This is a genomic window from Streptomyces corchorusii, from assembly GCF_001514055.1.
GTDB lineage: Bacteria > Actinomycetota > Actinomycetes > Streptomycetales > Streptomycetaceae > Streptomyces > Streptomyces olivaceoviridis.
Genome location: NZ_KQ948375.1, coordinates 57,311 through 113,966, shown reverse-complemented (window position 1 = coordinate 113,966; position 56,656 = coordinate 57,311). Strand labels below are relative to the sequence as shown.

Genomic DNA, 56,656 nt, shown 5'->3' with positions numbered 1-56,656 from the left:
CTCAGCGAGGACAGTGCCACGGTGACCGCGCTGACGAGCGCCACGCACACGGTGAGCGCGCCGGCGGTCGCGGCCGTACGCCGTGGATCGCGGCGCGCGTTGGCGAGGGCCAGGGTGCCGCGTACCCCGGTCAGCCGCCGCACCGGCGCACGCAGCGCCCGGGTGGCGGCGCGCGCGAGTTGCGGCGTGAGCAGGATCAGCCCGGCCAGCAGCACCGGCGTGGCGAGGGACAGGACACCGAGGTCGCCCTCGCCGGCGGCCATCAGCAGCGCACCGGCCGCGGTGACCGCGAGGCCGGCCAGGTTGCGGCGCCGCAGGGCGGCGGCCGGGGCCGGCAGGTGCGTGCGCAGTGCCGCCACCGGGGCGACGGCACTGGCCCGCAGGGCGGGAACGTACGCGGCGGCGGCCGTGAACCCCACGCCGACGCACAGGGCCGTCAGCAGCGGAAGGGGGGACAGCAGCGCCGGCGCGGCGGTGTCCGCGGGCCCGGCGGCCGGTCCGAACAGGGCGGCGAGCAGCGTGGCCACGCCCACCCCGAGCGCGTACCCGGCCACGGCCGCCACGGCTCCGACGACGGCGGCCTCGGCGAGCACCGTGCCCAGCACCCGGCGGCGGCTCGCGCCCACCGCGCGCAGCAGGGCGTGCTCGCGTGCCCGCACCGCGCTCAGCATGGTGAAGGTGTTGCTCACCAGGAAGGCGGAGACGAACAGGGCGATGCCGGCGAAGAGCAGCAGGAGCGTGCCGAGCTTCTGCCGGTCGGGCGCCGCCGCGGCCTCCCTGTCCAGCTCGGCGCGGGTCACCGCGTCGAGGCCGCGCGGCAGGATCCGCGCCGCCCGCTTCGCGAGGGCCGGCGCCGAGGTGCCGGAGGCGGCCGTGAGGGTCACCGACGCGTACCGGCCGGGAGCCGGCGCGAACAGGGCCCGCGCGGTGGCACCGTCGAACGCGGTGACCGTGCCGTCGGCGGCGGTGGCGGGGTCGTACACGGTGAAGACACCGGTGAGCCGGACCGAGCGGACCTCGCCGGCGACGACGACCCGCATCCGGTCACCGACCCGGTGCCCGGCCCGCTCGGCCGACCACCGGTCCACGGCGATCTCCCCGGGACCCTGCGGGCCGCGCCCCCGCGTCATCGGGTAGCGGGGGTCGGCGCCGTGCGCGTCCGGCACGAAGTCCACGCCGGCGTCGGCGGACGGCGGCCCCACCAGGGTGCCGTCGCGCGCCACGAGGAAGGCCGGGCCGCGCAGGGTGCCCCGGGCCGCCGCCACCCCGGGCAGCGCGGCGAGCCTGCGCCGCAGCGCCTCGCCGGGCGCCGCGCCGCCTCCGGTGGGGCGCACCTCCACGGACACGTCCGGGCGCGAGGCCCGCTGGAGCCGCTCGGCGCCCCGGGCCAGGGACTCGGTGTACAGCAGGGAGCCACTGACGCAGGCGACCCCGATCAGCACGGCCAGGGCGGGCAGGACGAAGCGGTGCCGGTCGCGGAGCACGGAACGCACGACGGTACGGAGCATGGGGCCTTCCAGCGCTGCGGTCGGGGGTGACGGTGCCGGGGAGCCGGCGGACGGTCCGATCCTGACCGGGACCGGGGTGCGCGCGGATCAGCCGGAGGTGCGAAGGTGCGGGCGCGGGCCGGGCGTTACTCGGCCGAACGGACGAGGCGCGGCGGTGGGGCAGCGCCGTACCCTCCCGGCATGAACCAGCTCTTCGACGTCCCGGCGGGAGGCAGGCGGATCGCGGCGGCCTGCGCGGCGGTGCTCCTGATCGCCGCGGTGGCGACCGAGGGCGCGGACACCGGCTCCGTGCCGCTGGCCGCGGCCTGGACGGTGGCCGGCGGCCTGCTGCTCGCCGCCGCCGCCGTGCGCCGGGACCGTTTCGACGCGGTGGCCGCCGCGGGTGTCCTCGCGTCCTGCCTGGTGACCCTCGTGACCACCCGGGTGGCCGCCCGGCCCGAGACCACCTTCGGGCTCGTCGAGACCTGTGCCCTGCTGCTGGTCGTCGTCCGCGCCGCGCGCCTGCGTCCGCCGCCGCGCGCCGCGGCACTGGCCGGCGGGGCGCTGGTCGCGCTGACCGTGATCCTCCTGCGGCTGCCGCGGTCCGAGTACCGACCGCTGGTGCCGTTCGCGGTCCCGGCGTTCTGGTTCGCCGCCGTCCTGGCGGCGGTCCTGGGCCTGTACCTCCGGCTGCTCGACCGGTACCGGGCGCAGGAGCACCAGGCCGGCCTCCAGGCGCAACGCCTCGACTACGCGCGCGAACTGCACGACTTCGTCGGCCACCACGTGACCGCGATCATCGCCCAGACCAAGGCCGTCAGGTACGCGACGGCGGCCGGCCGCCCCCCGTCGCCGGAGGAACTGGACGGCATGCTGGCGGCCGTGGAGGAGGCCGGGTCGCAGGCCATGCAGTCGATGCGCGGCATGGTGGCGGTCCTGCGCGATCCCGCCGGCCCGGCGTCCACGGCGGGTCCGGGCGGGGAACTCGCCGACCTGCGCACCCTGACCGAACGCTTCTCCGCGACCGGCCCGGCCACCAGGCTCACCCTCGATCCCCGCCTCACCGCGGCGGCTCTGCCGCCGGGGGTGGCCGCCACCGTGCACCAGGTCGTACGCGAGTCGCTGACCAACGTGCGCAAGCACGCGCGCGGGGCCGAGTCGGTCACCGTCGACGTACGGCTGGGCGGCGACACCGCCCGTCCGGCGGTGCTCGTGTCGGTGACCGACGACGGACCGGAGGCCGCCGGGAGCGGCGCGGAACTCGCCGACGGCGGCGCGGGCGAACCCGCCGGCGGCGTGGGCCGGCCCGCGCGCTCCGGCTACGGACTGGTCGGGCTGGCGGAACGCGCGGCCATGGTCGGCGGCACCGTCACCGCGGGGGCGCGAGCGGGCGTCGGCTGGCTCGTCGAGGCGCACATCCCGCTGCCCGGCCCGCTGCCCGTCCCCGGCGACGACCGGCGTCACGGTGACGACCGTACGACTGCCACCCTGGAGCCATGACGATCAGCATCCTCATCGCCGACGACCAGCAGATGATCCGCTCGGCCTACGGCATGATCCTCGGCGCCCAGCCCGACATGGAGATCGTCGCCTCGGTGGCCGACGGCACCAGCGCGGTGCGGGAGGCCCGGCGGCTGCGTCCCGACGTGTGCCTGCTGGACATCAGGATGCCGGGAATCGACGGCCTGGAGGCGACCAGGCTGCTGGCGGGCCCGGAGGCGGCCGACCCGCTGAAGGTGCTCATCGCCACCACCTTCGACCTGGACGAGTACGTGTACCGGGCGCTGCGCAACGGCGCCTACGGCTTCCTCCTCAAGGACGGTTCCCCCGCGCTGCTCGTCGAGGCGGTGCGGGCGGTGGCCGCCGACAACGCCCTGATCTCCCCGGCGGTGACGGTGCGGCTGCTCCGGCACATGACCGACGCCGCGTCCGACGCCGTGTCCCCGGCCGCCCCCGGCAGGCCCGCGGGCCGGCGGCGCGGCTCGCCCCCCGCCCGCCCGACAGTGCTCGAACTCCCGCTCACCGCCCGCGAGTTGGACGTCGTACGACTCGTCGCGCGCGGCCGTACCAACGAGGAGCTGGCGGCCGAGCTGCACGTCTCCCTGTCCACCGTCAAGACGCACCTCGGGAGCGTCCAGCGCAAGCTCGCCGCCCGCAACCGGGTGGAGATCGCCGCCTGGGCCTGGGAGAACGGGGTGTGCACCGGCCAGGACGCGCGGGGTCCGGCCGCCGACTGACGCCACGGACGCGCGACGGAAACGGCGGCGCGTCCCCCGGGGACAGCCGGTTCCGGGGAGGTCAGAACGTATGTTTCTCGCTGCGGACGTCCCGCGTGATGGAGCGGACCCCATGTTTCCGCGGCGGTGTGCGCAGGGCCCCCGCCGCCCTCGGCTGAAGGTCGTCGCCCGTGACACCGCGGACCCGCACCGCGTCTCGGGGGAACTCCTCGACGTGCCGGGTGTCGTGCGCACCAGCACCGTCGTCTCGCTGCGCGAGGAACTGCCGCCGCGCACCCGCGCGCTGATCGAGCGGGCCGCGGACAGGGGAGGGGAGGCCGCGCGGTCGAGGCGGAACCCGCCCGACGCCGCCCGTCCGGTGCGGGAGGCCACAAGGGCGCGTGCGGAAATCCCCTTGCATGAGTGATACACAAACCGTAGGGCTCCCCCTATGGCCCCGCCGTCCGACCGTTGGGCATGCTGAGGACATGTGCATCAACATCGTCGTCGTCGACGACGACCCCGGATTCCGCCGCATCGCCACGACGCTGCTGACGGCACGGGGCCTGCGTGTCGTGGCGGAGTCCCGGGACGGCGCCTCGGCCTTGGCCGCGGTGCGGGCACACCGCCCCGACGGACTGCTGCTCGACCTGCACCTGCCCGACCTGGACGGATTGAGCGTGGCCCGCCGGCTGGCCGAGGAGGACGCCCCGCCGCGGATCGTGCTGACCTCCACGGACAAGTCGTTCTGGTCGCAGGAGGAACTGCGCGGAGCGGGAATCGAGTCCTTCGTCGCCAAGGACAAGCTGTTCGACGCCGATCTGCGGGGCCTGTTCGCCCCCTCGGCGCCCTGACGGCCCGGCCCGGCCCGCCCGGGCCCGCGGGCCCCGGGCGGTGAGCCCCGGCAGCCCCCCGGTTACTGCCCGAGGTAGCGCAGCACCGCCAGCACCCGCCGGTGCTGCCCGGAAGCCGTCTGGCTGAGCCCCAGCTTCATGAAGATGCCGGTCACGTGCCGTTCCACGGCGGCGACGCTCACGAAGAGCTTCTCGGAGATCCCGGTGTTGGAGTGGCCCTCGGCCATGAGGGCCAGAACCTCCCGCTCCTTCGGCGTCAGCGCCGCCAGCGGGTCCTCCGGGCGCTTGCGCCCCAGCAGGGCCGAGATGACGTCCGGGTCGAGCGCCGAGTCGCGGGCCACGACCCGCTCGACGGCGTCTATGAGGATCTGGGGACTGGCCACCTTCTCCTTCAGCAGGTAACCCACCCCGCTCGGATCGTCCCCGACCAGATCGAGCGCGTAGGAGGAGTCGAGGAACTGCGAGAGGACGATCACGGCGGTCTCCGGCCGTGCCGCGCGGATCTTCCGTACGGCGTCCAGGCCGTCGGCCTCCAGGGCCGGCGGCATCCGGATGTCGGTGATCACCACATCGGGCCGGTGTTCCTCGGCGGCGCGGACGAGGTCCACCGCGTTGTCGACGGACGCGACGACGTCGATGCCCGCGTGGCGCAGGATGGTCGCGATGCCCTCGCGTACGATCGGCTGGTCTTCTCCGAGCACCGCCCGCAGTGGTTGGCTCATGGCGGAATCTTAGCCTGCGGTGTGTCGTGCCTGGTTGACGAGTCGAGTTGACGGGTCGAGTTGACGAGGGCACGGTGACCGGAACCCGCCGGATCGTGTGGCGTCCGGCGCGGAAGTGCCCGGCCGAGCGCGCGGACCCCGGCGCGCCGGCCGCTCAGGCGGAGACCGCCGCCGAGTCGACCTCCCGCGCGTACAGGCGGGCCAGCTGGACCCGGGAGCGGACGCCGAGCTTCTCGAAGGCGTGCCGCAGGTGCGTGTTCACGGTGTGCGGGGACAGGAACAGCCGCTCCGCCGCCTCGCGATTGGTGGCACCGTGAGCGATCAGCCGCACCACGCCGAGTTCCGACCGGGTCAGCCCGCGCCATTCCGGCTCCGGGACGGCGGGGGCGGCGGCGCACGCCGTGCCGAGGGGCCGGATGCCCAGCTTGCGGAGCCTGCCGTGCACCCGCCGCGCGTCACGCTGTGCCCCGCACCCGGTGTAGAGCCGCAACGCCTCCTCGAAGCGCGACCGGGCCGTGCCGGCGTCGGGCAAGGCGGCGCACTCCCCGGCGTCCTCCAGGGCGCGGGCCCGCAGCAGGGGGCGGGCGGCCCCGTGGAGTTCCGCCGCCTCGGCGAGCAGGTCCGCGTCCCGGGCGAACAGGCCCCGGGCGTGCGCGGCGGCGCCCGCGAACAGCGGCAGGCCGGGGTTGAGCCGGGCCCGTTCCTCGGCGAACTCCACCGCCGCGGCGGCCATGTCACGCTGCCCGGAGGCCAGGGCGGCCGCCACCAGCAGCACCACGTCCCCGGCGTCGAGGCAGGTCGCGTGGAGGAAGCCGCGGCGCAGGTGGGCGGCGGCCACGCCGAGCTGATGACGGGTCAGGGCCTCGTCCCGGTACAGGGCGGTCAGGACCGCGATCCACGCCCCGGCCCTGCGCGACTGCCGGTCCTGGCCCTCCAGGCAGGCCGCCGCCAGGGCCGAGCAGGCCTCCAGTTCGGCGTCGTCCCCGGTGTGGAAGGCGATCCGGGCCCGGGCGCACACCATGGCCGCCTCGCTCGCCGCGGACGTCCCCGAAGCACGCGGCCCGGCCCCGGCGGCGGCCGGTTCCCGTGCCGCCGCCGGTTCCTGTGCCGCCGCCAGTTCCCGTGCCGCCTCCGGCAGCCGGCCGCCGTCCAGCAGCAGCCGGGCCCGCGCGGTGCGCCACAGCGGCAGGTACGCCCGCCGGCCCCGCTGCTCCGCGTCCGCCAGACCGCCCTCCACCAGTTCCGCGGCGGCCGTGCCGTCACCGGCCAGGCCCAGCAGCGCGGCCCTCCAGACCGTCGAGACGACCACTTCGGGGAGGGCGGCCCCGTACGCCGGGTCCAGTTCGGCGACCTTCGCCGGCACCGACTCGCTGTGTCCGAGCGCCTCGGTCCACCGTTGCCGGTGGCAGGCGCTCATCGACCGGAGGGTGCGCTGCGTCAGGTCGTTGAGCGGGTGTGTGCCCCGGGCGCGGGCCAGGGATCCGGCCAGGGCTCCGCCGGCCTCCTCGGCCTCGCCCGCCAGCAGACGGTTCAGCAGGGTCGTCGACAGCAACTGGTCCTTCACCGGCTGCGGCACCTCGCGATGGCCCAGGGCCCGGCGCAGATGCGCCTCGGCCTCGGCCACCGGGAACCGGCCGCCCATCCGGGTCAGTTCCAGGCACACCCGCGCGTGGGTGGCCGCGTCCGGCGGCACCTGAACCACCTCGCGGGCCAGGGCGCGGGCCTCGTCGGCCTCGCCCGTCTCCCACAGCAGCGGAATCAGCCGTGCCGCCAGCCGCATCCGCCGGGGAGCGGCGTCCTGGCTCAGCTCCATCGCACGGCGCAGGTGGGCCGCGGCCGTCGCGGGCGAGTGGGGTGCCAGCTCCCGGGCGGCGGTCGCCAGGACGCGGATCGCGTGCTCGTCGCCGGGCTCGGCCAGTTCGGCGATCTCGGCGGCGAGCACCGCCGGGGGCGTGCCGTCCGCGAGCCGCAGGTCGACCGAGCGCCGGCGCACGGACAGCCGTACGGGCGGCGGCAGGGTGGCGACGACGGCGTCGCGCACGGACGGGTGCGCGAAGGCGAGGTGCTGCTGCCCGGCCCGCATCAGCCCTGCCGCCAGTACCTCGCCGAGGGGGCGCAGCAGGGCGGACTCGCGGCAGCCGAGCACCCGGGACAGGTGCCGGACGGTGAGGCTGTCGCCCAGCGCGGAGGCGATCAGCACCAGCTCCTTCGCGTGCCGCGTCAACTGGTCGAGCCTGCGGGCGGCCACCGCCCCGGCCACCGGGTCCCCGCCGGTACGGACGGCGCCGGGGGTCCCGGTCCGCGAGGCGAGGAGGGCGCACAGCTGTCTGACGGCGCCCGGCAGGCCGCCGCAGAGGGGCAGGTACGGATCCGCCTGCGCGGCCCGCGGCCCCAACAGGTCCCGGACCAGCAGCCGTACGGCCTCCGGGTCCAGGGCCGGGACGTCGAGGGGGACCGCCCGCTCGGTGAGCAGATCGCGCCGCAGCGACTCCACGGCCGGCACGTCGTGGTGGGACCGTGCGGCGAGCACCCACAGCAGCGGCAGCCCGGCGAGCCGCGCGGTGAGTCCCCGCACCGCGAGCAACGTCGGTTCGTCGCAGTGCTGCACGTCGTCGAGGACGACGACGAGCGGCCGGTCGTGGGCGAGGTCCCGCAGGCGGTCCTCCACCTGCCGCATCAACTGGTACGGAGAACCGGCCTCGGGGTACGTCCCCGGCTCGCGATGCGCGCTACCGGGCTCGCGGCTCCGGAGCGCCGGTAGCGGACCGAGGGCGTCCAGCAGGGGGGCCAGCGGTGGCATGCCGTGCCCGGCGACGCCGCCGCCGGTCAGGACCAGGGCCCCGGCCGGCGCCGCCTCCTCGGCGGCGAAGGCCAGCAGACGGGACTTCCCGGCGCCGGCGGGCCCCTCGATCCACAGCACCCCTCCCTCCTCGCGGTGGAGGAGCCGCAGCACTCGCTGGAGGATCTGCTCCCGCTGGCGCCCGTGCCCGCGCGGGACCGCCGCGGGCACGGGGACGGCGGCGCCGTCCGTCGTCGGCGGGATGTCAGTCGCCTGGATCAAGGCAGCCTCCAGTGGTCGTGTGCCGCGCGGCCGGCCGCGTTCCGCCTGGTCCAGGGCCCGCACACGTGATGTCACCTCGGTTCGGTTCGTGACACAGGATGTGCCGCCGTCGCCGCCGGTGGCTGTCAAGCACACCTGAAAGGCGCAGGGGGCGAACTCCACGGGCGATGTGGGGACAACCCGACGTCTGCGTGTGTGCCACCCCGGATCCGGCCGGCGCGCTGCGGCCGGCGCGAGCACGCCGCCGCACGTCACAGGGCCGATGACCGCCCGGGTGTGGGGCGGACCCTACACGGGCGTGGGGGAGCCCCTAAGAAGCGCGAGGGATCACACGACAGACCCGGAAGCGGCCCGATCCGAGACTAACGCTTGTATCCGGGGGGTTCCCGGTCAGCCCGGCCCGCCGCCACGGGGGTCCGGAGGGCCGGCGGACGCAGGGGTGCTGTCCGGGGGGGAACGCGACGCGACGGACAGCCGCCACCACTGGACACCTCGCGCGCCGACCGGCCCACCGGAACCGGCACGTCTGAACGGCGACAACGACAACAAGGCCCGCAGTGCACCGGACGCCTGCGGCTGACGAACGGGAACTGGGCATGGCACAGCTGGAAACCATTCGGGCCGAGGTCCGTCACCCCCTGGGCAGTACCGGCGTACGCATGGTCGCCGGCCCGGGCGGTGTCCTCACCCGGAGGGCGATGCTGGCCGGTTCTCTGGTCTCGGCGACCGTCGGGGGCGCGCTGATCGTCACGCAGGTCCGTACGGTGACGCAGGCCGGCGCGTTCTTCGGGGTGCACCTGGCCGTGCAGGGGGTCCTGCAACTGCTGGCGGTCCACGAGTCGAAGGCGTCGGCGGCGGTGCGCTGGATGCTGGCCGCCGGAGGCGTCGCCGCGCTGCTGCTCGGCGCGGTCCTCTTCCACGGCCGGGCCGACACCCTGTTCCTGCTCGGACTGTGGACCGGCTGCGGCTGGCTGCTGCGGGGACTCACCATGGCCGTCTCCGCCACCTCGTCCTCGGTGAGTCATGTCTTCGTCTACGACGACGTACTGAACGCGGTGATCGTCTCGGCGGGCCTGTTCATCACCGCCTTCCCCTTCTCGTCCCTGGGGCAGCTGGCCGACGTCGGCGGCTCCGTACTGATGGCCACCGGCGCGGTCGAGGCGTTCGCCGCGGTACGGCGGCACCCCCGCACCCTGCGCGCGATCGACTGAGCCGGGCCCGGCCGGGGCGGCGCGCTCCCAGGCAGCCGCGCGGCAGGACCGCAGAACACGACAACCCACGTTTCCAGGCCGGTCGACCGGCCGAGCCCCGAGGAGGCGACCATGAAGAAGTGCCAGCTCTCACTGGAGGTCACACACTGGGTGACCTCGGACCTCACCCTCACGCTGAACTCCGAGATCTCCTACGACACCCATGACCCGCTGGCGGTCACCCTGGTCCTCGACTCCGACGGCGAGCGGCCGGTGCGCTGGGTCTTCTCCCGGGACCTGCTGGCCGACGGCATGTCCGCCCGGGTGGGCGAGGGCGATGTGGTGCTCTGGCCGGTGTGCGACCTCGACGGCGAACCGTCCTCCTTCTGCGTGCGGGTGGGAGGCGCCCGTACGGCGCTCTTCGAGATCCCCGCCGGACCGGTCATGACATGGCTCGCCGGGACCTACACCATGGTGCCGCGCGGGGCCGAGCTGGACGGGGTGAACTGGGACGAGCTGGTCCAGCTGGCGGAGTGAGGCGTCCACCGCCGGCACCGCACGAGCGAGCAGACACCGGGACGTGTGTCCCGAAGAACCGTTGCACACCCCTTCTCGGAAGGAAGACGAAGACGATGCCAAGCAACCCGCGGCCCCTCCTCAGCGACTGGCAGTGGCAGCAGCGCGCGGCCTGCCGCGGCATGAGCAGCTCCACCTTCTTCTCCCCGCCGGGGGAGCGGGGGCGGGCGCGCCGCGACCGGGAGGAGCGGGCCCGGCGCATCTGCGGCCGGTGCGAGGTCGCCGACATCTGCGCGGCCACGGCCCTCAAGCACGGGGAATCCTACGGAATCTGGGGCGGTATGTCGGACGCGGACCGCAGGCAGTTCGACACGGGCACCGCGGGCGCGGCCTGACGCGGGCGCGTCGCCGCCCCCGGTACGACGCGACACGTGCCACGGGCCGATCACTCACATGTGTGATGTGTGCCCGAGGGGTCGGTACCACCATGTCGTACGCGGCGCCGGCGCCGTGAGGTGTCGACTGGAGCGGCGAGTGAGGAGACCCCAGGTGTCTGGTTTTACCCGTGGAAGGGACGACGTGGCGCGCCGTCCGGATGCCTTCGGGACGCGGGAGCGCCGCGTCCGGGTCCTGGGCGGCCACGACGTGGCGCTGCTGAACGGCCCGGTGTTCCTGGTCGGTCTGTTCTACGCCGTGTCGCCGTGGGTGCTGGGTTTCGCCGCCGCCCACCACGACCTCGCCGTGCACGACCTGGTCGTGGGCTGCGCCGTCTGCCTCCTGACCGTCGGCTTCACGGTGGCCCCCGAGCGCATGACCGGGCTGAGCGCCGCCCTGGGGGTGACGGGTCTGTGGATGGTGTTCTCGCCCTGGGCGGTGGTCCGGCATCCGGGACGCGCCGCCGCCGTCGACGGCGTGGTCCTCGGTGTGCTCGCCCTGGTCCTCGGCCTGTTGTCCACCGCCCTGGTCCGGCGCGCCAACCGCCTCCCGTGACCTGCCGCCTCCCCTGACCTACGGCCCCTGGCCTACTGCCTCCCCCGACCTACCGCCACCCCGCACCGCCCCCGTCCGCAGACGAGCACCGCGTCGCCCGCAAGGAGAGAAGTCCGATGGCCGCACCCGTACCGCCCCGACACGACCCGCGGTCCCCGTGGCGTTCCGAGGGAGTGCCGGGCGGGCCGCCCGCGCCGAACGGCCGGCGCTCGCGCAACGGCTGCCTGGTGCAGATCGTGGTCATCCTCGTCATCTACCTGGGGACCGGCCTGCTCTACAACACCATGCACGGCGACGGCACCACCTCCATCGACTACACCGACTTCACCGCGCAACTGGACTCGGGCAACGTCAAGACCGTCTACTCCCAGGGCTCGCAGATCCAGGGAACGCTGAAGAAGGCCCGCGAGGTGCCCGGTGGTGACCACGGCGCCACCTACGTCCGGTTCAAGACGTACGAGCCCGCCTTCGCCGACGACGACGGGCTGTGGCGGGAGATCACGCGGCAGAAGGTCTCGGTCTCCGCGTCGCCGGTGGCGCAGGGACCGGGCCTCGGCCAGTCGTTGCTGGTGTCGCTGCTGCCGACCGCGCTGCTCATCGCCGTATGGGTGTTCGTCGCCCGCAAGGCGGGAGGCGGTCTCGGCGGCGGCATGAGCGGGATCCTGGGCCGCAAGCCGCCGAAGCCGGTGGAGCCGGAGCAGGGGCGCACGACGTTCGCCGACGTGGCCGGCATCGACGAGGTCGAGGACGAACTCAACGACGTCGTCGACTTCCTCAAGCGGCCCGAGGCATACCGCCGCATGGGCGCGAAGATGCCCCGCGGCGTACTGCTCGCCGGTCCCCCCGGCACCGGGAAGACGCTGCTGGCGCGGGCGGTGGCCGGCGAGGCCGGGGTGCCCTTCTTCTCCGCCTCGGCCTCCGAGTTCATCGAGATGATCGTCGGCGTGGGCGCCTCCCGGGTGCGCGAGCTGTTCGCCGAGGCCCGCAAGGTGGCCCCGTCGATCGTCTTCATCGACGAGATCGACACCATCGGCCGGGCGCGCACCGGTTCGGCGGTGGGCGGACACGACGAACGCGAGCAGACGCTCAACCAGATCCTCACGGAGATGGACGGCTTCTCCGCCTCCGACGGCGTCGTCGTGGTCGCCGCGACCAACCGGGCCGAGATCCTGGACCCGGCGCTGACCCGGCCCGGACGGTTCGACCGGGTGGTCACCGTCTCCCCGCCGGACCGCAAGGGCCGCGAGGCCATCCTGCGCATCCACACCCGGTCCATGCCGCTCGCCGGCGACGTCGACCTGGCCCGGATCGCCCGTACGACCCCGGGCATGACCGGCGCCGAACTGGCCAACCTCGCCAACGAGGCCGCGCTGCTCGCGGTCAAGCGCGACCGGGACCGGGTGACCGGACACGATCTGTCCGACGCCCTGGAGAAGGTGCAACTCGGCGCGCAGCGCCCGCTGGTGATGCCCGAGGAGGAGCGCCGGCGCACCGCCTACCACGAGAGCGGCCACGCCCTGCTCGGCATGCTCCAGCCGGGCGCCGACCCGGTCCGGAAGATCACCATCGTGCCGCGCGGCCGGGCCCTGGGGGTGACCCTGTCGACACCGGACGCCGACAAGTACGCGTACACGGAGGAGTACCTGCGCGGCCGGATCATCGGCGCCCTCGGCGGCATGGCGGCCGAGCGGGTCGTGTTCGGGGTGATCACCACCGGCGCCGAGAACGACCTGGAACACGTCACCGGCATCGCGCGCGGGATGGTGACGCGGTGGGGGATGAGCGACCGGGTGGGACACCTGTCGGTGCTGCCCGACGACGGTCAGCAGCCCTACGGGCTGTCCGCCGCCCCGCGCACCCTCGACCTGGTCGACGGCGAGGTGCGCCGGATCGTCGAGGAGTGCTACGCCGAGGCGTGCCGCACTCTGGAGGAGAACCGCCACCGTCTGGACGGTCTGGCCATCGCGCTGCTGGAGCACGAGACGCTGGAGGAGGCGGACGCCTACCGCTTCGCGGGAATCACGCCCGCCGCCCAGGGGCGGGAGTGACCCCCCGCCCCGCGGCAACCGGCTGACCGGCCGCGCTCCTTGGCGGACCGTCCCCTCCGGCACCGCGACGCATCGGCACCGTGCACCGCGCACCTCGCACGAGGCGGCTCCCAGTCAAATGACGGATGCGTCGACCAGGCGTGTCTGTGAGAGTCGAGACCAGCGGCGCCGGCGCGCTCAGGTGCGTGGCTCCGCCTCGCGTGGGGACGTGCGGCGGCCGCTGTCCGCCGGCGTCGCTCTCCGACGCCGCTAGGGCAGGGTGCCGAGCCCCGGGGGGAAGGAACGAGCGCGATGACGTCGATCGCCGATGAGCTGGGAAGCGTCTTTGACGTCATACGGCAGCCGGTCTGGGCCGTGGACGCCGATCACTCGGTGCGCTACGCGAACCCCGCCGCCGCCGAGGCGCTGGGACACGGCCGTCCGTCCGACCTGTTGGGCACGGACGGCTGTCCGGCTGAGGTGCCGGGCATTGATCGTGGTCCGGCTGAGGTGCCGGGCACGGACGGTCGTCCGTCCGATCTGCTGAGCATTGACGGCCGTCCGTCCGACCTGTTGGGCATGGACGGCTGTCCGGCTGAGGTGCCGGGCATTGATCGCCGTCCGGCTGAGGTGCCGGGCACGGACGGTCGTCCGTCCAATCTTCTGAGCATTGACGGCCGTCCGTCCGACCTGTTGGGCATGGACGGCTGTCCGGCTGACGTGCCGGGCACTGATCGCCGTCCGTCCGGTCCGCCGGGCACCGACGGCGGCCCGGCCACCGCCTCCGGGCAGCCGGAGACCGCCGGGCGGACCGGGCCCGCAAGCGGTCGGGGCACGCTCACCCGGGTCGACGGCTCCCTGCTCCCGGTCGAGTGGACCCGCGTGCCGCTGTGCCGGCCGGGCGGCGACGCGGTCCTGTACGCCTTCGTGCCCCTCGCCGGGCCGGCCCGCGCCGGGCGCGGGATGCCGGACGACGGGCCGTTCCCGCTCCTCGCGCACCGGCAGGTGGAACGACAGCACCGCTACGCCCGGACCCTCCAGCACACGGTCCAGGAGCGCCTGGTGCGAGCCCTGCTCGGCCTGGGCCTGGCGCGGCAGGAGCTGGGCCCGGCACCCGCTCTGGTGATCGATCTGCTCCACGACGTGGTCCGCGACACGGAGGCGGCCCTGGCCGGCGTGCGGGAGGTCACCGACGCCCTGAGCCCCGGAGCCCTGCGCGCCGGAGGGCTTCCCGCGGCGCTCGCCGCCCTTGCCGGACGCTGCCCGGTGCCGATGACGGTCTCGGGCTCCCTGCCCGGACGGCTGCCCCGGCTGGTCGAGTCGCACCTGTACCTCCTCGTCGCGGAGGCCGTCGAGCGAGCCGTGGAGAACGGCGACGCCGCCCGCGTCCGGGTGACCGCCGACCTCGGGGCGAGCCTCGTGGTCACCGTCGTGGACGACGGGGCGCCGCCGGCCGGAGCGGCGGACCTGGCGGCGCTGGCCGCCCTGACGGAGCGGGCCGCGAGCCTGGACGGCACCCTGCGGGTGCGCCACACGCCCGGCGCCGGCACCACGGTCACGGCGGTCGTCCCGCTCTGACCGCGCGACCGCGCCCAGGGACACACATGTGAGCGCGCGCAGCGCAGCCCCCGCCTCCCGGCTCAGGCCGGGATCGGTATCTGGATCAGGATGGTGGTGCCCCCGCCGGGCGGGGAGTCGATGGCCAGCTTCCCGTCGAAGGCCGCCACGCGGTCCGCGAGCCCGCTCATCCCGTTGCCGGCGGTGGCCTTGCCGACGCCGCCGACGCCGTCGTCGGCGACCTTGATCCGCAGCACGTCCCCGAAGTCGAGGGTGACGTCGATCCGGGACGCCTGGGCGTGCTTGACCGCGTTCGTCACCGCTTCGGCCACGACGAAGTACGCGTTCGACTCGACGGTGGAGGAGATCCGCCGCTCGTCCCGGCTCTCGACGACGGTCGGCACCGGGCACCGGGACGCCAGGTCCTTCACCGCCGGCACCAGGCCCTTCACCGTCAGCACGAGCGGGTAGATGCCCGAGGCGAGCTCCCTCAGCTCGTTGATCGCCGTCTGCGCGTTGTCGATGGACTGGTCCAGCAGATCGATCGCGGCCGTCTCCGTCCGCGGTATCAGCTCCCGTGCCAGCCGGAGCCCGATCATCAGGCTCACCAGACGCTGCTGTGCCCCGTCGTGCAGGTCCCGGGCCGTACGCCGGTGCACGGCCTCGGTGCTCTCCATGATGCGTCTGCGGCTGTCCTGGAGGGATGCCGCCATGGTGTTGAAGGAGGTGCCCAGTGCCCCGATCTCCGCCACTTTGCTGGGCGCCATCCGCACGCTCAGGTCACCGCCCGCGAGTTCCTCCGCCGCGGCTGCCGCCCCGCGCACCGGCCGTACCACCGCACGGTGCTGGAGCACCGTGAAGACGGCCACGAGCGCGGTCGACGCCGCGAGTCCCAGGGCGGCGGCGAGCACCGCCTGGCGGCTGTTGGCGCCCGCCGCGTCCGTGCGTTCCGCGAGCTGGGCGCGTTCGTCCGTCGTGTAGCTGTCGAACTGTGCCCGCAGGACGTCGACGCGCTGTTTGCCCTCGGCCGTCTCCTTCAGGCCGGACGCGGCGGGATCACCCCGCCGGACCATCTCGACCAGCGGGACCGAGTAGTCGTTCAGGAAGGACTTGACGCCGCGCGTGATCCGCTCGGCGGCGCGCCGCTGTCCCGGGGAGGTGGCGCTGTCCGTGAACCGCCGCTCCTCCGCGGGCAACGCCTTGCGCGCCGCCTGCCACGGCTGGAGGAACTCCTCCCGCTCGGTGATCACATAACCGCGCTGCCCGGTCTCCAGGTCGAGGAGCAACTGCTCCATGCCACCGGCTTCGACGAGGGCCGTCCGGGACGCGCGCCGGGCCGAGACGGAGCTGTTCGCGTCGGAGATCGCGAACAGCAGGACGGCGAACGCCACACCGATCAACAAGGCGAGCAGGCCGCTCGCCGCGACCGTGAGGCTCGTCAGCCCCAGTCGCCGGCCCGTCTTCTCCTGTCGTGCGCCCATGTTCCGCCTGCCCGTGGATGAATCGAGACACCTGGAGTGTGCAATGTATCCGCACGGGAGCGGAAGACATGTCCACATGGCAGGCGCGGGGCGTGCGCCCGCGAGGTGTGCGAGCAGGTGCGGCTCCGCGGCGTCGGCCCGCCACACAGGCGGCCAGGGGCGCATATCGCGCAAACGTGTGATGCCGGGCCCACCGGTCGATGTCTACCTTTCCGGTCAACTACCCGTCCGCGGTCACGGTCCGTCCCCGAGGAGAGACCCATGCGCGCAGTCACCCATGCCACCTGGCCCGCCCTCGCCGCGGCGGCGGCCCTCACCCTCACCGCGTGCGGCGGCGGTGGCGGCTCGGACGGCGGCGGCAGCGGCAGCGGCGACGCCGTCCTCAGCGCGGTCTGGGGCGATCCGCAGAACCCGCTGGAGCCGGCCAACACCAACGAGGTGCAGGGCGGCAAGGTGCTCGGCATGATCTTCCGGGGGCTGAAGCAGTACGACCCGAGAACCGGCAAGGCCGAGAACGCGCTGGCCGAGAGCATCACCACCAAGGACTCGCAGACCTTCACCATCAAGGTCAAGAAGGGCTGGACGTTCAGCAACGGCGAGCCCGTCACGGCCGCGTCCTTCGTCGACGCCTGGAACTACGGCGCGAGCCTGAAGAACAACCAGAAGAACGCCTACTTCTTCGGCTACATCGACGGCTACGACAAGGTCCACCCCGACAGCGGGAAGCAGACCGCCGACACGCTCTCCGGCCTCAAGGTCGTCGACGACCACACCTTCACCGTCAAGCTCAGCCAGAAGTTCTCCACGTTCCCCGACACTCTCGGCTACGTGGCGTTCGCGCCCCTGCCGAAGGCCTTCTTCACCGACCACGCCGCCTGGCTGGCCAAGCCGGTCGGCGACGGCCCGTACACCATCACCTCGTACGCCAAGGGCTCCGAGATGCGGCTGCGCACGTGGGACGCCTACCCCGGCGCGGACAAGGCCCGGAACGCCGGTGTGGACCTGAAGGTGTACACCGACAACAACACGGCCTACACCGACCTGCTGGCCGGCAACCTCGACCTCGTCGACGACGTCCCGGCCCAGCAACTGGGCAACGTCCACCGGGATCTGGGCAACCGCTACCTGAGCACCCCCGCCGGCATCATCCAGACCCTCGCCTTCCCGTTCTACGACAAGGGCTGGAACACCCCCGGCGCCGCGAAGGTCCGCAAGGGCCTGTCGATGGCGATCAACCGCGCCCAGATCACCAAGACGATCTTCCAGAACACCCGCACCCCCGCCACCGACTGGACCTCCCCGGTCCTCGGCGCGAGCGGTGGCTACGACAAGGGGCTCTGCGGCGCCGCCTGCGACTACGACCCGGCCGAGGCCAAGAAGCTCATCGAGGAGGGCGGCGGCATCCCCGGCGGCCAGCTCAAGATCACCTACAACGCGGACACCGGCTCGCACAAGGAGTGGGTGGACGCCGTGTGCAACTCCGTCAACAACGCCCTCGGCGACGACAAGGCGTGCGTCGGCAACCCGGTCGGCACCTTCGCCGACTTCCGCAACCTGATCGGCCAGGACAAGATGACCGGACCGTTCCGCGCGGGCTGGCAGATGGACTACCCGCTGATCCAGGACTTCCTCCAGCCGCTGTACTACACGAACGCCTCCTCCAACGACGGCAAGTGGTCGGACAGGAAGTTCGACGAACTCGTCGACGAGGCCAACGCGCAGACCGACCCGCACCGGGCCGTCCAGCTCTTCCAGCAAGCGGAGGGCGTCGTGCGGGACACCATGGCGGCCGTCCCGCTGTGGTACCAGAACGGCAGCGCCGGCTGGTCCGACCGGCTCTCGCACGTCATGCTGGACCCGTTCAGCGTCCCCGTGTACAACGAGATCAAGGTCGGCTGAGCCACGTGGGGCGGTATGTGGTCCGGCGGCTGCTCCAGATGATCCCGGTGTTCATCGGGGCCACGCTGCTGATCTTCCTGATGGTGAACGTGCTGGGCGACCCGGTCGCGGGCCTGTGCGGCGACAAGGCCTGCGATCCGGCCACCGCGGCCCGGCTCAAGCACGAGTTCGGCCTCGACCAACCGGTGCTCCAGCAGTACGCGACCTACATGGGCCATGTCTTCACCGGTGACTTCGGCACCGCCTTCAACGGTGAGAGGGTCATCGACCTGATGGGCAGTGCCTTCCCGGTCACCGTCCGGCTGACGATCGTGGCGGTCCTCTTCGAGATCGTCCTCGGCCTCGGCCTCGGCGTGCTCACCGGTCTGCGCCGGGGCCGCCTCCTCGACACGGCCGTGCTGCTGCTCACCCTGGTCGTCATCTCCGTGCCGACGTTCGTCACCGGCCTGCTGCTCCAGCTGCTGCTCGGCGTCGAGTGGCGCTGGATCTCCCCGTCCGTCTCCCCGGACGCGGCCTTCGGCGAGCTGATCGTGCCGGGCCTGGTCCTCGCCTCGGTCTCCCTGGCCTACGTCACCCGGCTGACCCGGACCTCCCTCGCCGAGAACCTGCGCGCCGACTACGTGCGCACCGCGGTCGCGAAGGGGCTGCCCCGGCACCGGGTCATCACCCGGCACCTGCTGCGCAACTCGCTCATCCCCGTGGTCACGTTCATCGGCACGGACATCGGCGCGCTGATGGGCGGGGCGATCGTCACCGAGCGGATCTTCAACATCCATGGTGTCGGCTACCAGCTCTACCAGGGCATCCTGCGCCAGAACACCCAGACGGTCGTCGGCTTCGTCACCGTCCTCGTCCTCGTCTTCCTGGCGGCCAACCTGCTCGTCGACCTCCTGTACGCCGTACTCGACCCGAGGATCCGCTATGCCTGAGCAACCGCCGTACGAACCCGAGGGCGCCGTCGCCGGGACCGGCACGGGCGGTGCGATGGACCTCGCGGCGAGCGAGGCCCGCTCCCTGGAGCCCACCGCCGACGACCCGCGGGGGAAGCCGCGCGGCCTCTGGTCGGACGCCTGGCGCGACCTGCGCCGCAACCCGGTGTTCCTCGCCTCCGGCCTGGTGATCCTCTTCCTCGTGGTCATCTCCCTTCGCCCGTCGCTGATCGCGTCGGGCAACCCCCTCGCGTGCGACCTGGCCAAGGCCCAGCAGGGCTCCCAGCCGGGCCACCCGTTCGGGTACGACGGCCAGGGCTGCGACGTCTACACGCGCACCGTGTACGGCGCCCGCACCTCGGTCACCGTGGGCGTCCTGGCCACCCTCGGGGTCGCGGTGCTGGGCTCCGTGCTCGGCGGCCTCGCGGGCTTCGTCGGGGGCGTCTGGGACGCGGTCCTGTCCCGTGTCACCGACGTCTTCTTCGCGATCCCGGTGGTCCTCGGCGGTCTGGTACTGCTGTCGGTGGTCACCAGCGACACCGTCTGGCCGGTGATCGGCTTCATGGTGCTGCTCGGCTGGCCCCAGGTGTCCCGGATCGCGCGCGGCTCGGCCATCACCGCCAAGCAGAACGACTACGTGCAGGCCGCCCGCGCCCTGGGCGCGTCCAGCTCCCGCCTGCTGCTGCGGCACATCGCGCCGAACGCGGTGGCCCCGGTGATCGTCGTGTCGACCATCGCGCTGGGCACCTACATCTCGCTGGAGGCGACCCTGTCCTACCTCGGGGTGGGACTCAAGCCGCCGACGGTGAGCTGGGGCATCGACATCTCCGCGGCCTCGCCGTACATCCGCGACGCCCCGCACATGCTCCTGTGGCCGGCGGGCGCGCTCGCGATCACGGTGCTGGCCTTCATCATGCTCGGCGACGCGGTGCGCGACGCCCTCGACCCGAAACTGAGGTGAGTCGTCGTCATGCTGCTCGAAGTGCGTGACCTGCACGTGGAGTTCCGGACCCGGGACGGGGTCGCCAAGGCGGTCAACGGCGTCTCCTACGGCGTCGACGCGGGCGAGACCCTGGCGGTGCTCGGCGAGTCGGGCTCGGGCAAGTCGGTGACCGCGCAGGCCGTGATGGGGATCCTCGACACACCGCCGGGCCGGATCACCGGCGGCCAGATCCTCTTCCAGGGCAAGGACCTGCTGAAGCTGAAGGAGAGCGAGCGGCGCCGGGTGCGCGGCGCGCGGCTGGCGATGATCTTCCAGGACGCGCTGTCGTCGCTCAACCCGGTGCTGACGGTGGGCGACCAGCTCGGCGAGATGTTCGTGGTGCACCGGGGGATGTCGAAGAAGGACGCGCGGGCCAAGGCCGTGGAGCTGATGGACCGGGTGCGCATCCCGGCGGCGAGGGAACGGGTCGGGCAGTACCCGCACCAGTTCTCCGGCGGGATGCGCCAGCGCATCATGATCGCCATGGCGCTGGCCCTGGAACCGGCGCTGATCATCGCCGACGAGCCCACCACCGCGCTGGACGTGACGGTACAGGCCCAGGTCATGGACCTGCTCGCGGAGCTCCAGCGCGAGTACCGGATGGGACTGATCCTCATCACGCACGACCTGGGGGTGGTCGCGGACGTGGCGGACCGGATCGCGGTGATGTACGCGGGCCGGATCGTGGAGCAGGCACCGGTGCGCGACATCTACAAGACGCCCGCCCACCCCTACACCAGGGGCCTGCTGGAGTCGATCCCGCGCCTGGACGCCAAGGGCCGGGAGCTGTACGCCATCAAGGGGCTGCCGCCCAACCTCATGGACATCCCGCCGGGCTGCGCCTTCCACCCGCGGTGCCCGATGGCCAGGGACGTCTGCCGCACCGACGAACCCCCGCTGTACGAGGTGTCCGACGAGCGGGGCAGCGCCTGCCACTTCTGGAGGGAGTGCCTCGATGCCTGAGCCGATCCTCGAAGTCAGCGGGCTCGTCAAGCACTACCCGCTCACCCAGGGCATCCTGTTCAAGAAGCAGGTCGGTGCCGTCAGGGCCGTCGACGGCGTCGACTTCACCCTCGACCGCGGGGAGACCCTCGGCATCGTGGGGGAGTCGGGCTGCGGCAAGTCCACGGTCGCCAAGATGCTGGTCAGCCTGGAGCGGCCGACGGCCGGCGCCATCCGGTACAAGGGCGAGGACATCACCAGGCTCTCGGGCCGCGCCCTGAAGGCCGTACGCCGCAACATCCAGATGGTGTTCCAGGACCCGTACACCTCCCTCAACCCCCGCATGACGGTGGGGGACATCATCGGCGAGCCGTACGACATCCACCCCGAGGCGGCCCCGAAGGGCGACCGCCGCCGCAGGGTGCAGGAACTGCTGGACGTCGTCGGTCTCAACCCCGAGTACGTCAACCGCTACCCCCACCAGTTCTCCGGCGGCCAGCGCCAGCGCATCGGCATCGCCCGCGGTCTCGCACTGCGCCCCGAGATCATCGTGGCCGACGAGCCGGTCTCGGCGCTCGACGTCTCCGTCCAGGCGCAGGTCGTCAACCTGCTCGGCCGGCTCCAGAGCGAGTTCGACCTGTCGTACCTCTTCATCGCGCACGACCTGTCGATCGTGCGGCACATCTCCGACCGGGTCGCGGTGATGTACCTCGGACGGATCGTGGAGACCGGCCGCGACAGCGAGATCTACGACCACCCCACCCACCCCTACACCCAGGCGCTGCTGTCCGCCGTGCCCGTCCCGGACCCGGAGGCCACAGGCCGCCGGGAGCGGATCATCCTCAGCGGAGACGTGCCCTCCCCGACGGACGTCCCCTCCGGCTGCCGGTTCCGCACCCGCTGCTGGAAGGCACGCGAACGCTGCGCCATGGAGGACCCGCTGCTGGCGGTCCCGGCGGAGTTCCGGCACACGACCGGTCCCGCCGCCCACGCCTCCGCCTGCCACTTCGCCACGGAGTGGGCAACTGGCCCGGCCGTGTAGGGACTTCCTCATGCCGTCCGGGTTGCGATCGTGGGGTGTGCCCCATGGCGGCGGAGGCCGTGCGGCGAGAGAGTGGAGGTGTTCGGTTCGGACGGGATCCGGATCGTGCCGGATCCCGGCGATCGGCATCCGACCGCCTTGGACCACGTGTGGCGCGGCGGCCCCATCCCCCCGGGGGCTGAGCGCCACCTTCCCCGCGGTGCGGGCCCGGTGTCCGCGGACACCGGGCCCGCACCCACGTCGGCCGGTCCCCCGGCCGGCGGCCGGGTGGGGTCTGGTCGGAGGCCCCACCCGGCTCACACACGGGCGGCGACACCGGTTCAGTCGACCTGAGCGGCGGCCTGGTCGACGAGGCGCTGCGCGAGTTCGCCCAGCCGGGCGGGGTCGCGCTTGAGGGCCCAGACGCCCAGGAAGTCGACGAGGTCGAAGAACGTGTCGTCACTCTCGATCTTCCGGTCCAGCAGCATCGCGAGGGGGCCGGGCTCGTCGTACGGCAGTGTCCGGGTGGGGTGCCCGTTGGCGGCCGGGGGCGGGGCGCCGTCGGAGGGGGCGGCGGCCGTGCGCGGAGGGGCGACCGGCGGGGCCGGCTTCGACGGCACCGGGGAGGACACGGCGGGTGACGCCTCGGACCGGGCGGCTTCCCGGCCCGCGTCGGCGGTGCCGGCCGGCGTCGGCGGCGCCTGGACGCTGCCGGCGCCGGCCGCCCGGGGCGGTGGTGCCTGGACCGGTACCGTCGGCGGTTCCTCGTGCACGGTCGGCGGTTCCTCGTGCGCCGCCGGCGGTTCGTCGTGCGCCGCCGGTGCCGCGGCACCGGCGACCTGTCCGGCACCGGACACGGCCGGGTGGCCGCTCCCGGCCGCACCGGGGTCGGCCGTCGCCGTTTCCGCTTGGCGGGCGGCCTTGAGCGCCGCCTTCTCCGCCTCCTTGCGGGCGCGTTCGGCCTTGAGCGCTTCGAGCGCCGCCATCTGCTGGTCGGCCGGCTTGTTGCCGACGGCGCGCAGCAGGTCGATGGGTTCCTGGCCGATCCGCGCCTGAAGTTCGGGGGTGAGGGTGAGCAGCGCCAGCCGCTGCGACACCCAGCCCTGGGAGCGGTGCAGCCGTTTGGCCAGGGCCGTCTGGCTGCCGTGGATGACGAGCAGCCGCTGGAGCGCCCGGGCCTCGTCGAGTTCCTCCAGGTCCTGCCGGTGGATGTTCGCGACCAGCGCGGATTCGAGCAACTCCTCCGAGGTGCTGCCCTGTTCGTCGCTCACCATGACCTTGACGGTGGCGAGGCCGGCTTCGCGGGCGGCGGCCAGGCGGCTGCTGCCGTCGATGACGACATGGGTGGTGTTCGGCTCCAGGTCGCCCGCGCGGTCCGGGTTGGCCGCGAGATAGGCATCGCGGTTCATGACCGTGATGGCCTGCTTCTGACCGTGGGTCTTCAGACTGCCCGCGAGGTCGGTCAGATCGCCCAGCTGCGAGCGGGGGTTGTCGGGGTTGGGGCTGATCTGGTGGACGGGCAGTTCACTGGGCGGAGCCACGCCCTCGGTCGGCACTCCGGTCGCGGCGGCCACGGCCTGCCGGCGTGCGCTGACGGGCCGGGCGCCGCCGAAACGTCCGGCGCCCAGCTGGTCGGCCTTGCTCATGAGATCTCCCGGGCCAGTGCGCGCATCCCGATGGCCTGCTGCGACTTGGGGGCGTAGGACAGCAGGGGCTGCTTCATGCGGACCGCTTCCTTCTGTTCCTTCAGGTCGCCGATCAGTCCCACCACCCTCGGATCCTTTATGTCGACCCAGCCCTGGAGCGAGGAGGTGGCGATGTAACCGCGGCGCGAGTCGTAGAGGTTGACGACGATACCGAGGTAGTCGATGTCGATCTGGAGGTCGTCGCGCAGGTCGTCGATCTGCGTGGTGAGCAGTTCGTAGGCGTCGGCCGAACTGTCCTCGGCCTGCACGACGATGAGCGCACCGGACTGACCGGGCTTCTCGCCGTCGCGCCGCCTGCCGTAGTAGGCGGCGGCGTCCATGCTGAGGCCCAGGCTGGGCGGGCAGTCGACGATGATGACGTCGTAGTCCGGCTCCAGCGGGGCGAGCGCCCGCTCCAGGGCGGCCTCACGGGCCCGTACGGCGGACAGCCGCACGTCGAGGAGGAAGGCGTCGTTGCACGCGGGCAGCAGGTGCAGACGGTTGCCGAAGGTCTCCTCGTCGATGGGCACGACGAGGTCGCGCAGGTCGCCCTTGGGGTCGCCCGCCATGTGGTTGGTGAGGCTGTCGCCGTTCATCGGCAGGGGAGCGGCGCCGAGCTGGTTGGTGAGGTGACACTGGGGGTCGAAGTCCACCAGCAGGACCCGCATGCCGAGGCCGGGCAGGTTCTCGATCTCCAGGGGCTCGTCCTCGCCCTCCGCGGCGTCGGCGGCCCGCAGGGCCTTGGCGAGCGCCTTCGACACGCGCACGGCGTGCAGGGCGTTGGGGGACTCGGCGAGCGCCTCGCCGACGCCGGCCGTGATGGCGGTCTTGCCCACCCCGCCCTTCTGGTTGCAGACGATGACGCGGCGGGTGACGCTCGGCCGCTCGACGTCGGGCGCGGGGTTGGAGTCGAGCCACAGCCTGACGGACTGGGCGAGTCCCTGGATGAGGGAGACGCTGCGGTCCGCCGCCACCTTGCGGAACGTCTCCCACTGGCCGGGCGGGAGGAAGGTGGAGAAGGAGTCGGCGCCCGCGGTGTCGACGGGTTCGGTGGCCGAGGCGAGGGCGCACCAGTCCCTGATGCCCTGCTCGACGGCGGCCTGGATCTCGATGCCGTGCTGGGCGGCTCTGATTTTCAGGTCCTGCCGAAGCTGACCCGGCAGCTTGGAGACGACCTTGTCGCGGTCGCCGGAGGAGGCTGGAGAACTCATGGGGGTACCTTACTAACGCTCGTGATCCTTCGCGTCGCCGACACGTTAGTTAAGCCGACTGCCCGGTGGCCCGCGCCGCCCGCCGCGGCGGCCGGAAATGTCGTTCGCGCTCCATCTCCCCCCATGGGTAACGGATTTCGCCGCTCGTCGGATCAGTTACGGTTCCGCCCGCCCGGCTGAGCGGGTCACCCGCGAGCGGCAGTCCGCGACGGGCACCGAACGCGGCGCCGGCCGCGACCCGGTGACGGGCCGCGGCCGGCGCCGCGTCGCTCAGGCGCGCCGCAGCCGCAGCGTCACCAGCTCGAACGGCCGCAGCCGTACGGTGATCCGGTCGCCGTCCCGCTCCGGGGCGGTCGCCGTGGCCAGCGGGCGCTCCAGCAGGTCCGTCACCGTCACCTCCGCGACCTCGAAGCCGGCCGTGAGCGTGGCCCGGGCCCGGCCGCCGTGGGCCTCGTGGAAGCGGACCACCACGTCCCCGCTGCCGTCGTCGGCGAGCTTCACCGCCGTGACCACGACCGCGTCGTCGTCCACGGTGACCAGCGGAGCGACCTCGTGGGCGCCGGTCAGGCGCCGTTCCGGCAGGTTGACCCGCCAGCCCTCGCGCACCGCGTCCCCGATCCCGGCGCCGGGCACCAGGGCGTGCCGGAAGCGGTGGACGCCCTGGTCGGTCTCGGGGTCGGGGAAGCGCGGGGCGCGCAGCAACGACACCCGGACCGTCGTGGTCGTACCGCGGTCGCCGTCGGAGCGCACGGTCCGGGTCACGTCATGGCCGTACGTCGAGTCGTTGACGACGGCGACGCCCCAGCCGGGCTCCTCCAGGTGGACGAAGCGGTGGTTGCAGGCCTCGAACTTGGCCGCCTCCCAGGAGGTGTTGGTGTGGGTGGGCCGGTGGAAGTGCCCGAACTGCGTCTCGGAGGCGTACCGCTCGGCGTGCAGGTCGAGCGGGAAGGCCAGCTTGAGGAACTTCTCCGTCTCGTGCCAGTCGACCTCGGTGTCGATGACCAGCCGCCGCTCGCCCGCCCGCAGGGACAGCACCTGGGTGACCCGGGAGTCGCCGAAGGCGCGGACGACCCGCACCGACGCCCCGTCGTCGCCCGGCAGCACCGACTCGGCGTCGGTGAGGTCGGTGACGGTGTTGCGGTAGAACTCGTCGACGTCCCAGGCGTCCCACATGTTCGGGAAGTCGGGGTGCAGCTGGAGCAGGTTGGCGGCCTGCCCCGGCGCGACCGTCTCCCGGCCGGCCGCGATGTCGTACGCCGACACCACCAGGCCCCGGGCGTCGACCTCGATCCGCAGGCTGCCGTTGTCCAGCGTGAACCCGCCGCCCGCGCGCGCCGCGAGCGTGGTGCCGCCGGTCACGGCCGGGGTGGCGGCGCCGCCCGCCGGGACACCGTCACGGGGGTGCGGGGCCGCGTTGAAGACCAGCTCGGTGCCGCCCTCGCCGGCCAGGGCACGCTGGGCGGCCTCGATGATCGCGGTCAGCTCACCCGCGATCCGTTCGTACGTGGCCCGTGCCTCGCGGTGGACCCAGGCGATGGACGAGCCGGGCAGGATGTCGTGGAACTGGTGCAGCAGCACCGTCTTCCAGATCCGGTCCAGCTCCTCGTACGGGTAGGGGAAGCCGGTGCGCACGGCCGCGGTGGCCGCCCACAGCTCGGCCTCGCGCAGCAGGTGTTCGCTGCGCCGGTTGCCCTGCTTGGTCTTGGCCTGGCTGGTCAGCGTCGCCCGGTGCAGTTCGAGGTACAGCTCGCCCACCCAGACCGGCGGCTCGGGGTACTCGGCCTCGGCCTTCTCGAAGAACGCGCGCGGGGTCTCCCACTCGACGGTCGCCGAGCCTTCGAGGTCGCGCAGCCGGGCCGCCTTGGCGACCATCTCGCGGGTGGTGCCGCCGCCCCCGTCACCCCAGCCCGTGGGCGCGAGCGAGTGCCGGGCCCGGCCCTTGTCCTTGAAGTTCTTCGCCGCGTGGGCGATCTCGCTGCCCTTCATGGAGCAGTTGTAGGTGTCGACGGGCGGGAAGTGCGTGAAGATCCGGGTGCCGTCGATGCCCTCCCACTGGAAGGTGTGGTGGGGGAACTTGTTCGTCTGCGACCAGGAGATCTTCTGGGTCAGCAGCCACTTGGAGCCGGCCGCCTTGATGATCTGCGGCAGGCCCGCGGCGAAGCCGAAGGTGTCGGGCAGCCAGGCCTCCTCGTTCTCGATGCCGAACTCGTCGAGGAAGAACCGCTTGCCGTGCACGAACTGCCGGGCCATCGCCTCCGAACCGGGCATGTTGGTGTCCGACTCCACCCACATCCCGCCGGCCGGCACGAACCGGCCCTCCGCCACGGCCTTCTTCACCCGCGCCCACACCTCGGGCCGGTGCTCCTTCACCCACGCCCACTGCTGCGCCTGGGACATGGCGAAGACGAACTCCGGCTCGTCCTCGATCAGCGCGGTCATGTTGGACGTCGTACGGGCCACCTTGCGCACCGTCTCCCGCAGCGGCCACAGCCAGGCGGAGTCGATGTGCGCGTGCCCGACGGCGCTGATGCGGTGCGCGGACGGCACGGCGGGGGCCGACAGGACGCCGGCGAGCTGCTGCCGGGCCCGCTCCGCCGTGCCGTTCACGTCCTGGAGGTCCACCGCGTCCAGCGCCCGGTCCACGGCGCGCAGGATGTCCCAGCGGCGCGCGGACTCCACCGGCAGCTCGGCCATCAGCTCCCCGAGCACCTCCAGGTCCAGCACCAGCTGCCACACGGTCTCGTCGAAGACGGCGAGGTCCATGCGGGTCAGGGTGTACTGCGGCTCGCTGCCGGCGGTCTCCTTGTCGCCCAGCTGGGTCGGCAGGAAGGGGTGGTAGTCCAGGATGACCGGGTTGGAGGCGGCCTCGATGTGCAGCCGCACCTCCTCGCCGCCCGCCACGGGCGCGCCGATCCGCACCCACTGGTTGCGCGGGTTCAGGCCCTTCACCGGCGTGCCGTCGGGCCGGTAGACCAGGCCCTCGCACTGGAAACCGGGCATGTTCTCGTCGAAGCCGAGGTCCAGCAGGGCCTCGACGGTCCTGCCCGCCCACGCCGTGGGCACGGTCCCCGTCACCCGGAACCAGCTGGTGCCCCAGGGAGCACCCCAGCGGGCGCCCACCTCGATCGGCTCGGGCTCGGCGGCCAGCCCCTCCGCGACCGGCACCGGCTCGCCGGGCGCGTGCCACACCGCGACCTGGAGGGGTACGGACTCGGGGTACACGGCGGGGCGGATGCGTTCGTCGAGGACCCGCTTGAGGCGGGCTTCCACCAGAGTGCGGTCGTCATGCATGCGGGATGCTCCGTAGGTCGTACGTAAGGAGGGTGGTTACCAGGGTGGGTGACGGGCGCGGGGATGTCACTCGGCACCGGTCGCCCGAGCCGCGCCCGCCCCCGCTGCCGGGAGCACCTGCCCGGCGGTGACCACCTCGGTGATGCCACGGGCCCGCAGATGGTCCGCGTCGTCGGCGCGGACGTCGAGGACGGTGGTGGGCCGGGCCCCGTCGGCGGTCAGCCGGAAGAAGGCGTCGTACAGGGCCCCGCCCGGAGCGAGCGCCGTACGGCCCTCGGGGTCGGCGGGTACGACGAGGGCGGTCGTGCGCGGTGCCGGGGCGGGGTGGGTCCGGCGGGCCGCGTCGGCGAGCACCCGTGCGATGTCCTTCGGCCGCCGGTCGTTGGTCAGCAGGCCGAGGGAGTATTCGAGTTCGGGGAAGTCGGCGAGGCCGCGGGAGACGTCGTGGGAGCACCACCAGGTGATGCCCCACAGGCCGGGGCAGTCCAGGGCGTTGGCGACGGTCGCCTCGGCGAAGGCGGCGGCGTGCTCGGCGGGCACCAGCGGGGCGGGGGCGCCGACCTCCTGGAGCCACACCGGCCGGTGCGGGTCGTCCGCCCACGCCTTGCTCAGCTCGACCAGGTAGGCGGCGTGGTGCTCGCTGGGTACGGAGGTACGGCCGTGGCGCTGGGCGGTGCCGTTGAACACCCAGGAGTGCACGGCGGTGACGCCGCCGTACCGGGCGGCCTGGGCCGGGGTGAACGGCATGTCGTGCTGGTACCAGGTGGCGTCGTACTCGGCGTGCAGGTGCAGCCGGCCGGGGGCGCCCTCCTCGCAGGCGGCGAGCATGCGCTCCAGCCAGGTGTCGATCTGCTCGGGGGTGGCCCGGTCGGGGTCGGGGTGGGGGCCGGCGCTGAACTGGTTGACCTCGTTGCCGACGGTCATGCCGATGAAGTTGGGCCGGTCGGCGAGGGCGGCGGCGAGGGTGCGCAGGTAGGCGGCCTGGCCGTCGACGACCTCGGGGTCGGTGAAGAGGTTGCGCCGGTGCCAGGTGCGCGTCCAGGCGGGGAGGAAGTCGAAGCTGGACAGGTGGCCTTGCAGGCCGTCCACGTTCACGTCCAGGCCGCGTTCTGCGGCGGCGTCGGCGAGGGCCACGAGCTGTTCCACCGCGCGCGGCCGGATGAGAGCCCGGTTCGGCTGGAAGTACGGCCACAGCGGGAAGACCCGGACGTGGTCCAGGCCGAGCGCGGCGATCGAGTCCAGGTCGGCGCGTACGGAGTCGAGGTCGAAGTCGAGCCAGTGGTGGAACCACCCTTCGCTGGGGGTGTAGTTGACGCCGAAGCGCACGGCAGGAGGCATGGGTGTCCTTGCGGGGGGTTCGAATGCGGTGGTCAGCCCTTGACGGCGCCCTCGCCGACCCCGCGGAAGAAGAACCGCTGGAGGCAGGCGAAGAGGACGATGAGCGGGGCCACGGCGATGATCGTGCCGGCGGCGACCAGCCGCTGGTCGTTGGCGAAGGTGCCGTGCAGGTAGTTGAGGCCGACGGTGAGGGTGAACTTGGACGGGTCGCCGAGCACGATCAGCGGCCACAGGAAGTCGTCCCAGGCGCCCATGAAGGCGAAGATCGCGACGACGGCGAGGGTGCCCTTGACCGACGGCAGCGCGATCCGCAGGAACCGCTGCCAGACGTTGGCGCCGTCGACGAAGGCCGCCTCCTCGATCTCGTACGGCAGGTTGAGGAAGGCGTTGCGCATCAGCAGCACGTTCAGCGCGCCGACGCAGCCGGGCAGCACCACGCCGATGAGCGTGTTGTTCAGCTCCAGCGACCGCATGGTCGTGAACTGGGCGATGATGATGCTCTCGGCGGGCACCAGCAGGGCCAGGATGAAGACCAGGGTCAGTACCCCGCGGCCCCGGTAGCGCAGCCGGGCCAGGGCGTAGCCGGCGAGGGCGGAGCCGACGCAGTTGGTGACCACGCTGGCGACGGCGACCTTGAGGGAGTTCAGGGCGTAGTCCCAGACGGGGATGACGTCGGCGACCCGGCTGTAGTTGTGCAGGGTGGGGTGCTCGGGCAGGAACGACGGCGGGGAGCTGTAGATGTCCTCCGTCGGGCCCTTCAGCGAGGTCGACAGCTGCCACAGGAACGGGCCGATCGTCAGGGCCAGCACGCCGAGCAGCAGCAGGTAGCGCAGGACGAGTTCCCAGGGCCGCACGCGCTGGCCGGTGTCGTCGGTGAAACGGGAGCGGCGGCCGGTCCGCCGCGCGCGGTCGGTCGTCGGGTGGCCCGGGCGGGCGGTCCGCCCGTCCGGGGTGCGCAGGGTGTCGGTCATGCCTGGGCCTCGTCCTTCCGGTCCGCGCGCAGTACCAGCAGCATCAGCACCACGGTGATCACGAAGACCACCACGGAGATCGCGGAGGCGTAACCGACCCGGCCGCTGAGGCCGGTGCCGGTGCGCTGCACGAGCATCACGAGAGTGGTGTCCTCGCCGGCCGGACCGCCGGTCGGGCCGGCCATCAGGTACACCTCGGAGAACACCTTGAAGGCGGAGACCGAGGCGAGAGCGGCCACCAGGACCATCGTGGACCGCACGGCGGGCACGGTGACGCTGAGGAAGCGGCGGACCGCGCCCGCGCCGTCCACGGCGGCGGCCTCGTGGAGTTCGCGCGGTACGTTCGCGAGCGCCGCCAAGTAGACGATCATGTAGTAGCCGAGGCCCTTCCATACCGTGACCGCCATGGCGCTGACCAGGATCAGCCACTGGTCGCTGAGGAACCCGACCGGGCTGGCGCCCAGCGTCTCCAGCAGCGAGTTGACCAGACCGCGTTCGTCCAGCAGCCACACCCAGATCAGGCCGACGACCACGATCGAGGCGACGACCGGGGTGTAGAAGGCGGACCGGAAGAAGGCGATGCCGGGGATGTGCTTCTGCACCAGCAGGGCGAGCAGCAGCGGCAGGACCACGAGCGCGGGGACGACCCCGAGGATGTACAGCGTGCTGTTGCGCAGGGCGATCCAGAACGCGTCGTCGTGGAGCATCTCGCGGTAGTTGGCGAGACCGACGAACTGGCCCGGGATCAGCGTGCGACGGTCGGTGAAGGAGTTCACCACGGTCGACACGAACGGGTACAGCACGAACGCGGCGGTGACCAGCAACCCGGGTGCGGCGAAGAGCCACGGACTGGTGGGCAGCTGACGCCGCACCCGGGAGCCCCGACGGGCAGGGGAGGAGAGGGCCACGGCGGATCAGCCCTGCTTGAGCAGCTGGTCGCAGGCCTTGACAGCGTTGTCGAGCGCCTGCTTGGGGCTCTGCTTGCCCTGGAGCGCCTTGGCGACCTCCTGCTGGAGCGCGGTCTTCATCTGGTCGCTGAACAGCACCGGCGTGTAGTTCACGGCCGTCTTCAGCGACTTGGCGGCGGCCACCCGGACACGGGTCTCGTCGGTGCCGTCCTCCTTGGTGAAGTACGGGTCGTTCAGGGAGCCGGCGGTGCTCGGGAAGATGGCGACCTTCTTGGCGAAGGCCATCTGGTTCTTCGCGTCGGTGACGAAGTGCGCGAAGGCCACGGCCGCGGGCTTCTGCTTGGACTGCGCGTTCACCATCAGGTTCTGCACGTACATGTTGACGTGGCCGGTGCTGGTGATCTGGTCGGTGATGCCGATGTTCTTGTACAGGGTCGGCGCCTGCGTCTTGAAGTTCTTCAGGTCCAGCGCGCTGCCGGGGTTCATGGCGACGGCCCCGGTGAGGAACTTGCGTCCGGCCGACTCGGGCGTGGCCGTCAGCGCCTGCGGGTCGAGGGCCTTGGCGTCGTACAACTCCTTGTACTTGGTGAGGAGTTCCACGCCCTTGGCGTCATTGAAGGCGAAACCGGTGCCTTCCTTGTTCATCAGCTGGACGCCGTAGCGGCCGAAGTCCTCGATGGCCGGCACGTTGGCGAGGGTGGCGACCTTGCCGTCGGTCTTCTTGGAGATCTGCAGGCCGTCCTTGAACAGGTCGGCGTACGTCTTCGGCGGCTGGTCGGGGTTGAGACCGGCCTCCTTGAACAGGGCCTTGTTGTAGAACAGCGGGCCGGTGTTCAGGTACCAGGGGAAGGCCCAGGTGCCCGGCAGGCCCGGGATGTCGGTGCTGCTCCACGCGCCCGGCAGGTACTCGCTCTTGTACTTCGCCGCCGCCTTGTCCTTGTCCAGGTCCAGGGCGAGCCCGGCCTTGGCGAGCGGAGCGGCCAGGTCGGGGGAGACGTTGACGACGTCGGGCAGCGTGCCGCCGGCCGCCTCCGCGCTGAGCTTGTCGGCGTAGCCCTCGGCGGGCTGGTCGACCCACTTCACGTGGGTGCCCGGGTACTTCTGCTCGAAGTCGGCGATGACGCCCTCGAAGTACGGCTTGAAGTTCGCCCTCAGGTTCCAGGTCTGGAACGTGATGTCGCCCTCGATCTTGCCCGAGGCGTTGCCCGACGAGCTGTCGTCGTTCCCGGAGCCGCAGGCGGACAGCGGCAGCAGGGCCGCGACGGCGACAGCGGTGGCGAGGGTTCTGCGGGATATGCGCACGGCTGGAGGCTCCTTCGGACGGCGGGCGACGGCGACGATGCCGGCCACGGGTTCAGGGGCAGACATTGCATCCTTCGGCGGAAAAATGTCAATGGATTCGGCTGAAAACTTCCCTGCTTCGATAGAAGTCGCAGGTCAGGAGGGGTTGACGCGAGCCGGACAAGTGCCGGACACGGCTCTTGCTCCGATCGCTAATGCGCTTTAGGCTGGTCCAGCTCAAGCGCTTTAGTGCTCGGTGCCAGAGAAGGGGAGCGGAAGTGGCGGACAAGCGTTCACCGGCGCGCCGGCCGACGATGAAGGACATCGCGCGGCGGGCCGGGGTCTCCGAGAGCGCCGTCTCCTTCGCCCTCAACGACCGGCCCGGCGTCTCCGAGGTGACCCGGGCCCGGGTGCGCCGGGTGGCCGAACAGCTCGGCTGGCGGCCGAGCACCGCCGCCCGCCAGTTGTCCGGTGAGGGCGCGGCCACGGTCGGGTTCGTGCTGGCCCGGCCCGCGCACACCCTCGGTGTGGACTCGTTCTTCCTCCAACTGGTCTCGGGCATCCAGGAAGTGCTGGCCGAACGCCATCTCGGCCTGCTCTTCCAAGTTGTAGAGGACATTGCCGACGAATGCGCGGTATACCGGACCTGGTGGGCCGAGCACCGGGTCGACGGCGTCCTCATGGTCGACCCCCGCACCGACGATCCCCGTCCCGCGCTCCTGGAGGAACTCGGCCTGCCCGCCGTGGTGATCGGGGGCGCACCGGCCGAACTGCACCCCGGTCTGTCGGCGGTGTGGGCGGACGACGCCGGCGCGATGGCCGCGGTCGTGGGGGAACTGCACGCCCTGGGCCACCGGCGGATCGTGCACATCGCCGGGCTGCCCGGCCTCGCGCACACCCAGCGGCGGATGCGCAGCCTGCGGGCCGAGGCCGAACGGCGCGGCCTGACCGAGGTCCGCTCGGTGACCACCGACTACTCCGACGCCGAAGGGGCCGCCGTCACCCACCGGGTCCTGTCCGGACCCGCCGCGCCCACCGCGCTGATCTACGACAACGACGTGATGGCGGTCGCCGGGGTGGCCGCCGCGGCCGAACTCGGATTCGCGGTGCCCGAGGACGTGTCGGTGGTCGCGTGGGAGGACTCCGCGCTGTGCCGGATGGTCAAGCCCTGGCTGTCCGCGCTGTCCCGGGACAGCGTGGCCTTCGGCCGCACCGCCGCGCGAGAGCTGCTCTCGCGGCTGGACGGGGCCACGCCGGGCACGGTCCAGGTACCGCTCCCGGAACTGATCGCCCGCCAGAGCACGGGACCGGCGCGGGGCGCCTGAGGCCGGCACCGCGTGGCGGACCGGATCGCTCACACGTGTCGCCGTCCCGGGCGAGGACTACCGCTGTGCGGCGGCCTGGTGCAGATGGCGGCTCACGTCGCCGACGAGGTTGATGCGGACCCGTCGCTCCACGAAGCGCCACCGCCCGTCACGGCGCTCGAAGCGGTCGTGGTACCGACCGCCCGCGATGGGTTGCAGCGGCAGCTCGGGCAGCGCCTGCAACACGGTGACGTAGGAACGTGCCTCCGCCGCACCCGCCTGTTCGTCGACCTCGATGGCGACGTTGGTGGTGACGTGCTGGGTGCGCGGCGTACCGTCGGCGTAGACGATCAGAGTGTCACGGAACATCTTCTCGATCGCGTCGCTCCCGCTCACCGGCTCGCCGCTGCCCGTGAAGGTGGCGTCGGCGAGAAGCCTGCCCAGCCCCGCGAAATCGCCGTCGTCCACCAGCTCGGCGTACCGCGCGATCAGATTCTCGATGGCCCGGTGGCTCGACGCGGGGTCGGCGGGAACGGGTGTGGACGTGGACATGGGTCTCCTCCGAGCGACACGGCCGACCTGCAACGTGTCTCAGGCTACTCGCACGGCCGAAGCACCTGTTTCGCCGGCGCCCGGGACACCGCCTCTTCGTGTCATGCCGTGGCGAGTGCCTCGGTCGGTGTGAGCCGCGCCGCACGGATCGACGGGTACACGCCCGCCAGCACCCCGATGACCACGGCACCGCCGACACCCGTGCCGAGCACGGTGAGCGGGACGACGGGCCGCCAGCCCTCGTGGACGGCGTAACCGGCGGTGGCCAGCACCCCGGTCACCGTGCCCGCGACCCCGCCGAGCAGGGACAGCACCACCGACTCGGTGAGGAACTGACCCCTGATCTGCCCCCGGTTGGCGCCGAGCGCGCGCCGCAGGCCGATCTCCTTGCGGCGTTCCAGCACCGAGATGTACATGGTGTTCGCCACGCCGATCCCGCCCACGAGCAGCGCCACCCCGGCGAGGCCCAGGAACAGCGACGAGAAGGCGCTGTTGGTCGCCCGCTTCGCCGCCAGGGCGTCCGAAGGGCGGCTGACCTGCACCAGACCCGGCAGTTCCGGGTACAGCGTGGCCGGCAGCACGGACGAGACCGCCTCGACGGCGTCCTCGCGCGCCTTCACGTAGACCACGGTCGGATGCCCGTCGAACGCGAGGGTCCTGCGCGCCGCCTCCCAGCCGACCAGCACCGAGCGGTCCAGGTCCGGTGCGAGCGGCAGCGGGTCGAGGATGCCGATGACCGTGAACCACTTCGTCCCGACGAGGATCTGCGGTGCCTCCCGGCCCGGTGCCAGGGTGGTCACGCCGAGGCGGGCCGCCGCCTCGTAGCCGAGGACCGCCGTCGGCAGCCGGTCGGTCGCGGCGTCGAGGAACTTCCCCGCGCGGACCCGGCCGTTCACCACCGACAGCAGGCCGTCGCCGCTCGCCAGGACCGTGAGGCCGAGCCCGTCGCCGGGGTCGGTCCGGTCCGAACGGTGCACGAGCCGATGGGTGTTGGCGACCTCGCTGGTCGCCGTGACCGGACCGATGCGGGCGGCCGTCCTGTCGGCGGACGCGGGCAGTACCACCGGAGGGTCCTGGTCGGGCTGCGGGACCGCCCGGAGCATGTTCGTGCCGAGCGCGGACAGCCGCTCGTTCAGCGCCCGCTGGCTGGACGCCGGGATCCCCGTCACGAGGACGAGGGTCGCGACGCCGATGGAGATGCCGAGCGCGGACAGCGCGGCACGCAGCCTGCGGGTGCGGATGCCGATCAGCCCGAGCCGCACCACGTCGGACGGGCTCTGCCGGGCCGGACGGACGAGCCTTCCGCGCGGGGCGGCGCTCACCGGCCGCCGCCCCGGAGCCGGGTCCGCGGCGCTCACCGGCCGCCTCCCCGGGCCGGGCCGGCGGCGGGGTCCGCGGACCGTCCGGACGCGGCGGACCCGGCCGACGGTGCGGAGCCGGTGCCCCGGTCCGCCGCCGGGCCGCGGCGCGGTCCCGTGTCCCTGACGATCCGTCCGTCGCGCATCTCCACCCGGCGTGGCAGCCGCGCCGCGATGTTCCCGTCGTGCGTGATCACGGCGATGGTGGTGCCCTCTCTGTTCAGCCGGACGAGCAGGTCGAGAACGGCCTGGCCGTTGGCGGAGTCCAATGCGCCCGTCGGCTCGTCCGCGAGCACCAGAGCCGGCTCGCCCACCAGCGCGCGGGCGATCGCGACGCGCTGCCGTTCGCCACCGGACAGCTGGTGCGGCAGATGCCCGACCCGGTGGCCAAGCCCGACCCGTTCCAGCGCGGCGAGCGCGAGCGGGGTGCGCCGCCTGCGCGGCACCCCCGCGTACAGCAGGCTGGTGGCGACGTTCTCCGCCGCGGTCAGCCCGTCCGTCAGGTGGAACTGCTGGAAGACGAAGCCGAGCCGCTGTCCGCGCAGTGCGGACAGCCGCCGGTCGCCCAGGGACGCCGTGTCCTGTCCCGCGATCTCCACGGTGCCGCGGGTGGGCAGGTCGAGCGTCCCCATGATGTTCAGCAGCGTGGACTTGCCGGAGCCGGAAGGGCCGACGATGGCGAGCAGCTCGCCCTCGTGGATGGTCAGCGACACGTCGTCGAGCGCGGTCACACCGCCGGGATACGCCTTGGTCGCGTTCCTGAGCCGCAGCACGGGCGACGGCTCGGCGGGTCCGGCCGCGGCGGGTACGGCACGCAGGGTCGGCGTGTCGTCGCCCGCGCGCACGGGGAGCGTGTCGCCGGCGGCGGGTGCCGGGGCCGTCGCCGGCTGCGCGGTGGTGCCGTACCCCGCGTCCTCGTGGTGACCGTGCTCGCGGCGACCGCCCTCGCGGTGCCTGCCGGGGGCTCTCACGAGGCCGTCACCACCCGCTGCCCCGCGTCGATCCCGGCGCCCGAGACCTCCACCCGGCCCTTCGCGAACAGTCCCGTCTTCACGGCGACCAGCTCTCCACCCGGGCGCTGGAGCGCGTACCCGCCCTCCTGGAGCGCCAGCAGCGCGCCCACCGGCACGGTGAGGACGTTCTCGCGGGTCTCCGTCGTGAAGGTCACCCGCACGGATGCCGCGTCCAGGTTCCCGACCGCGGCGCTGTCCTGCGGCACCACGGTGACCCGCACCGACGGCGAGGTGTCGCTGTCGGACGCGTCGTCACCCGGGCCGCCCTGCACCGTCGTACCGACCGAGGCCACCCTTCCGGCGATCCGCTTGGTGTCGGGAAGGGTGATGACGACCTTGTCGCCCTGGTGGACCTGGGCCGCGTCACCGGCGTCGACCGTCACCGACACCGACTTCCGCAGGGACGTCACCGACAGGACGTCCGTCGCCGCCGGGTCGCCGAGCTGGGCCTTCACCGCGCCCACGCGGACCGCGCCGGGCAGCACCACCACCTCGCCCACCGAGAGCGTCCCGGTCTGCTGCCGGCCCGTGTCGCGCTGCCAGCGCTTCAGCGCGTCGAGGAGCGACGACGTCAGGACGGACCCGGGGGCGTTGCCCGTACCGGTGGACGACCGCGGGTGGCGTGGCTCGGGCCCGATGTCGTAGCCGAGGGCCTTCAGGTTGTCCGCCAGGACGGTCACGTCGGAACCGCTCGCCCCGGCCTTCACGGCCGCCTCGTCCAGCGTGCGGAACACCGGGGTGTCCCCGTAGAAGACCGCGACCGGCCGGTCGTCCACCCAGTACAGGGGCTTGCCCCGGGTCACCGTCGATCCGCTCGCCGGCAGCTTGGTGATCAGGCCCTTGCCCGCGCCCTTGACCGTGACCGCCGCGCCGTAGCCGAGGGTGCCGGGCAGTGTCTCGCTGTCGGACAGATCGGTGCGCCGGATGACCGTGGTCTGCGCGGACGGCACCCCGGCGGGCTTCACGTGACCGGCGTCCCCGTGCCGCTCCAGCGCGGTCCCGCCGTAGACCCCGCCCGCGATGACGGCGAGGACGGCGACGGCGACCGCGATCCTGCCGCCGGTCCGGCCGCCACCGTCGGCGACCGCGAGCCGGCTGCCGTCGCGGGTGCCGCCGTCGGCGGACACGTGTGCGGCGGTCCTAGTTCTCGCCCTTGCCACCGAACGCCTCCAGGCGGCAGTCGTGGTCGATCTTCTCGCTCGGCAGTCCGCCGCCGTCCTTCGGGACGTCCTTGTCGTAGGTCCAGCCGTCAGGGCTCCCGTCGTCGCCGAAGACCTCGTGGACCTTCATGCCCTTGGATTTCAGGCAGCCGACGTAGGCGCGGTAGTCGTCCGCGTAGTGCGGGTTGGTCTCGGGGCGCTCCTCGACCGGCTGGAGCGGCATCCTGGACAGGCACGCGTGGTACTGCGCCTTGTACTGGTCCGCGACCTTCGGGTCGTCCACGGGGGGCGCCTGCTCGCCGGGGCGGTCCACCCGCGCGTCGTTCATGGGGACGCCGTGGGCTTGCAGGCACGCCCAGTACGCGTCCCAGAGCCGGTCGCTCTCCTCCTGGGAGCTGTCGAGGCGCAGCTGCGGGCGCTTGGCCTCGATGGCGGCCGTGGAGGACTGCGCCGAAGAGGTCGCCCCCGGCGCCGAGGGGGTCGCCAACGACGCGATGCCGCTGTCCGACGCCTTCCGGCCGCTGTCGGTGCCGCCTGCGCCTCCGCAGGCCGTGAGAGCGGCGCCCGCCGTCAGGAGGGCGGTGGCCAGGACGGCGGCCCGGACGCGGCGCGTCCGACGCGGGGCGCGCGTCGTGCCGGGGGTGCCGGCGGCGGGGTGCGGCCGGTCTGTCTGGTTGTCCATGACGGCAGAGGCTGCCGAGCGAATGTCAGGGGTTTGTCAGAAAGCGATGGCCCTGCCGTTTCCCCGTCCGCGAGATGCCCCGAGGACGCCGTGGGCGTTCCTAGACTCCTCACATGTGTGCGCATGTTGTCGTCGCCGAGGATGACGCCAAGCAGGCCGAGCTGATCCGCCGCTACCTGGAACACGAGGGCCACGACGTGATCCTCGTCCAGGACGGCCGGGCCGCGCTCGACCAGATCCGCCGGCGTCTGCCCGATCTGCTGGTGCTCGACGTGATGATGCCCGGGCTGGACGGGCTCGACGTCTGCCGGACCATCCGGTCGGAGGCCGCCCTCGAAGGGCTGCCCCTGCTGATGCTGACCGCCCGGTCCACCGAGGACGACCTGCTGCTCGGACTGGACCTGGGCGCGGACGACTACCTGACCAAACCGTTCAGCCCACGCGAGCTGATGGCCCGCATCCGGTCGCTGCTGCGGCGCAGCGCGCGCACCCGGACGGGGTCCGGCACGGTGTCCGGCGCGGCGGGCGGTACGCCGGACGGCGCCCTGCTGACCGCGGGCCCGGTGACCGTCGACCCGGCCCGGCACGAGGTCTGGGCGCACGGTACGCACATACCCTGCACCCCGGGCGAGTTCCGGCTGCTGGAAGTGCTCGCGGGCCGGCCGGGACAGGTGTTCACCCGGTCGCAGATCCTGGAGCGGCTGCACGGCTTCGACCGGTACATCACCACGCGGACGGTCGATGTGCACGTCATGAACCTGCGGAAGAAGATCGAGGAGGACCCGCGCCGGCCGAAGTGCCTGGTGACCGTGTACGGGGTGGGCTACAAGCTGTCCGACGACAAACGCCCGTCCCGGCCCGGGGGCGTGCGCCATGAGCGGTGACGTCCGCCCCGGCCGCCCGTCCGCGGGCCCGGGTCTCGCCGTGCCCCTGGGGCGCAGCCTGCTCCTGCGCCTGCTCGCCGTGGCGGCCCTGGTGTCGGTGTGCTCGATCGCGGCCACCGCGTGGGTGGTCGTACGGACGACGGCCGTGGCGATCCGCGAGGAGCAGGGCAAGGACCTCGCCGAGGACACCAAGACGTACGACGTGCTCATCGGTTACGCCGCGCGGCACCGGAACTGGGACGCGGTGGGCCCCACGGTGGCCGCGCTGGGGCGGACGACCGGGCACCGGATCGTCCTGCGGGACGGCGACCGGACGCTGGCGGACTCCGCTTCGGTGCCCGGCCACCCGTACGTGGTCTCCCGCGGGCCGACCGTCGTCGTCGACCCGCTGTCGGTCGATCCGCAACGGCTGCCGGCCGCGGCGCGCAGCGGCGGGATCGCCCCACGTGCCGTCGGCCCGTACCGGCTGTCGGACGCCGAGAGCGCGAGACTGCTGGGTACGGCCCGGGAAGTCGTCGCGTGTCTGCGGGCGGCGGGCACCGCGGCGCGGGTGGTGCTCGGCCCCAGCGGCCGGCCCGCCGTGCGGACGCCGGCCGGACAGCGCGTCGACTCCCGCTGCGAGGAGCCGGCGCTGAACGACCCGATGCCCTCCGAGCGCACGGCACTCGACACCCTCGACGACCTGGTCGACAGCTGCCTGGCACGGCGGGGGCTCGGCGGGGTGGACATGCTGCTCGACGGTTCCTGGCAGACGGTGCGCACACAGTCCCGTACGCCCTGGGGCCCTCCGCCCGACAAGGACGTGCGGGACTGCGTCGCGCGCGGGCGCGCGGAGCAACTGCGGCCGTACGTGGCGCCCGCCGCCCAGCTCTACGTCAGCGGCCCCGGCGACCGGACCGCCACCACCTTCCTCTCCCTGTCGGCACCCAACAAGCTGCGGATCGCGTGGGGCGCGGCGCTCGTACTGCTCGTGACGGTCGCGGTCACCGCCCTCGCGGGCGTCCGGCTCGTCCGGCCGCTGCGCAGGCTCACCCTGGCCGCACAGCGGATGGAGGCCGGGGACGTCTCGGCGCGGGTCGAGGTGGCGGGCCGCGACGAGATCGCCCGGCTGTCGGCCGCGTTCAACGCGATGTCACGGCGGCGCGAGCAACTGGAGTCGGCCCGCAAGGCGATGGTGAGCGATGTGGCGCACGAGCTGCGCACGCCGCTGAGCAACATCCGCGGCTGGCTGGAGGCGGTCGAGGACGGCATCGTCCCGGCGGACGAGAAGCTGGTGGCCTCGGTGCTGGAGGAGGCGGTGCTGCTCCAGCACGTCATCGACGACCTGCGGGACCTCTCGGCGGCGGACGCGGGTGAACTGCCCCTCGCCACAGAGCCGTTGAGCGTGGCCGACGTCCTCGCCCAGACGGCTCAGGGCCACGGTCCGCGGGCCGAGGCCGCGGGGGTGCGGCTCGTCGTGGCGGCCGACCCGGGACTGACGGTGCCGGCCGACCCGGTACGGCTGCGGCAGGCGGTCGGCAACCTCGTGTCGAACGCCATCCGCCACACACCGCCCGGCGGCACCGTGCTGCTGAAGGCGGCCGGCGACCTGCCCGCCCCCGCCCGGGCCTGGAGGACGGCGGGGGCCGCCACCACGGCGGGCGTCCGCATCGAGGTGTCCGACACGGGCTCGGGGATCGCGCCCGAGGACCTGCCGCACGTCTTCGACCGGTTCTGGCGGGCCGAGAAGTCCCGCTCGCGCCAGACCGGTGGCAGCGGGCTCGGCCTGTCGATCGTGCGCAAGCTGATCGAGGCACACGGCGGCACGGTGGAGGCCCGCAGCACCCCGGGCGCCGGCTCCACCTTCACCCTGCGCCTACCCGGGCTCCCCTCGCCACCGTGCTGAACGGCCGCCGCGGACACGGACGCCGTCGAGGCCGGTCGAGGGGGCGGACCTGGCGCCCCCGTCCGCCCGTTCGGTGTGGCCCTGTCTCAGCCGGCCCGCCCTTCCAGGTCGAGCAGGCCGATGGCGGCGATGTGCAGGGTGCGGCCCAGTCGCTCGGCGAAGTCCACCTTCGTGGCGGCGAGTTCCGGGTCCTGCTGCGCCTCGGCGACGGCCGGTGAGGGATGCGCGAAGGGCCACAGCCCGGCCGTGCAGACGACGGTCAGGGAGACCAGCTCGCGGGCGGCCGTGGCGCTCAGCGCGGGGATGTGCCGGCGCAGCAGCTCCGCCAGGGCGGCCAGCAGCCGGGCGTGGGCTCGTTTGAAGTCGCGCGCCGACTCGGCGGAGATGTTCCGTTCGAGTTCGGAGCCCAGCGAGCTGAGCAGTTCGCACAGCAGGGTCCGGCGGGCCAGGGACCGGGCCAGGGTGTCCGTCACCGCCCGGGGCGATGCCGGTCCGGCGGCGCCGGCGGACGCCAGGTCGGTGGGCAACTCCTCGATCCACCGCGCGAGGTCGCGGTTGAGGAGCTCGAAGAAGACCGCTTCCCTGGTCTCGAAGTAGCGCACGACGTTCGTCTTCGACAGCCCGACCCGCCGACTGAGCTCCCGCAGGCTGATGTCGCTGACGGGCATCTCTGTGAGGAGTTCTGCGGCGGCTTCGAGGATGGTCTGCTTGCGGATCTCGCGCTGCTCGGCACTGCGGGCGCGCTGGAAGCCGGTCGGCCGGTCGTCTGTCATCGTCGCTTCCTCGGGAACGTTCGCGGCCCACCCCTGGCGCCGCTCCCGGTCACCCTATGGCCTGCCGGTGCCGTCCGGAGGGGCGGCGCCGGCAGGGGGGCGGACCTGGGTGCCAGGGTCCGTCACCGCGGATCACACGGACTCGCTCACGTGACGCCACTTGGCGTCCGAGGCGGCGAGGGTCTCGGCCGCGAACCGGCCGACCTCGACGGCGTCCTTGCCGAGCAGCAGGTGCAGCGGCGGTTCCTCGGTCTCCACGATGTCCAGCAGGATCCGCGCGACGCGGGCGGGGTCGCCGCTCTGCTTGCCGTCCGAGGCCCGCTGGCGGGCGATGGCAGGCTCGACGACCGGCTTGTAGGGGTCGCTGACCGGCGGGGTGGCCATGGAGGAGCCGGCCCAGTGGGTGCGCATGGCGCCCGGCTCGGCGACGGTCACCTTGATGCCGAGCGGGGCGACTTCCTTGGCGAGGACCTCGGAGAAGCCGCCGACGGCCCACTTGGCCGCCTGGTAGGCGCCCAGGCCGGGGCCGCCCACGCGGCCGCCGACGGAGGAGATCTGGATGATGTGGCCGGAGCCCTGCTCGCGCAGGACGGGCAGGGCAGCCTTGGTGACGTTCACGACGCCGTAGAAGTTGGTGTCCACCTGGTCGCGGAAGGCCTCGTCGGTCATGTCCTCGATGGCGGCCATGTCGGCGTAACCGGCGTTGTTGACGACCACGTCCAGGCGGCCGAAGGCGTCGACGGCGGCCTGGACGGCCCGGCGGGAGGCTTCGGCGTCGGTCACGTCCAGCGTGACCAGGCGGACCTTGTCGCCGTACTTGTCGGCGAGGTCGTTCAGCGACTCGGTGCGCCGGGCGGTGGCGACCAGGTTGCCGCCGGCCGCGAGGACGGCCTCGGCGAGGGAACGGCCCAGGCCGCGGGAGCTGCCGGTGACGAGCCAGGTCTTGCTCATGGTGGTGCCTCGAATTCTGTGTTTGAGTCGGGGGTGACGGCGACGATGGGTGGGGGGAGCCGGAGAGGCTCAGATGAGGAAGCCGCCGTCGACCGAGAGGCGGGCGCCGGTGAGGTAGGACGCCGCGGGCCCCTGAGTGGGGTTCCGCACCGGGTGTCACTTCGCGGTGTCGTCCGCAAGCGTGTTGAGGGCTCCGTACCGGCCACCCTTGACCCGTGCGGGGTCGAAGAGGGCGCCGAGACGGGCCACGTCGTCGGCGCTGAGCCGGACCGAGGTGGCGGCGAGGTTCGCTCGGACGTAGGACAGACGTTTTGAACCCGGGATCGGGACGATGTCGTGGTGTTGGGCCAGCAGCCAGGCGAGGGCGACCTGACCGGCAGTGTGCCCCGTGCTCGCGGCGAACTCCTCCAACTCGTCGACCAACTGCCGGTTGTGGTCGAAGTTGTCGCCCTGGAACTTGGGCAGCGTGGAGCGGAAGTCGTCACGGTCGAACTCGGTGCCCCGGCTGAAGGAGCCGGTGAGCATGCCGCGGCCCAGCGGGCTGTAGGGCACCAGGGTGATGCCCAGGCGGCGGCACTGCGGCAGCACTTCGGCCTCGACGCCGCGCTCCCACAACGAGTACTCGCTCTGGAGCGCGGCGACGGGGTGGACGGCGTGGGCCCGCCGCAGGATGTCCGGGCCGACCTCGCTCAGGCCGATCGCCCGGACCTTGCCCTCGGCGACCAGTTCGGCCATGGCGCCCACGGTGTCCTCGACGGGGACGGCCGGGTCGAGCCGGTGGTAGTAGTACAGGTCGATCCGGTCCGTGCCGAGCCGCTTCAGGCTCGCCTCGCAGGCGGCCTTCACGTACTCGGGGCGGCCGTCGAAGAAGCTGCGGCCCTCGGGGGTCGGGCGCGCGGAGAACTTCGTCGCCACGATCGCCCGGTCCCGGCGCCCTTGGAGCGCGCGTCCCAGCAGTTCCTCGTTGTGGCCGAAGCCGGCCACCGGCCGGCCCGGGGTGGCGCTGCCCGCCCCGTAGTAGTCCGAGGTGTCGAAGAGCTCGACACCCGCCTCGATCGCGTCACGGATGGTGGCGACCGAGGCATCCGGGTCCGTCGCGCCGTAGAACTGCGACATCCCCATCAGCCCGAGCCCGACGGGCCGCACCGAGATGCCGGATCCGCCCAGCGGAGTACGCGCCGCGTGTGCGGTGCCTTCGCTCATCACCTGAACCCACCTTCGCCTGTGTGACCGGCACTTCTTAAGAGGCCACTGGAACTTTATAGGCTCGAAGGTAACAGGCCACTGGTCTCTTGTCGAATGCACGACCTTGCCCCGCGGACTGACGGCGGCCACCTGGCGGCCGGCGGCGAAGGTGACGACGGCATGACTCGAAGCCCAAGCGGCGTTAGCGCTCCCGCAGAGGTGACTCGAACAGGTTGACTCCCCTGACTGAATGAGACGTCTGTATGCGCCATGATGCTTTAATCCATGGCTGAATCAGCTTCTCCGGAGTGACATCACCCACCAGGAGGGTCCCGGCATGCCTGACTCCCAGACGAGTACGACGGAGCTGGTGACGCAGTACAGCTCCCAGTTGGCAGGCGATCTCGAACGCAACGCCCAGGAGCAGGATCGGATCCGGAGCGAGATCGACCAGCTTCAGGGACGTCTGCTGGCGCTCCAGCACGATCACTCCGTACTCGCGACCATGCAGCAGGCACTGGAGAGCGGTATCCCGATGCAGCAGGCTCCCGCGTCGAAGGCGGGCCCGAGGAGACGGCAGGACAAGCCGACCCTGGTGGGCCTGATCCGTGCCTACCTCGCGCAGCAGTCGGAGCCGTCCTCCGCGGCCGAGATCGCTGCGGCCCTCGGCGAGGCCCACCCGGACCGGATCGTCAAGACGACCGTGGTGCGTACGACCCTGGAAGGACTCGTCGCCCGCAGCGCTGCCCAGCGCCTCAAGCAGGGCCATTCCGTGTTCTACGCCGCCCTTGAGCCGCCCGGCGAGGCCGCCGGGCGGGCCGGCGCGGCGGCCGGTGCGTGACTTCGGCACCGACCGCCGCATGCTCACAGACCCCATCGACTGCCCCGTCCACTGCGGCGGCGCCACACCCGCGCACGGCCGGCGGACGAACTCCTACAGCGCGTGCTGCTGACCACGCACCGGCACCGACGCGGCCACCCGGCCCGGAGCCGCCAGCCGGTGTGTGGCGTACACCAGCAGGGACAGGCTGATCGCGGCCAGCACGCCGTAGGCGAGGTCACTGTCCAGGCTGTCCCACAGGGTGTGCAGGGTGACCGCGACCGCGTAGACCAGCACGAACAGCCCCACCGAGCGGCGGCGCCACCCGTTGGCGGCGGCGGACCACAGGGCCGCGGCCGTCAGGCCCGTCCAGGCCATGTGCGCGGCGGGGCTCAGCAGGCCCCGCCACACCAGCAGGTCGTCCACCGCCGAGAGGTCGCCGTTGGAGTTGACGAGTTCGACGAAGGCGTAGCCCATCGTCTCGAAGACGGCGAACCCGGCGCCGGAGGCGACACCGATCAGCAGTCCGTCACCGGGGTGCCGGTCGCGGATGATCAGGAGCAGCAGCACCGGGACGATGAGCTTCGCCGCCTCCTCGATCACTCCGACGGCGACCATGGGCAGGACGTCCATCAGCAACAGCGTCCGGTACTCCAGGAATCCGGCCGTGGTCACCCCGATCGCCCCGCCCGTCAGTGCGGTCACCCCGACGACCCCCATGCCGGCGCCGAAGTCGAGCCGTCGGCCGGCCACGAAGGCGACGAAGGCCGACGGCACCAGCGCCGCTCCGAAGAAGATCAGAGCGGGGATGAGGTTGGGATTGCGCGTGGAGATCAGGGCCGAGTGGATCAGCCAGAACAGCAGCAGGCCGACCAGCAGGACGGCGACCCAGCCCCAGCGGCGGCCGATGCGGGCCAGCCCGTTGTGGTCGGACCGGACCGAACGGTGTGTGAGCGACACGGACACGACTTCCTCCCCGAAACGTGGATGAGCCGACAGTGCCCGGTCGCGCGCCGGTCCGCATCACACGTTCATGCGGTCTGCGCGGAGGCGCCATGTGTGACGTCCGATGCCGTGCCCTGTTCCGCGGCGGGCGGTGGCGGTCGTCCTCCTAGTCGCCGCCGCTGCCCGGCCTGCTGGTCAGACGGGTGAGCCATTCCGTGAGCAGCAGGTGCTCGCCGGGGGTGAAGGGCTGCCGGCCGTCCTCCTCGTCGAGCAGGGCCTTGAGCGCCACGGCGTGCCGGGCACCGCGTTCGGCGCGCGACTCGGCCGCACCGGTGTCCCGCTCGTCCGCGATCAGGGCCGCGAGGACGGCGTCCCGCGTGTTCTCCGACAGGCCCTCGTGCTCGGCGAGCAGCCCGGCGGCGCTCGCGCTGATCAGCGTCACGGTCACGCCGATGCCCGCCGCGTGGATCATCGCAGCCGCGGCCTCGACGCTCATCCGCAGCCGGCCCGCCTCGGCGACCCGGGTGACGAGCTGCACCAGGATGTCGTAGGCCTCGCCCATGACCGTGGCGCCCTCGCCCGGCCGGGGATCGGTGTACAGCAGCCGGTAGAGGGCCGGGTTGGCGAGCCCGAAGGCCACGTGCAGGTCCCAGCCGTGCCGCAGTTGGTCGACCGCGTCACCGGAGGCGAGATTGGCCTGCTTCTCGGCGAGGTAGGAGGCGAAGCCCCGCTGGGCGACCTCGTCGAGGAGCCCCTGCATGTCACCGAACTGCCGGTAGATGGTCTGGGCCTGTACCCCGGCCGCCGCGCTGACGGAACGGGTGGAGACCGCTTCCCGTCCGCCTTCGGCCAGCAGGTCGGCCGCTGCCCGCAGGATCCGCTCGCGCGGCTGCGGGATCGTCTCGCTCGCTGTCATGCCATCGATGATAACGGTTGACCGTGATCGATGCTGACGTTATCGTCGATGCATCGGATACGTGATCGGCGATCGCGACGATGCCACTTGTGGAGGCTGCGCGGCGCGCGAGTCCACCTCGGCTGCGCCTGGTACGGATCACCCTGTCCGTCCACATCGGAACCCCCACCATCCCCCGCAAACACGATCCCCCGCACACCTCACCCCTCGCACAAGGAGAACCGTCATGACCGTGACTCGGCGCAAGCTGGGCCTGTCGGGCCCCGAGGTTTCCAGCATCGGCCTGGGCGCCATGGGCATGTCGGACCTGTACGGTCCGGCGGACGACGCGGAGAGCATCGCCACTCTGCACACGGCGATCGACGCGGGAGTCAACCTGATCGACACCGGTGACTTCTACGGCTCGGGCGCGAACGAGATGCTCATCGCGCGTGCCCTGCGCGAACGGCGACGCGAGGACGTCGTCCTGAGCGTCAAGTTCGGCTCGCGCCGCGCACCCGACGGCAGCTTCCAGCCGGTGCCCTACGACGTGTCGCCGGAGGCCGTGAAGGACCGGCTCGCCTACTCGCTGCGGCGCCTGGAGACCGATTACATCGACATCTACCGTCCGGCCCGCCTCAATCCGCAGATCCCGGTGGAGGAGACGGTCGGCGCGCTGGAGGAGATGCGTCAGGCCGGTTACATCCGGCACATCGGGCTGTCCGAGGTGGGCGCCGACACCATCCGGCGCGCCGCCGCCGTGGCCCCGATCAGCGACCTCCAGATCGAGTACTCGCTGCTCTCGCGCGGCCCGGAGGAGTCGATCATCCCGACGCTGCGGGAGCATGGCATCGGCCTGACGGCGTATGGCGTGCTCTCCCGCGGTCTGCTGAGCGGCCACTGGTCGTCCTCGCGCGAGTTGGCCGGGAACGACTTCCGCGCCCACTCGCCGCGCTTCCAGGGCGAGAACCTGGAGGCGAACCTGCGCCTGGTCCAGGCGCTGGACCGGGTGGCCGAGCGCCTCGGGGCCACCACCAGCCAGGTGGCCATCGCCTGGGTGGCCGCACAGGGCGAGGACATCGTGCCGCTGGTGGGCGCCCGGCGCCGGGAGCGGCTGGCGGAGTCGCTGGGCTCCGCCGCCCTCCGCCTCGACGCGGAGACGCTGGCCGAGATCGAGAAGGCGGTGCCCGCGGGCGCGGCGGCCGGTGAGCGGTACGCGGCCGCGCAGATGGCGACGCTCGACAGCGAGCGCTGACCGCCGTACCCGCCCGGCCCGCGGCGCCGCCATGGTCCCCGGCCTCCTCGACCCGCAGGCCCGCGGGCGGCTCCCCGGTCCTCTGCACGCGGTCCAGGGGCCGGGTCGTCAGCGGTAACGCCCCGAGCGGCACGGCCCCTGCTCGGTGAGCACCCGAGGGGTGTCCGCCGGACTGTCCGACCCGGCCCACCACCAGGGCACGCCCACGAGCCGGCCGTACCGCGCGGGCGGTGCTCCTCGGTTTCCTACGCGGTGACTCCACGCACATCGCCCGCCGACGCCGTCGCACCGCACACATCGGCCAGCGGCGGTACGGCGCTCAGGACGCTCCGGGCGTCGTACCGCTGGATAGTCCAGGCCGAGCAGACCGTACGGTTCCCCTGCTCACCCCGCAGGACCAGGTACCGGAGGTCCTGGTAGGGCTCCGTCGTCAGGCGCAGGCCGGTGATCGGACGGGCGAAGAGCCGGGCGAGGTACTGGCTCGCATACCGGGGGCCGACGCTGCCGGGCTCGAACAGTCGCTGGAAGGCGGCGGCGTCCCGGGCGCGGACGGCCGCCGTCGCGGCGGTCTCCAGCGCGCCGACACTCCTCGCCCCCCGGTCGGCCGGGGCTGCGCTGCTTCCTTCGTAGATGAAGAAGCAGATGACCGTCAGCCAGAGGGCCACCAGGGCACAGACCACCCACAGCCAGGACACTCTCGGAATTCGCAGCATGCTCGCATCCGCCGTTTTAGGGTCCCGGGCCGGCCGGGGACCATGGGGGAGGGGAGGGAGTACGTCCCGCGTACCAGGATGGCCGCCGTTTCCCGGCGCCGCGATGGAGCCGCCCCCACACGCTCGGACCCCGATGGTGGGGAGATCCCCAGGAGTCCCCCCGGCCGGGTGCGTCGCGACCGTGTGGGAATCCCCGCCCCGCACCGAGCGGTAACGTGGGGCTGCCCCTATGGTTCAGCACTCGGAGCACGAGGCATTCTGGTGAGCATGTCCGTCAACATCGTGGTCGTGGACGACGACCCAGGATTCCGCCGCATCGCCAGGCTGCTGCTGGCGGCGCGCGGTCTGAACGTCGTCGCGGAGTCGGAGGACGGCGCGTCGGCTCTGGCGGCGGTGCGCGAGCACCGGCCGGACGGACTGCTGCTGGACCTGCATCTTCCCGATCACGACGGCGTGACCGTCGCGCGCATGGTGCGCGAAGAGGACACCCCGCCCCGGGTCGTGCTGACCTCCACCGAGCAGTCGTTCTGGTCCGCGGAGGAACTGGAGCAGGCGGGCATCGAGTCCTTCATCGCCAAGGACCGGCTGTTCGACGCCGACCTCAAGGGAATCTTCCACCCGGCCTGAAAGGTGCGCACCGCGGTCCTCCTGGTCTGCCACTCTTTGGCGCCAGGAGGCGATGAGGCATGCGCAGGGGAGAACATGTCACAGGTCATGTCAGTCATATGACATGACTTTGAGTCCGTGACGGTTGGGCTACCCCCGCCGCATGTGAGGGCAGGTCGCATGCCCACAGTCAATCGGTCGGCCACGCGCGGCGCCGTCGGTGTTGCCGAGGCGCTGTTATCGACGCTCACAAAATTGTGTTGCCGTCACTCCGCCCTGCTGTTATCGTCGATAACGCAAAGACGAGATCGGTGATGTACCCGCTGGATCGGACACGTTGCCACACCCCATGGAGGACTGGTCACCATGACGGAGACGAACACCCGCGTCGCGCTGGTCACGGGCGGTACCGGAGGCATCGGCCGGGCCGTGGTCGACCGCCTGGCCGAGGACGGCTTCGCCCTCGCGGTGCACTACGCCGGCAACAAGGCCAAGGCCGACGAGACGGTCAAGGCCGTCGAGGCGCGCGGCGGCAGGGCGATCGCGGTGGCCGGCGACGTGGCCGACGAGGTCGCCATGGCCGCGGCCTTCGACGCCGTCGAGGCGGAGTTCGGCGGCATCGACGTCGTGGTCAACACCGCGGGCATCATGCTCCTGTCGCCGATCGCCACGCTGAACCTGGACGACCTGGACCGCATGCACCGCACCAACATCCGCGGCACGTTCGTCGTCTCCCAGCAGGCGGCCCGGCGCCTGCGCCGCGGCGGTGCCCTGATCAACGTCTCCTCGTCGCTCACCCGGCTCCAGTTCCCCACCTACGGCGCCTACGCCGCGAGCAAGGGAGCGGTCGAGGCGATGACCCTGGTGCTCGCCCGTGAGCTGCGGGGCAAGGACATCACCGTGAACGCGGTGGCCCCCGGCCCCACCGCCACCCCCCTGTTCCTGGAGGGCAAGGACCAGGCGGCGCTCGACAACCTCTCCAAGGCCGCCCCGCTGGAGCGGCTGGGCACCCCCGAGGACATCGCCGAGCCCATCGCCTTCCTGGCCGGTCCGGCCCGCTGGATCAACGGCCAGACCGTCTACGCCAACGGCGGCATCGCCTGACACCCGGCCCTCTTCTCGGCCCCCCGCCTCCGCCCACCCCACCCCACCGGCAGTCCACCCGCGGTCAAGGAGATTCCCATGAGCAGGATCGTCGTCATCACCGGTGCCTCCAGCGGCTTCGGCGCGCTCACCGCCCGCGCCCTCGCCGACGCCGGCAACACCGTCTACGCCGGTATGCGGGAGACCGCCGGCCGGAACGCGCCGCAGGTCCGGGCCGCCGCCGACTACGCCGAGGAGCACGGGGCCGACCTGCGCTCCATCGAACTGGACGTCAACTCCGACGACTCCGTCGACTCGGCGGTCGAGCAGATCATCGGGGAGCACGGCCGCATCGACGTCGTCATCCACAACGCCGGTCACATGGTCACCGGGCCGGCCGAGGCCTTCACCCCGGAGCAGCTCGCACAGCTCTACGACATCAACGTGCTGTCCACGCAGCGGGTCAACCGGGCCGTGCTGCCGCACCTGCGCCGGGCCGGCCGGGGCCTGGTCGTCTGGGTCTCCAGCTCCAGCGTCAAGGGCGGCACCCCGCCCTACCTCGCCCCGTACTTCGCCGCGAAGGCCGCGATGGACTCGCTCGCGGTCAGCTACGCCGGAGAGCTGGCCCGCTGGGGTGTCGAGACCTCGATCGTGGTGCCCGGCTCCTTCACCAGCGGCACCAACCACTTCGCCCACTCCGGTCACCCGGCCGACGGGGCCGTCGAGGCGGAGTACGAGACCAGGTACCCGGGACTGCTCCGGCAGGTCTCCCAGAAGCTCGCGGCGCTCGCCCCCGAGGGCGCTCAGGCCTCACTGGTCTCCGACGAGATCGCCCGCATCGTGGCCCTGCCCGACGGCGAGCGCCCCTACCGGGTCCACATCGACCCGGCGAACGACGGCTCCGAAGAGGTCTCCCGGGTCGCCGACCGCATCCGCCGTGAGTTCCTGACCCGGATCGGCCTGGACGACCTGCTGACCACGCACCCGGCCGACGCCTGACGGCGCCTGCCCGGCAGGCGCCGGCCCGGATGCGGAAGGTCCCGGCCGCGCTCACCGCCCCCGCCGGCGGACGGTGCGTCCCGGCACCGGAACACGCCGAGGAGGGCCGGGCCCACCGTCCGCGTCCCGGGCCTCACACGTTCATGTGATGCGGAACGGCCGTACCGCTGGAAGGCTCAACATCAGCAGAAGGCCGACGAGAGGTGTGCGCCATGGGATTCGTGACGGTGGGTCGGGAGAACTCCGAGTCGATCGAGCTGTATTACGAGGATCACGGCAGTGGCCGTCCGGTGGTGCTGATCCACGGGTACCCGCTCAACGGGCACTCGTGGGAGAAGCAGGAGCGGGTCCTGCTGAAGGCGGGGTACCGCGTGATCACGTACGACCGGCGGGGCTTCGGCCGGTCGAGCCAGCCGACGGTGGGCTACGACTACGACACGTTCGCGGCGGACCTGAAGGCGCTGCTGGAGCACCTGGACCTGCGGGACGTCGCCCTCGTCGGGTTCTCCATGGGGACGGGCGAGGTCACCCGGTACCTGGGCCGGTACGGATCGGAGCGGGTGGCGAAGGCGGCGCTGCTGGGCGCGATCCCGCCGTTCCTGCTGAAGACCGACGACAATCCCGAGGGTGTCGACGGGTCGGTGTTCGAGGGGATCAAGGAGGCCGTGCTGAAGGACCGGCCCGCGTACTTCAAGGACTTCCTCGACAACTTCTACAACGTCGACATGTACGCCGGGACGCGGATCAGCGACCAGGCGTGGCAGAACAGCTTCAACGTGGCGGTGTCGGCGTCGGCCTGGGCGGCGTACGCGTGCGTGGACACCTGGCTGACGGACTTCCGTGAGGACCTGCCGAAGATCGACGTGCCGACGTTGCTGGTGCACGGCGACGCGGACCGCATCCTGCCGTACGAGAACACCGCCGAGCGACTGCCCGGGCTGATCAAGGACCTGACGTTCGTGACGGTCGAGGGCGGACCGCACAACATCGCCTGGACCCACCCGGAGGAAGTCAACGCCGCCCTGCTGGAGTTCCTCGCCAAGTGACCACGCCGAGCCCCGACCGGTCCCCCTGGCCCGGGCGGAACGGAGCCACCCGGCACCTGCTGACCCTCGCGGCCGGAGCGGCGAACGCCTTCGGGTTCCTCGCCCTCGACGGCGTCTTCACCAGTGTCGTCACGGCGAACTCCGCCCTCCTCGGCCTGCACCTGGGCAGCGCCCACCTGGCCGCCGCCCGCCTCGTCGCCGTAGCCCTGCTCGGCTATGTCGTCGGGGCGGCGGCCGGCGGCCTGGTGGCGGCGGGCCGGGGCCGGCTGCGCGGCGCGGGCATCCGGGGCGGTCTGCTCCTGGAGGCCCTGCTGCTGTGGCTGGTGGTCTGCGGCTGGCTCGGCTGGCACATGGCGCCGCACGGCGCGGCTCGCACCCTGCTGCTGTTCCTCACGGCCCTCGCCATGGGCTGCCAGAACGGCAGCGTCCGGGTCACCGCCGGCGGCGAGGTCACCACCGCCTATCTGACGGGCCTGCTCACCTCCACCGTCACGGCGTTCGCCACCCGCGGACGCCTCCAGGCCCGCAGTGTCGGCATCGTGGCCTCGCTGATCGCCGGGGCGGCCGTCGACGGCGCCGTCTACCGCTGGCTGCGCCCCGGAGCCCCGCTCGTGCCGGCCCTGCTCGTCACCGCGGCGCTGGCGGCGACCTGGCTGCGCGCGCCGACCCGCCCGGCCACCGTCCCGCTGCGGCTCTGATCCGCCCGGCCCCCCGACTCCAAGTCCCCGCCTCCGAGCCCCCGTCTCCATGCCTCCGTCTCGGAGCCCCCGTTTCCAAGCCCCCCGTCTCCGAGTCCGTCCCCCGTCGCCGAGTCCCCCGACGCACGGCCCGTTCCGACAGAGAGAGCGCACGACATGACCGCATCCGATGTTGACCCGACACCGAACCCGCAGGACGGCGCGGTCGGCCGCTCGGCCACCGGCGGCGACGGCCCGGCCAGTGACAAGCGGCCGTCCCACCGCTCCTACCACCACCCGGCGGCCGGCTGGGGCGCCGCCAAGAGCGTCGGCCGGGTGCTGATCAAGGAACGGGCGCTGTTCGAGGGGCCGCGGGCCATCCTCAAGATGAACCACGAGAACGGCGGCTTCGACTGTCCGGGCTGCGCCTGGCCCGACGACACCAAGGGCCTCAAGCTCGACATCTGCGAGAACGGCATCAAGCACGTCACCTGGGAGATGACCGGCAAGCGGGTCGGCGCCGACTTCTTCGCCCGGCACACCGTCTCCGAGCTGTCCGAGTGGTCCGACTTCGCGCTGGAGGACCAGGGCCGGCTGACCGAGCCCCTCGTCTACGACGAGGCGAGCGACCGGTACGTCCCGATCACCTGGCAGGACGCCTTCGCCCTGATCGGCCGCGAACTGCGCGCCCTGAACAGCCCCGACGAGGCCGCCTTCTACACCTCGGGCCGGCTGAGTAACGAGGCGACGTTCCTCTACCAGCTGATGGCCCGCGAGTTCGGCACCAACAACCTGCCCGACTGCTCCAACATGTGCCACGAGGCCTCCGGCCGGGCCCTCACGGCGGCCCTCGGCACCGGCAAGGGAACCGCCGACCTCAAGGACTGGGAGACCGCCGACGCCCTGTTCGTCATGGGCGTCAACGCGGCCTCCAACGCCCCCCGCATGCTCACCGCGCTCGCCGAGGCCTACCGGCGGGGCGCCCAGATCGTCCATGTGAACCCCCTGGTCGAGGCGGCGGCGACCAGCACGATCGTGCCGCACGAGTTCACGGACATGGCCCTGTTCAAGGCCACCCGCACCAGCACCCTCAACCTCCAGGTCCGCGCGGGCGGCGACATGGCCCTGCTGCGGGGCATCGCCAAGGCGGTCCTGGAGGAGAGCCGCAGCGACCCCAAGGCCCTCGACAAGGAGTTCATCGAGCGTCACACGCACGGCTTCGAGGCCTACCGTGAGCTGTGCGAGGCCACCTCCTGGGAGGAACTGGAGGAGCAGTCCGGCCTCCCCCGGGCCGACATCCTCAAGGCCGCCGAGATCTACTCCCGCTCCGACCGCACCCTGATCAGCTGGTGCCTCGGCCTCACCCAGCACGAACACGGCGTCGACACCGTCCGCGAGATCGTCAACGTCCTGCTGCTGCGCGGCAACCTCGGCCGGGAGGGCGCCGGCCCCTCGCCGGTGCGCGGGCACAGCAACGTCCAGGGCAACCGCACCTGCGGCATCGACCACCGGCCCCGGCCCGAGTTCCTGGACCGGCTCGCCGACGTCTGCCGCATCGACCCGCCGCGCGAGCACGGCATGGACACGGTCGACACCATCGAGGCCATGAACCAGGGCCGGGTGAAGGTCTTCGTCGGCATGGGCGGCAACTTCGTGCTCGCCGCGCCGGACACCGCGTACACCTCCCAGGGGCTGCGCAACTGCGAACTCACCGTGCACGTCAGCACCAAGCTCAACCGCAGCCACCTGGTGCACGGCCGGAAGGCGCTGATCCTGCCCTGCCTCGGCCGCACCGAGAAGGACCACCAGCGACGGGGCCTCCAGTCCGTCTCCGTGGAGGACTCGATGAGCATGGTGCACCTGTCGGTCGGCATGAAGAAGCCCGCCTCCCCGCACCTGCTGTCCGAGCCGGCCATCATCGCCGGCATGGCGCGGGCCACCCTCCCGGAGAGCAGCACGCCCTGGGAGTCGTACGTCGAGGACTACGACCGCATCCGCGACACCATGGCGAAGGTCCTGGACGGCTTCGAGGACTTCAACCGCAGGGTGCGGCTCCCGCTCGGCTTCCGCATCAAGCAGCCCGCCCGGGAACTGGTCTTCCTCACCCCGTCCGGCCGCGCCGAGTTCTCCGCCGCGCCGCTGCCCGAGGCGCCGCCGCGGGACGACGTGCTCGTCCTCCAGACCATGCGCAGCCACGACCAGTGGAACACCACGATCTACTCCGACAACGACCGCTACCGCGGCATCAGCAACCTGCGCACCCTCATCCTGATGAACGGCGACGACATGCGCGCCCGCGGCATCAAGCCCGACAGCCTCGTCGACATCACCGCCACCGCCCGCGACGGCAGTCAGCGGCACTTGAAGCGGTACACGGCGATCGAGTACAGCATGCCCCGGGGCTGCGCCGCCGGATACATGCCGGAGATGAACGTCCTGGTCGCCGCGAGCGACTACAGCAAGCAGAGCAACCAGCCCCTGATGAAGAACATCAAGGTGCGGGTCGCGCCCAGCGCGGAGGACTGACCGGTCATGACGACAGCCGGCGCGCTCGCCCACCTGCCCGCACTGGCCGCCGCGGACCCCGCGCAACTGCTGCCCGCCCGGGAGCAGATGGCCTTCACCCTCGGGTTCCACATCATCCTCGTGCCGTTCGGCGTCGCCCTGACCACCCTCATGCTGATCGCGCACTGGCGGGGTCTGCGCAAGGGGGACGCCGAGGCGCTGCTGCTCGCCCGCCGCTGGTCGAAGGTGGCCGCCGTGCTGTTCGCGGTCGGCGCCATCACCGGGACCGTCCTCTCCTTCGAACTGGGCATCCTGTGGCCCCGTCTGATGGGCGACTACGGCTCCGCCTTCGGCTTCCCCTTCGCGATCGAGGGCCTGTTCTTCTTCCTCGAAGCCATCTTCGTGGCCCTCTACATCTACGGCTGGGACCGGATGCCGCCCTGGGCGCACTTCTGGACCGGGGTGCCCGTCTCCCTGGCCGGCGTCGGCGGAACCGCCTCGGTCGTCGCCGCCAACGCCTGGATGAACCAGCCCGGCGGCATCACCGTCGAGCACGGCAAGGTGGTCGCCGTCCGGCCCGCCGAGGTGTTCTTCAACGACGCCTTCTGGCTGGAGTTCCTGCACATGCTCATCGCGGCGTACATCATCGCCGGCTTCGTCGTGGGCGGCGTCTACGCGGTGGGCATGCTGCGCGGCCGGCGCGACCGCTACCACCGGGTCGGCTTCCTCACCGGGTTCGTCACCGCGGCCTGCGCGCTGCCGGTGCAGATCCTCGTGGGCGACACCATCGCCCGGCAGGTCTTCGA

At 72.5% G+C, this 56,656-nt stretch carries 49 protein-coding genes and 1 pseudogene (2 of these 50 cut by a window edge); 28 read left to right on the top strand and 22 right to left on the bottom strand.

What is annotated here, in order from left to right:
* A protein-coding gene (locus AQJ11_RS41005) for an FtsX-like permease family protein (protein WP_059266813.1) crosses the window boundary here: on the bottom strand, positions 1–1,508 show its 5' portion. Its footprint begins 1,015 nt before the window's first position; the window shows 1,508 of its 2,523 coding nt (coding positions 1–1,508); it begins with the start codon at positions 1,506–1,508; its stop codon lies off the left edge, out of view.
* A 180-nt stretch (positions 1,509–1,688) separates the two neighbouring features.
* On the opposite strand from AQJ11_RS41005, the gene AQJ11_RS41000 reads away from it, so the two are divergent.
* The 4 genes from AQJ11_RS41000 (at position 1,689) to AQJ11_RS40985 (ending at position 4,557) form a co-directional block, all read left to right on the top strand.
* Positions 1,689–2,987, top strand: coding sequence for a sensor histidine kinase (locus tag AQJ11_RS41000; protein ID WP_059266812.1), 1,299 nt, complete (start codon positions 1,689–1,691; stop codon positions 2,985–2,987).
* Positions 2,984–3,724: a response regulator transcription factor gene (locus AQJ11_RS40995; RefSeq protein WP_059266811.1), complete on the top strand. Its 741-nt coding sequence runs from the start codon at positions 2,984–2,986 to the stop codon at positions 3,722–3,724. Before AQJ11_RS41000 ends, AQJ11_RS40995 begins: the two co-directional genes overlap by 4 nt.
* Positions 3,725–3,836: 112 nt before the next feature.
* Positions 3,837–4,130, top strand: coding sequence for an AsnC family transcriptional regulator (locus AQJ11_RS40990; RefSeq protein ID WP_014669135.1), 294 nt, complete (start codon positions 3,837–3,839; stop codon positions 4,128–4,130).
* A gap of 61 nt (positions 4,131–4,191) precedes the next feature.
* Entirely contained in the window at positions 4,192–4,557 is a 366-nt protein-coding gene (locus tag AQJ11_RS40985) for a response regulator (protein ID WP_014669136.1), read from the top strand.
* A 62-nt stretch (positions 4,558–4,619) separates the two neighbouring features.
* Here AQJ11_RS40985 and AQJ11_RS40980 read toward each other — a convergent pair whose 3' ends face one another.
* Both AQJ11_RS40980 and AQJ11_RS40975 read right to left on the bottom strand, forming a co-directional pair.
* Positions 4,620–5,279: a response regulator transcription factor gene (locus tag AQJ11_RS40980; protein WP_014669137.1), complete on the bottom strand. Its 660-nt coding sequence runs from the start codon at positions 5,277–5,279 to the stop codon at positions 4,620–4,622.
* Between the two features lie 154 nt (positions 5,280–5,433).
* The gene (locus AQJ11_RS40975) at positions 5,434–8,340 is read right to left on the bottom strand and encodes a helix-turn-helix transcriptional regulator (protein ID WP_059266831.1); all 2,907 of its coding nucleotides are present in this window, start codon (positions 8,338–8,340) and stop codon (positions 5,434–5,436) included.
* A 596-nt stretch (positions 8,341–8,936) separates the two neighbouring features.
* On the opposite strand from AQJ11_RS40975, the gene AQJ11_RS40970 reads away from it, so the two are divergent.
* The 7 genes and pseudogenes from AQJ11_RS40970 (at position 8,937) to AQJ11_RS47565 (ending at position 14,641) form a co-directional block, all read left to right on the top strand.
* A complete protein-coding gene (locus AQJ11_RS40970; protein ID WP_015493118.1) occupies positions 8,937–9,551 on the top strand; it encodes a hypothetical protein in 615 nt (204 codons plus the stop codon).
* Between the two features lie 111 nt (positions 9,552–9,662).
* Positions 9,663–10,067, top strand: coding sequence for an SsgA family sporulation/cell division regulator (locus tag AQJ11_RS40965; protein WP_059266810.1), 405 nt, complete (start codon positions 9,663–9,665; stop codon positions 10,065–10,067).
* 95 nt (positions 10,068–10,162) lie between these two features.
* On the top strand, positions 10,163–10,441 hold the full coding sequence (locus AQJ11_RS40960; RefSeq protein ID WP_014669141.1) for a WhiB family transcriptional regulator: 279 nt from the start codon (positions 10,163–10,165) through the stop codon (positions 10,439–10,441).
* 154 nt (positions 10,442–10,595) lie between these two features.
* On the top strand, positions 10,596–11,036 hold the full coding sequence (locus tag AQJ11_RS40955) for an SPW repeat protein (protein ID WP_341846318.1): 441 nt from the start codon (positions 10,596–10,598) through the stop codon (positions 11,034–11,036).
* A 116-nt stretch (positions 11,037–11,152) separates the two neighbouring features.
* Positions 11,153–13,084, top strand: a complete 1,932-nt coding sequence (ftsH, locus tag AQJ11_RS40950) for an ATP-dependent zinc metalloprotease FtsH (RefSeq protein ID WP_059266808.1) — start codon at positions 11,153–11,155, stop codon at positions 13,082–13,084.
* A 291-nt stretch (positions 13,085–13,375) separates the two neighbouring features.
* Positions 13,376–13,465: pseudogene (locus tag AQJ11_RS51880) on the top strand (hypothetical protein); the annotation flags it as partial.
* A gap of 318 nt (positions 13,466–13,783) precedes the next feature.
* Complete coding sequence (locus AQJ11_RS47565; protein WP_244218624.1) at positions 13,784–14,641, top strand: sensor histidine kinase; 858 nt, start codon at positions 13,784–13,786, stop codon at positions 14,639–14,641.
* 62 nt (positions 14,642–14,703) lie between these two features.
* Here the strand turns inward: AQJ11_RS47565 and AQJ11_RS40940 are convergent, their stop codons facing one another.
* Positions 14,704–16,101 (bottom strand): CHASE3 domain-containing protein, encoded by a 1,398-nt coding sequence (locus AQJ11_RS40940; protein WP_059266807.1) that lies wholly within the window; start codon positions 16,099–16,101, stop codon positions 14,704–14,706.
* Between the two features lie 261 nt (positions 16,102–16,362).
* Between AQJ11_RS40940 and AQJ11_RS40935 the strand changes: the two genes are divergently transcribed.
* The 5 genes from AQJ11_RS40935 to AQJ11_RS40915 are packed head-to-tail and all read left to right on the top strand — an operon-like array spanning position 16,363 to position 21,895.
* Positions 16,363–18,000: a peptide ABC transporter substrate-binding protein gene (locus AQJ11_RS40935; protein WP_059266806.1), complete on the top strand. Its 1,638-nt coding sequence runs from the start codon at positions 16,363–16,365 to the stop codon at positions 17,998–18,000.
* A 5-nt stretch (positions 18,001–18,005) separates the two neighbouring features.
* Entirely contained in the window at positions 18,006–18,929 is a 924-nt protein-coding gene (locus AQJ11_RS40930; protein WP_041664784.1) for an ABC transporter permease, read from the top strand.
* Entirely contained in the window at positions 18,922–19,890 is a 969-nt protein-coding gene (locus tag AQJ11_RS40925; RefSeq protein ID WP_014669149.1) for an ABC transporter permease, read from the top strand. The genes AQJ11_RS40930 and AQJ11_RS40925 overlap by 8 nt, the downstream gene beginning before the upstream one ends.
* Positions 19,891–19,899: 9 nt before the next feature.
* The gene (locus AQJ11_RS40920; RefSeq protein ID WP_059266805.1) at positions 19,900–20,874 is read left to right on the top strand and encodes an ABC transporter ATP-binding protein; all 975 of its coding nucleotides are present in this window, start codon (positions 19,900–19,902) and stop codon (positions 20,872–20,874) included.
* On the top strand, positions 20,867–21,895 hold the full coding sequence (locus tag AQJ11_RS40915) for an ABC transporter ATP-binding protein (protein ID WP_059266804.1): 1,029 nt from the start codon (positions 20,867–20,869) through the stop codon (positions 21,893–21,895). Before AQJ11_RS40920 ends, AQJ11_RS40915 begins: the two co-directional genes overlap by 8 nt.
* 320 nt (positions 21,896–22,215) lie before the next feature.
* On the opposite strand, the gene AQJ11_RS40910 is transcribed toward AQJ11_RS40915, so the two are convergent.
* The 7 genes from AQJ11_RS40910 to AQJ11_RS40880 all read right to left on the bottom strand — a co-directional run bounded on the left by AQJ11_RS40910 (position 22,216) and on the right by AQJ11_RS40880 (position 32,580).
* The gene (locus AQJ11_RS40910; protein ID WP_059266803.1) at positions 22,216–23,520 is read right to left on the bottom strand and encodes a ParB/RepB/Spo0J family partition protein; all 1,305 of its coding nucleotides are present in this window, start codon (positions 23,518–23,520) and stop codon (positions 22,216–22,218) included.
* On the bottom strand, positions 23,517–24,770 hold the full coding sequence (locus tag AQJ11_RS40905; RefSeq protein ID WP_058084652.1) for a ParA family protein: 1,254 nt from the start codon (positions 24,768–24,770) through the stop codon (positions 23,517–23,519). The genes AQJ11_RS40910 and AQJ11_RS40905 overlap by 4 nt, the downstream gene beginning before the upstream one ends.
* A 270-nt stretch (positions 24,771–25,040) precedes the next feature.
* Positions 25,041–28,061 (bottom strand): alpha-mannosidase, encoded by a 3,021-nt coding sequence (locus AQJ11_RS40900; protein ID WP_059266802.1) that lies wholly within the window; start codon positions 28,059–28,061, stop codon positions 25,041–25,043.
* Between the two features lie 66 nt (positions 28,062–28,127).
* Positions 28,128–29,399 (bottom strand): glycoside hydrolase 5 family protein, encoded by a 1,272-nt coding sequence (locus AQJ11_RS40895; protein ID WP_107120956.1) that lies wholly within the window; start codon positions 29,397–29,399, stop codon positions 28,128–28,130.
* Between the two features lie 32 nt (positions 29,400–29,431).
* Complete coding sequence (locus tag AQJ11_RS40890) at positions 29,432–30,370, bottom strand: carbohydrate ABC transporter permease (RefSeq protein WP_059266800.1); 939 nt, start codon at positions 30,368–30,370, stop codon at positions 29,432–29,434.
* Complete coding sequence (locus AQJ11_RS40885) at positions 30,367–31,242, bottom strand: carbohydrate ABC transporter permease (protein WP_107120955.1); 876 nt, start codon at positions 31,240–31,242, stop codon at positions 30,367–30,369. Before AQJ11_RS40885 ends, AQJ11_RS40890 begins: the two co-directional genes overlap by 4 nt.
* Positions 31,243–31,284: 42 nt before the next feature.
* Positions 31,285–32,580 carry an ABC transporter substrate-binding protein gene (locus AQJ11_RS40880; RefSeq protein ID WP_014669158.1) on the bottom strand — a complete coding sequence of 432 codons (1,296 nt, stop codon included), beginning with the start codon at positions 32,578–32,580 and terminating at the stop codon, positions 31,285–31,287.
* A 293-nt stretch (positions 32,581–32,873) separates the two neighbouring features.
* Here AQJ11_RS40880 and AQJ11_RS40875 point away from each other — a divergent pair, with 293 nt between their 5' ends.
* Complete coding sequence (locus tag AQJ11_RS40875; RefSeq protein ID WP_051009799.1) at positions 32,874–33,884, top strand: LacI family DNA-binding transcriptional regulator; 1,011 nt, start codon at positions 32,874–32,876, stop codon at positions 33,882–33,884.
* A 57-nt stretch (positions 33,885–33,941) separates the two neighbouring features.
* On the opposite strand, the gene AQJ11_RS40870 is transcribed toward AQJ11_RS40875, so the two are convergent.
* From AQJ11_RS40870 to AQJ11_RS40850, 5 genes are all read right to left on the bottom strand, one after another.
* A complete protein-coding gene (locus tag AQJ11_RS40870; RefSeq protein WP_059266799.1) occupies positions 33,942–34,415 on the bottom strand; it encodes a nuclear transport factor 2 family protein in 474 nt (157 codons plus the stop codon).
* 101 nt (positions 34,416–34,516) lie between these two features.
* A complete protein-coding gene (locus AQJ11_RS40865) occupies positions 34,517–35,773 on the bottom strand; it encodes an ABC transporter permease (protein WP_059266798.1) in 1,257 nt (418 codons plus the stop codon).
* Complete coding sequence (locus AQJ11_RS40860; RefSeq protein WP_059266797.1) at positions 35,770–36,744, bottom strand: ABC transporter ATP-binding protein; 975 nt, start codon at positions 36,742–36,744, stop codon at positions 35,770–35,772. The genes AQJ11_RS40865 and AQJ11_RS40860 overlap by 4 nt, the downstream gene beginning before the upstream one ends.
* Entirely contained in the window at positions 36,741–37,913 is a 1,173-nt protein-coding gene (locus AQJ11_RS40855) for an efflux RND transporter periplasmic adaptor subunit (protein WP_059266796.1), read from the bottom strand. The genes AQJ11_RS40860 and AQJ11_RS40855 overlap by 4 nt, the downstream gene beginning before the upstream one ends.
* A 13-nt stretch (positions 37,914–37,926) precedes the next feature.
* On the bottom strand, positions 37,927–38,628 hold the full coding sequence (locus AQJ11_RS40850; protein WP_059266795.1) for a hypothetical protein: 702 nt from the start codon (positions 38,626–38,628) through the stop codon (positions 37,927–37,929).
* 113 nt (positions 38,629–38,741) lie between these two features.
* Here AQJ11_RS40850 and AQJ11_RS40845 point away from each other — a divergent pair, with 113 nt between their 5' ends.
* Positions 38,742–39,512, top strand: coding sequence for a response regulator transcription factor (locus AQJ11_RS40845; RefSeq protein ID WP_014669165.1), 771 nt, complete (start codon positions 38,742–38,744; stop codon positions 39,510–39,512).
* Positions 39,502–41,397, top strand: a complete 1,896-nt coding sequence (locus AQJ11_RS40840) for a sensor histidine kinase (protein ID WP_059266794.1) — start codon at positions 39,502–39,504, stop codon at positions 41,395–41,397. The genes AQJ11_RS40845 and AQJ11_RS40840 overlap by 11 nt, the downstream gene beginning before the upstream one ends.
* Before the next feature lie 86 nt (positions 41,398–41,483).
* Here AQJ11_RS40840 and AQJ11_RS40835 read toward each other — a convergent pair whose 3' ends face one another.
* From AQJ11_RS40835 to AQJ11_RS40825, 3 genes are all read right to left on the bottom strand, one after another.
* A complete protein-coding gene (locus tag AQJ11_RS40835) occupies positions 41,484–42,170 on the bottom strand; it encodes a TetR/AcrR family transcriptional regulator (protein WP_014669167.1) in 687 nt (228 codons plus the stop codon).
* Between the two features lie 132 nt (positions 42,171–42,302).
* Entirely contained in the window at positions 42,303–43,121 is an 819-nt protein-coding gene (locus AQJ11_RS40830) for an oxidoreductase (protein ID WP_059266793.1), read from the bottom strand.
* Positions 43,122–43,277: 156 nt separating this feature from the next.
* Positions 43,278–44,327 carry an aldo/keto reductase gene (locus AQJ11_RS40825; protein WP_059266792.1) on the bottom strand — a complete coding sequence of 350 codons (1,050 nt, stop codon included), beginning with the start codon at positions 44,325–44,327 and terminating at the stop codon, positions 43,278–43,280.
* 316 nt (positions 44,328–44,643) lie between these two features.
* Here AQJ11_RS40825 and AQJ11_RS40820 point away from each other — a divergent pair, with 316 nt between their 5' ends.
* Entirely contained in the window at positions 44,644–45,147 is a 504-nt protein-coding gene (locus tag AQJ11_RS40820; protein ID WP_059266791.1) for a hypothetical protein, read from the top strand.
* Between the two features lie 93 nt (positions 45,148–45,240).
* Here the strand turns inward: AQJ11_RS40820 and AQJ11_RS40815 are convergent, their stop codons facing one another.
* Complete coding sequence (locus AQJ11_RS40815; protein WP_059266828.1) at positions 45,241–46,086, bottom strand: PrsW family intramembrane metalloprotease; 846 nt, start codon at positions 46,084–46,086, stop codon at positions 45,241–45,243.
* A 151-nt stretch (positions 46,087–46,237) separates the two neighbouring features.
* Positions 46,238–46,987 (bottom strand): TetR/AcrR family transcriptional regulator, encoded by a 750-nt coding sequence (locus AQJ11_RS40810; protein WP_014669172.1) that lies wholly within the window; start codon positions 46,985–46,987, stop codon positions 46,238–46,240.
* Positions 46,988–47,213: 226 nt separating this feature from the next.
* Between AQJ11_RS40810 and AQJ11_RS40805 the strand changes: the two genes are divergently transcribed.
* Positions 47,214–48,221: an aldo/keto reductase gene (locus AQJ11_RS40805; RefSeq protein WP_059266790.1), complete on the top strand. Its 1,008-nt coding sequence runs from the start codon at positions 47,214–47,216 to the stop codon at positions 48,219–48,221.
* Positions 48,222–48,466: 245 nt separating this feature from the next.
* On the opposite strand, the gene AQJ11_RS40800 is transcribed toward AQJ11_RS40805, so the two are convergent.
* Entirely contained in the window at positions 48,467–48,934 is a 468-nt protein-coding gene (locus AQJ11_RS40800) for a hypothetical protein (protein ID WP_244218615.1), read from the bottom strand.
* A gap of 267 nt (positions 48,935–49,201) precedes the next feature.
* On the opposite strand from AQJ11_RS40800, the gene AQJ11_RS40795 reads away from it, so the two are divergent.
* The 7 genes from AQJ11_RS40795 to AQJ11_RS40765 all read left to right on the top strand — a co-directional run.
* Entirely contained in the window at positions 49,202–49,561 is a 360-nt protein-coding gene (locus AQJ11_RS40795) for a response regulator transcription factor (protein WP_059266788.1), read from the top strand.
* Between the two features lie 345 nt (positions 49,562–49,906).
* Complete coding sequence (locus tag AQJ11_RS40790; RefSeq protein WP_059266787.1) at positions 49,907–50,644, top strand: SDR family oxidoreductase; 738 nt, start codon at positions 49,907–49,909, stop codon at positions 50,642–50,644.
* Between the two features lie 78 nt (positions 50,645–50,722).
* The gene (locus tag AQJ11_RS40785; protein WP_014669177.1) at positions 50,723–51,622 is read left to right on the top strand and encodes an SDR family NAD(P)-dependent oxidoreductase; all 900 of its coding nucleotides are present in this window, start codon (positions 50,723–50,725) and stop codon (positions 51,620–51,622) included.
* A 212-nt stretch (positions 51,623–51,834) separates the two neighbouring features.
* On the top strand, positions 51,835–52,668 hold the full coding sequence (locus tag AQJ11_RS40780; protein ID WP_041664785.1) for an alpha/beta fold hydrolase: 834 nt from the start codon (positions 51,835–51,837) through the stop codon (positions 52,666–52,668).
* Positions 52,665–53,366 carry a DUF1275 family protein gene (locus AQJ11_RS40775; protein WP_059266786.1) on the top strand — a complete coding sequence of 234 codons (702 nt, stop codon included), beginning with the start codon at positions 52,665–52,667 and terminating at the stop codon, positions 53,364–53,366. The genes AQJ11_RS40780 and AQJ11_RS40775 overlap by 4 nt, the downstream gene beginning before the upstream one ends.
* A 156-nt stretch (positions 53,367–53,522) precedes the next feature.
* Positions 53,523–55,871, top strand: a complete 2,349-nt coding sequence (locus tag AQJ11_RS40770) for an FdhF/YdeP family oxidoreductase (protein ID WP_059266785.1) — start codon at positions 53,523–53,525, stop codon at positions 55,869–55,871.
* Positions 55,872–55,877: 6 nt separating this feature from the next.
* A protein-coding gene (locus tag AQJ11_RS40765) for a cytochrome ubiquinol oxidase subunit I (protein WP_059266784.1) crosses the window boundary here: on the top strand, positions 55,878–56,656 show its 5' portion. It continues 646 nt past the right edge of the window; 779 of the gene's 1,425 nt are visible here — the first part of the coding sequence; the start codon lies at positions 55,878–55,880; its stop codon lies beyond the right edge, outside the window.

What these genes read in the sequence shown, in the direction of transcription:
- AQJ11_RS40770 (WP_059266785.1), top strand. Translation starts at nt 53,523, where the DNA reads ATGACCGCATCCGATGTTGACCCGACACCGAACCCGCAGGACGGCGCG.
- AQJ11_RS40800 (WP_244218615.1), bottom strand. Translation starts at nt 48,934, where the DNA reads ATGCTGCGAATTCCGAGAGTGTCCTGGCTGTGGGTGGTCTGTGCCCTG.
- AQJ11_RS40790 (WP_059266787.1), top strand. Translation starts at nt 49,907, where the DNA reads ATGACGGAGACGAACACCCGCGTCGCGCTGGTCACGGGCGGTACCGGA.
- AQJ11_RS40875 (WP_051009799.1), top strand. Translation starts at nt 32,874, where the DNA reads ATGAAGGACATCGCGCGGCGGGCCGGGGTCTCCGAGAGCGCCGTCTCC.
- AQJ11_RS40910 (WP_059266803.1), bottom strand. Translation starts at nt 23,520, where the DNA reads ATGAGCAAGGCCGACCAGCTGGGCGCCGGACGTTTCGGCGGCGCCCGG.
- AQJ11_RS40935 (WP_059266806.1), top strand. Translation starts at nt 16,363, where the DNA reads ATGCGCGCAGTCACCCATGCCACCTGGCCCGCCCTCGCCGCGGCGGCG.
- AQJ11_RS40810 (WP_014669172.1), bottom strand. Translation starts at nt 46,987, where the DNA reads ATGACAGCGAGCGAGACGATCCCGCAGCCGCGCGAGCGGATCCTGCGG.
- AQJ11_RS40900 (WP_059266802.1), bottom strand. Translation starts at nt 28,061, where the DNA reads ATGCATGACGACCGCACTCTGGTGGAAGCCCGCCTCAAGCGGGTCCTC.
- AQJ11_RS40940 (WP_059266807.1), bottom strand. Translation starts at nt 16,101, where the DNA reads ATGGGCGCACGACAGGAGAAGACGGGCCGGCGACTGGGGCTGACGAGC.
- AQJ11_RS40915 (WP_059266804.1), top strand. Translation starts at nt 20,867, where the DNA reads ATGCCTGAGCCGATCCTCGAAGTCAGCGGGCTCGTCAAGCACTACCCG.
- AQJ11_RS40890 (WP_059266800.1), bottom strand. Translation starts at nt 30,370, where the DNA reads ATGACCGACACCCTGCGCACCCCGGACGGGCGGACCGCCCGCCCGGGC.
- AQJ11_RS40840 (WP_059266794.1), top strand. Translation starts at nt 39,502, where the DNA reads ATGAGCGGTGACGTCCGCCCCGGCCGCCCGTCCGCGGGCCCGGGTCTC.
- AQJ11_RS40780 (WP_041664785.1), top strand. Translation starts at nt 51,835, where the DNA reads ATGGGATTCGTGACGGTGGGTCGGGAGAACTCCGAGTCGATCGAGCTG.
- AQJ11_RS40970 (WP_015493118.1), top strand. Translation starts at nt 8,937, where the DNA reads ATGGCACAGCTGGAAACCATTCGGGCCGAGGTCCGTCACCCCCTGGGC.
- AQJ11_RS40965 (WP_059266810.1), top strand. Translation starts at nt 9,663, where the DNA reads ATGAAGAAGTGCCAGCTCTCACTGGAGGTCACACACTGGGTGACCTCG.
- AQJ11_RS40895 (WP_107120956.1), bottom strand. Translation starts at nt 29,399, where the DNA reads ATGCCTCCTGCCGTGCGCTTCGGCGTCAACTACACCCCCAGCGAAGGG.
- AQJ11_RS40870 (WP_059266799.1), bottom strand. Translation starts at nt 34,415, where the DNA reads ATGTCCACGTCCACACCCGTTCCCGCCGACCCCGCGTCGAGCCACCGG.
- AQJ11_RS40850 (WP_059266795.1), bottom strand. Translation starts at nt 38,628, where the DNA reads ATGGACAACCAGACAGACCGGCCGCACCCCGCCGCCGGCACCCCCGGC.
- AQJ11_RS40980 (WP_014669137.1), bottom strand. Translation starts at nt 5,279, where the DNA reads ATGAGCCAACCACTGCGGGCGGTGCTCGGAGAAGACCAGCCGATCGTA.
- AQJ11_RS40805 (WP_059266790.1), top strand. Translation starts at nt 47,214, where the DNA reads ATGACCGTGACTCGGCGCAAGCTGGGCCTGTCGGGCCCCGAGGTTTCC.
- AQJ11_RS40835 (WP_014669167.1), bottom strand. Translation starts at nt 42,170, where the DNA reads ATGACAGACGACCGGCCGACCGGCTTCCAGCGCGCCCGCAGTGCCGAG.
- AQJ11_RS40985 (WP_014669136.1), top strand. Translation starts at nt 4,192, where the DNA reads ATGTGCATCAACATCGTCGTCGTCGACGACGACCCCGGATTCCGCCGC.
- AQJ11_RS40995 (WP_059266811.1), top strand. Translation starts at nt 2,984, where the DNA reads ATGACGATCAGCATCCTCATCGCCGACGACCAGCAGATGATCCGCTCG.
- AQJ11_RS41000 (WP_059266812.1), top strand. Translation starts at nt 1,689, where the DNA reads ATGAACCAGCTCTTCGACGTCCCGGCGGGAGGCAGGCGGATCGCGGCG.
- AQJ11_RS40785 (WP_014669177.1), top strand. Translation starts at nt 50,723, where the DNA reads ATGAGCAGGATCGTCGTCATCACCGGTGCCTCCAGCGGCTTCGGCGCG.
- AQJ11_RS40820 (WP_059266791.1), top strand. Translation starts at nt 44,644, where the DNA reads ATGCCTGACTCCCAGACGAGTACGACGGAGCTGGTGACGCAGTACAGC.
- ftsH (WP_059266808.1), top strand. Translation starts at nt 11,153, where the DNA reads ATGGCCGCACCCGTACCGCCCCGACACGACCCGCGGTCCCCGTGGCGT.
- AQJ11_RS40920 (WP_059266805.1), top strand. Translation starts at nt 19,900, where the DNA reads ATGCTGCTCGAAGTGCGTGACCTGCACGTGGAGTTCCGGACCCGGGAC.
- AQJ11_RS40795 (WP_059266788.1), top strand. Translation starts at nt 49,202, where the DNA reads ATGTCCGTCAACATCGTGGTCGTGGACGACGACCCAGGATTCCGCCGC.
- AQJ11_RS40845 (WP_014669165.1), top strand. Translation starts at nt 38,742, where the DNA reads ATGTGTGCGCATGTTGTCGTCGCCGAGGATGACGCCAAGCAGGCCGAG.
- AQJ11_RS40925 (WP_014669149.1), top strand. Translation starts at nt 18,922, where the DNA reads ATGCCTGAGCAACCGCCGTACGAACCCGAGGGCGCCGTCGCCGGGACC.
- AQJ11_RS40960 (WP_014669141.1), top strand. Translation starts at nt 10,163, where the DNA reads ATGCCAAGCAACCCGCGGCCCCTCCTCAGCGACTGGCAGTGGCAGCAG.
- AQJ11_RS40905 (WP_058084652.1), bottom strand. Translation starts at nt 24,770, where the DNA reads ATGAGTTCTCCAGCCTCCTCCGGCGACCGCGACAAGGTCGTCTCCAAG.
- AQJ11_RS40990 (WP_014669135.1), top strand. Translation starts at nt 3,837, where the DNA reads ATGTTTCCGCGGCGGTGTGCGCAGGGCCCCCGCCGCCCTCGGCTGAAG.
- AQJ11_RS40830 (WP_059266793.1), bottom strand. Translation starts at nt 43,121, where the DNA reads ATGAGCAAGACCTGGCTCGTCACCGGCAGCTCCCGCGGCCTGGGCCGT.